Raw genomic sequence first — 57,428 nt, 5'->3', positions numbered from 1 at the left:
GTCATCTGCGGGGGCTCGTTTCTGCCGGGTCTTCGGCCGGGTCTTCGGCCGGGTCTTCGGCCGGGTCGTCTGCTGGGTCGTCGGTGGTGTCGCCTGCGGATCCGTCCGAGGCGCCAGGGGCACTGTCGGCGCGGACCCCGGCCGGCTCCTGCGGGACCGAGTCTGCTACGGGTGCGGCCGAGCCGGCAGCGAAGCGGCGCTTGACCAGGAACCAGGTGAGGTTGCCGAGCACGAGGGCGGCAGCGGCGGCGCCGAGGACCACGGGGAGGCTCGCGCCCAGCAGCTTGAGCGCCGAGGCCAGCAGGAGGATTGCCAGGGCACGGCGGATGATCCCGCCCGGTGCACGCGAGGACACGTGCGCACCGAACCACGCGCCGGGGATGGCCCCGATGAGCAGGGACGTCGTCAGGCCGAGCGAGAAGTCGCCGTACAGGATGTGCCCCAGCGACGCCGCCGCGACGAGCGGCACCGCCTGGACCAGGTCCGTCCCGACCAGCTGCGACGCCTTCAGCGCCGGGTAGAGCAGGAGGAGCACGACGATGACGATCGAGCCCGCGCCGACCGACGTCATGCCGACCAGGAGCCCGGCCAGGGCGCCGAGGAGCGCGGTGGGGAGGGGACGCACCACGAGCTCCCGCGGGGCGGACGGGCGGGCGGGGCCCTCGCCGAACGCCGACCGGCTGCGCACCATCTGCAGGACCGCGCGGACCACGAGGCCGGCGGACGCGATGAGCAGGGCGACGCCGAGCACCCGCAGGAGGGCCGTGTCGAAGGAATCGCCGAACGGCAGCACCTTGATGAGGAGGGCGCCGGAGAAGGCGGCGGGGACCGATCCGACGCACAGCCAGAGGACGAGCTTGAGGTTGACCGTCTTGCGGCGGAGGTGCACGAACGCGCCCGCCGGCTTCATGAACAGGCTGGCGACCACGTCGCTGGAGACGGCGACGAGCGGGTCCACGCGGAAGACGAAGATCAGCATGGGCGTCATCAGCGCGCCGCCGCCCATGCCGGTGAGCCCCACGATGAAGCCGACCAGCAGCCCACCGACGATCAGTGCCGGGTCGATGCTCACGGGCGAGCTCCCTCGCTGCTCGGGGCCACACCCGTCTTAATTCCGACGAACTCGGTCGGCTTAAAGGGCATGCGTGTTCCTGGGTTGTCGATCAGCATGGAACTGGCCCCCTGACAATGGATCGCATGCACGAATGGTAGCCTCGGCGCGTTCGCCGGAGTTCACCCCGCTACCGCCTGGAAGCCCGTCCTGGGCAGGTGTCGTTCGCGGTGGACCACCCGAAGATTCCGCAGACCTGGAGATCGATGAACGCGCCGTCCCCCACGCTTCCCTCGGCGTCGCTCGACGACGGCACCCTCGCGAGCGCACTGGCCTCGGGAGCCGCGGAGGTGCTGCTCGCGCTCCGCGCCGAGGTCGACGCCTCCGGTGGCTCCTTCGTGGCCAAGGAGTTCAAGGACGCGGGCGATGCCGCCGCTCAGGCCTGGCTCGCGGCCGCGCTGGCCGCCGCTCGGCCCGCTGACGCCCTCCTCTCCGAGGAGGCCAAGGACGACCTGTCCCGCCTCGATGCGGACCGGGTGTGGATCATCGACCCGCTCGACGGCACCCGCGAGTTCGCGGAGCGGCACGCCGACGGGTCCGTGGCCGGGCAGTGGCGCGACGACTTCGCCGTGCACATCGCCCTCTGGGAGCGCGGCCCCGGGCTGACGGTCGGCGCGGTCGCACTGCCGGCCCGCGGACAGGTCCTGGCCACGGGAGACGGTGCGGTGCCGGACGGCGACAGCACCACCGCCGTGCTGTCCGGGAGCCGCCCGCTACGGATCGCGGCCAGCCGCAGCCGTCCGCCCGCGTTCGTGGCAGCCTTGGCCGAGCGGGACGACGTCGAGCTCGTGCCCATGGGCTCTGCGGGCGTCAAGATGATGGCGGTCGCCGACGGTACGGTGGACGCTTATGTCCACGGCGGTGGGCAGTACGAGTGGGACTCTGCCGCCCCCGTTGCCGTCGCCCGGTCCAGGGGACTCGTCTGCACGCGTCTCGACGGATCCGAGCTCGAGTACAACCGGGAGAGCCCCTGGCTCCCTGACCTGTTCGTATGCCCCCCGGCACTGGCTCAGCGCTTGCGCGAGCTGCTCGACACCGTTGGTGTCGTGTCCGTGGTCGGGGCAGATAGCAAGGAAGGTGCTTAAGGAGTGAAGAGTCACGTCCTGAGCCAGCTGCGCAGCCTGGAGGCCGAGAGCATCCACATCATGCGTGAGGTGGTCGCCGAGATGGAACGGCCGTGTCTGCTGTTCTCCGGCGGCAAGGATTCCATCGTCATGCTGCACCTCGCCGTGAAGGCCTTCGCGCCGGCGCGCGTCCCGTTCCCGATCATGCACGTCGACACAGGGCTGAACTTCCAGACCGTGCTCGACTGCCGTGACCGGTGGGTGGAGCGCACGGGAGTGCAGCTCGTCATCGCCTCGGTGCAGGAGGGGATCGACCGGGGTCTGGTCCAGGAGGAGCCGAACGGCTCCCGCAACCGGATCCAGACGCCGGTGCTGCTCGAGGCCGTGGAGAAGCACGGCTTCGACGCCCTGTTCGGCGGTGGGCGCCGCGACGAGGAGAAGGCCCGTGCCAAGGAGCGCGTGTTCTCCTTCCGCGACGACTTCGGCCAGTGGGACCCGAAGAACCAGCGCCCGGAGATCTGGAGCCTGTACAACGGCCGGGTCCACCAGGGCGAGTCCATCCGCGTGTTCCCGCTGTCCAACTGGACCGAGCTGGACATCTGGGCCTACATCGAGGCCGAGGAGATCGACCTGCCTGACCTCTACCTCGCCAAGGAGCGCGAGGTCGTGGAGCGCGGCGGCATGCTCTTCGAGGTCAACGGCTTCACCCCGCTCAAGGACGGCGAGACCGCCGAGGTCAGGTCCACGCGCTACCGCACGGTCGGCGACGCGAACCTCACCGCGTGCGTCGCGTCCGAGGCGAGCACGCTCCACGCCGTCGTCGAGGAGGTCGCCGCGGTCCGTCTGACCGAGCGCGGCGCCACGCGCGGCGACGACAAGGTGAGCGAGGCCGCCATGGAGGACCGCAAGAAGGAAGGCTACTTCTGATGACGACGACTCTGCCCGAGGACACGGGCGCCTCCGAGACTCTCAGCGAGGTCGTCAGCGGCGACCTGCTCCGGTTCGCCACGGCCGGCTCGGTCGACGACGGGAAGTCGACGCTGATCGGCCGCCTGCTCTTCGACAGCAAGTCGATCTTCGCCGACCAGCTCGAGTCGGTCGAGCAGGTCAGCAAGGACCGTGGCAACGACTACGCGGACCTGTCGCTCCTGACGGACGGCCTGCGCGCCGAGCGTGAGCAGGGCATCACCATCGACGTGGCGTACCGCTACTTCGCGACGCCCAAGCGCAAGTTCATCATCGCGGACACCCCGGGCCACACCCAGTACACGCGGAACATGGTCACGGGCGCCTCGACGGCGGACGTGGCGCTGATCCTCGTGGACGCCCGCAAGGGCGTCGTCGAGCAGTCGCGCCGGCACACGTTCCTCGCGACGCTGCTCGGTGTGCCGCACGTGGTGGTCTGCGTGAACAAGATGGACCTGGTCGACTACGACGAGCAGGTGTTCGAGCAGATCCGCGCCGAGTTCACCGAGTTCGCGTCGCGCCTGCGGGTGCCCGACCTGACCTTCATCCCGGTGTCGGCCCTCGTGGGCGACAACGTCGTGACCAGGTCGGAGAAGATGCCCTGGTTCGACGGCTCGCCGCTGCTCAGCCACCTCGAGCGGCTGCACGTCGCGTCGGACCGCAACCTCGTCGACGTCCGGTTCCCGGTGCAGTACGTGATCCGGCCGCAGCAGAACGACGCACGGGACTACCGCGGCTACGCGGGCACCGTCGCGTCCGGCGTCATGAAGCCCGGCGACCGGGTGCTGGCCCTCCCGGCCGGCCTGGAGACGACGATCGAGTCCATCGACACGGCCGACGGCCCGGTCGACGAGGCGTACCCGCCCATGTCGGTGACGGTGCGCCTGGCGGACGAGATCGACATCTCGCGTGGTGACATGATCTGCCGCCCGAACAACGTCCCGACGGTCACGCAGGACGTCGACGCCCAGATCTGCTGGATGGACGAGTCGGCGTCGCTGGTGCAGGGCAAGAAGTACGCGATCAAGCACACCACCCGGTGGGCACGGGCGATGGTGAAGACCATCAACTACCGCGTCGACGTGAACACGCTGCACCGCGACGAGGAAGCCACCGAGATCAAGCTGAACGAGATCGCGCGCATCAAGATGCGCGTGACCAAGCCGCTGTTCGTGGACTCCTACCAGGCCAACCGCCAGACGGGCGCGTTCATCCTCGTCGACGAGGCGACCAACAAGACCGTCGCCGCCGGGATGATCGGTGGGGCGGCACACCAGTACTGAGCAGCCGGGCCGGAGTGGCAGGACCGTGACGGGCGCCGTTACGGAATCCTGACGCTATCCGCGCCTCCGTAGGGCCGCTGACCTGGGTCAGCGGCCCTACGCTGTGCTGAGGTGGTCTTTTGCCGAGGACGTCTGTCCACGTGATGTGTGACCACGGTTCGCAGACCGACTCCGAAGGACCACAGGTGACCGTTGTCTCCAGCCCGCCGCCCATCTCAGGTGGGCCGACGGGTGTTGACGGGACGGATGGCGGGGCGCCCGGCGCCCCGGTAGCCGCTGACCGGCCCGCTGCGCGCCGACGGACCACGCACATTCCCGAGCTGCACGGCCTGCGCGGTCTGGCGCTGGCCCTCGTCGTCGCGTTCCACCTGTTCGGCGACGGCCGGGTGTCCGGCGGCGTCGACGTCTTCCTCGTCGTGTCGGGATTCCTGGCGACCGGGTCGCTGCTGCGCCGCGCCGAGCGCCGCGAGCTGCGCCTTGGCGAGCACTACGGGCGGACGTTCTCCCGGCTCGTCCCGCCGGCGCTCGTCGTGCTCGTCGCGACCGCCGGCCTGGCCTGGTGGGTCATGCCGCAGGGCGTCTGGGCGCAGACCGGGCGCGAGATCCTCGCCTCCGCCCTGTACTACGTGAACTGGGAGATGATCTCGGGACAGCTCGCCTACGGCGCGGCCGGCCCGCAGACCAGCGCGCTCCAGCACTTCTGGTCGATGTCCGTGCAGGGCCAGTTCTTCCTGGCCTGGCCGATCGTCGTGCTGATCGTGGCCGCGCTGGCGCGGCTGCTGTGGGTCAGCGCCCGCCAGCTGCTGCTCGTCGTGGTCGTCGGCATGGTGGTGGCGTCGTTCGTCTTCGCCCAGAACCTGCACGCGCTGGACCAGCCGGTCGCCTACTTCCACTCCTGGGCTCGGTTCTGGGAGCTCGGGGTCGGTGGTCTGCTCGCCGTGGTGCTGCCGTGGCTGCGGGTCCCGGGGTTCCTGCGGCCGGTGCTCGGCTGGGTCGGGCTCGGGCTGGTCGTCTCCAGCGGCTTCGTGCTCGACGGTGGTGCCCTGTTCCCCGGCGAGTGGGCCTGGTGGCCGGTCGCGGGCGCGCTGCTCGTGCTCCTTGGCTCCGGCGGACCCGCCTGGGGCCCCCGGGGCCTGTTGCAGGTGGCGCCGCTGCGCTTCGTCGCCGACATCTCGTACGCGCTGTACCTGTGGCACTGGCCCCTGCTGATCGCCTACCTGCACTACACGGGGCTACCCCGGGTGGACTGGCTCGGTGCCGCGGCGATCATGTCGACGTCGGTCGTGCTGTCGTGGCTCACGACGAAGCTCGTGGCCGATCCGGCGCAACGGTTCCGCGAGGCGTTCGGCAGCGGCCGTGCTCTCACGGCCGCTGCCGTCAGCGTCGCGCTCGTCGCGGGGGCAGCCCTGGGCGGGCTGACGGTGCTCGACCGGCGGGACGCCCAGCTGCTCGCGGCGGCAGCGGACGTCGCAGCCGACACCGGGCCGGACCAGTACCCGGGTGCGCTCGCCCTGAGCCCCTCCCACCAGATGCCGGTCCCCGACGACCTCGACGTCCAGCCGGCGCCGGCGGTGGCGGCGCTGGACCTGCCCGCCGTCGACGACGAAGGATGCATCCAGGGCAACGTCGTGACGCCGGGCTCGGACGCCCCGCTGCTGTGCACGCTGACCGACCACCCGGACGCCGACCACGTGGTCGTCATGGTGGGCGACTCGCACATCGTCCAGTGGACCCCTGCGATGAGGGAGATCGGCCAGGACGAGAACTGGCAGGTGCTGCTGCTGGCGCGGCGTGGCTGCCGGCTCGCGGCTCCCGTCGGAACCGCAACAGGTCTCGACCGGTGCTGGTCGTGGCGCGTCAACGCGCTGGAGCTGCTCGAGCAGATGCGGCCCGACGCGGTGATGGTCGTCGGCAGCCGCACCTCGCCCACCGGCGTCGGCGACAAGGTGATCCCCGCCGAGTCGCGTGCCTGGCGGCAGCTGGCCGGCGCGGGCATCCGGGTGATCACGCTCCGGGACAACCCGCGGTTCACCTTCCAGGTGCCGTCCTGTGTCGAGCAGCACCCGGACGGCGTCGGCTGCGGGCGTGCCCGCGCGGAGGTGTACGCGCCCGTCAACCCGGTCGAGGACACCCCGGGGGTGCCGGAGTCGGCGGTGCACATCGACCTGTCCCGGTACATCTGCGGGGTGCAGCTCTGCGCCGGCGTCGTCGGCAACGTGCTGACCTACCGCGACGACAACCACATGACCGCCACCTACGCGGCGACTCTCCAGCGGCCCCTGCGCCGCGCCCTCCAGGTGAAGGCGGGCTGGCTCTTCGTCGACCCGATGCGCAGCCCGGCGATCCAGACGCGCTTCTGACCGCCGAGGCGGTCACCCGGCGACGTGGCACAGGCAGCGAGGTAGTCACCCAGAGCATGCTGAGTGACTACCTCGCCGGATGACTACCTGCCCGGATGACTACCTCGGCTGGATCGTCAGTGGGTCACCGCGTCCAGGGCGTCGGCGATGCCGTCACCGTAGAAGCTGTTCTCCTCGAGCCCGCCCACGCAGGCCGGCCCGGCCGTCGTGGTGGTGCACTCGTGGTCGTCGGCCTGGGCGCGGACCGCCGCCTCCAGCTTCGCAGGGCTCCAGCGCGGGTGCTCCGACTTCATGAGCGCCAGCACGCCCGCGACGTGCGGGGACGCCATCGACGTGCCGCTCTTGAGGTCCCACGTGCCGTCGAGCTCGGTGGACAGGATGGCGCTGCCCGGGGCGGAGACGTCGATCTTGCCGAGGCCGCGGTTCGAGAACGAGCTCAGGTTCCCGGCCTGGGTCAGCGACGAGACCGTCACGACGCCGTCCAGCTCCGCGGGGATGTCCTCGCAGCCGGAGTTGATCACCCGGTCCACGGCGGTCGAGTCGTTCGGGCTCGACGCGTCCGTGGTGTTGTTGGCCAGGTCGGTGGCGGCGTTGCCCGCCGCGGCGGCGTGCACCACACCGCGCTTGGTCGAGAAGTCCACCGCGCGGCGCACGGCTTCCTTCGCGGCCTGCTGGTCAGGCTGGTCCTCGCACCAGTACATGAACGGGTCGATGTAGTACGAGTTGTTCGTGACGTCCATGCGGTTCATGCCCGCCCAGATGAAGCCGCAGATCGCGTACTCGGGGTAGATGAACCCGTCGTCGTTCACGACCTTGACCGAGGCCATCTTGACGCCCGGCGCGACGCCGACGATGCCGACGCCGTTCTGTGCGGCGGCGATGGTGCCCGCGACGTGCGTGCCGTGGTCGGACGTGGTCGGCAGCCAGCCGGTCGCCGACATGTCCGGCCTGCCGCCGTCGGTGCAGTTCACCGACGAGTCGGCGTCGACCTGGGTCGCCAGGTCCGGGTGTGACGCGTCGATCCCGGAGTCCAGCACGCCGACGACGACGTCGGACGAGCCGGGGTTGATCGCCAGGGCCTGGTCGGCCTTGATCATCTCCATGTCCCACTGCGTCGCCTCGCCCGGGTCGGGGACGGCGGTCGTGCCGGCCGGCTCGTCGACGGTCCAGCCGGTGGTGTCCTTCTTGGCCTGACCGACCACGGTCTTGCTCTTCTTGGCGCCGACGGCAGTGTCCGCGCCAGGTGTGCCCTCGGTGGGGCTGACGGTGCGGGTGGCACCGACGGACTCGACGACGCCGACCCGGTCGGCCGCGAGCACGTCCTCGCGGAACGACCCGTTGGCCGAGTGCGCGACGATCACGCCGATCTGCGACCAGGCCTGTACGACGACGCCGTCGGCCCGCTGGATCGCCTTGATGGCGAGCGCGGTGTCACGGCTCCTGGTGTCCTCCGTGTTGACGACGTAGGAGAACAGGGCCCCGTCGGGTGTGACGATCGGGACGGGTGTTGACTCCGGCTCGTCCGCCGCGTACCCGGCGCCGGTGCCGAGCGCGGTGAGCGCGAGGGTCGTCGCGGTAGCGACGGCGAGTGCTCGCCGGGAGTGGGAGATGCGCATGGATCACTCTCCTGGATGAAGACGGGCCCCCGGGTGGGGCCCGTACCGCAACCTACGCGTCCTGGCAGAAATTGCCCACCGCTCCTCCACAGTTGAAACGGAAGGAAAACTCGAACTCTTCACCGCCTCGCAGAGCGATTTCACCCGGGAAATTCACCCTTTGTGGCACAGTGGTCCCTTCTGGTTCCCCGAGATGAAGAGCGCGACGACACGACATGACGGCAACGACGACCACGCCCGCCGCCACGCCGAGCCGGGTGGCCGAGCCCTCGGTCCGCCCACGGAGGTTCCGCCCGGAGGTCCAGGCCCTGCGAGCCCTCGCGGTGCTGCTGGTGCTCGTCTATCACATCGACCCGGCCGTCCTGCCGGGCGGCTACATCGGCGTCGACGTCTTCTTCGTCATCTCCGGGTTCCTCATCACGGGACACCTGTGGCGCGAGGTGTCCACCACCGGACGCGTGAGCCTGAAGCGGTTCTGGGCAGCGCGAGCCCGACGCATCCTGCCCGCTTCCCTCGTCACCACCGTCGGCGTGATCGTGCTCGCGCTCGTGCTGCTCCCGCCGTCGCTGGTGGAGTCGTGGTGGCGGCAGGCTCTCGCCTCCGTCCTCTACGTGGAGAACTGGGCACTTGCGGGAGAGGCCGTCGACTACCAGGCGGCGACCAACGACCCGACGGCCTTCCAGCACTTCTGGTCGCTGGGCGTCGAGGAACAGTTCTACCTCGGCTGGCCACTGCTCGTGCTGCTCGCGGTCGGCCTCTGGGGCGGTGCGCGGCGCGGCGTCGCGTCGGCGAACCCGGCGGCGCTGCGCCGCATCCTGCTGGTGATCTTCGGCGCGGTCGCCGTCGCCTCGTTCGCCTGGGGCATCAAGCAGTCGATGGGCAGCGACCCGGTGGCGTACTACTCCACGCTGACCCGGGTCTGGGAGCTCGCGGCCGGCGGCATCCTGGCGCTGCTGATCCGCGACAACCAGCGGTTCGCGCCGCTGCGCAACACGCTGGCCGTGTTCGGCGTCGCCACCATCGTGGCTGCGGCCTGCCTGTTCGACGACGGGACCCCGTTCCCCGGCGTGGCCGCCCTCGCGCCGACGCTGGGCGCGTGCGCGGTGATCCTGGCCGGTCGCACCTCTGGCCCTGGTTCGTTGCGCGTCGTCGCCGAGTCCTGGGCCGTGCAGCGCACCGGTGACATCTCGTACTCGCTCTACCTGTGGCACTTCCCGGTCATCGTGTTCTTCGGCCTCTACACGGGCCGCGAACCGAGGCCGACCGACGTCCTGCTGATCCTCGTCACCTCGTTCGCCATGGCGATCGCGAGCTACACCCTCGTCGAGCAGCCGATCCGCACGGCGAGCTGGTTCAGGGCCGACGGCCGCATGCTCGTGGCGGCGCTGCTCGCGATGGTGCTCGTCGCCGGGCTCACCCTGACGCTGCCGCTGCGGGTGCAGGGCACCATCGAGCGCTGGGACAGCAACGCCCAGGCGGCAGCCGGCGAGGCGGACGAGACCATCCCCGAGGGGATCGAGGAGGGCTTCGCGCCGTTCGTCGACGGGAACACCGCGATCTCGCCCAACCCGATCAAGGCCGCAGAGGACAAGCACCCCGCGATCAAGGCCTGCCAGGCGGCGCAGCGAGCGACGGTCACGAGCATGTGCGAGTTCGGCGTCACGGACGACCCCAAGGCCACCGTCGCCGTCGTCGGGGACTCGCACGCGGCGATGTTCGCCGAGCCCGTCACCAAGGTCGCCACGGAGCGCGGCTGGCGCGTCGTCACCTACCTGCACTCCGCGTGCCCGTACAGCGCCGGCCCGCGCAACGGCAGCGGGCCGGAGGTGGAGGCCTGCTCCGCAGCCAACGAGCAGACCCGGGCCGAGCTGCGTGAGCTCGCGCCGGAGGTGGTGGTCACCAGCTTCCAGGAGTCGTACTCGCTCGCCGCGCGCGGCTCGGAGGAGCACGCCGGTGCGTCCGGCCTGGCCGAGGTCTGGAACGAGCTCGCCGACCGGGGATCAGAGGTGCTCGTGCTGCGGGACACGCCGCACGCGCGGGACGACGTGATCGAGTGCGTCACCGAGAACTACGAGGACCCCACGCAGTGCGACCAGCCGAGGGAGGACGCGCTGAAGGGCCGTGACACGGTACCGGGAGCGCTTGAGGAGGCGCCCCGCGTCAAGGAGGTCGAGTTCTTCGACTACTTCTGCGACGAGACGTCCTGCCCAGCGGTCATCGGCAACGTGCTCGTGTACCGCGACCCGAACCACGTGACCCGCACCTACATGCACCAGGTCACGGACCGGCTGCGGCAGGTTCTTCCGCGAGCGATGTGACCTCGTGCCGCCCCGCGGCCGCACATGCCCGCCCGGACGGGCGTGGCGCCGCTCGCCCTGGCGAGCCGGGCGGGACGGTCATACCCTGCCGGGCATGGAAGGACAGCGTGGTGAGTGGTCCGGTCCACGGGCAGACCGGGCAGGACGGGGCGCCAGGCACCGGCGGCGCCGGGCCGGCGTCGGGCTGGCGGTCGCCCTGATGGTCCTCGCGACCGACGTCGTGGCCGGGTCGGCCACGGCGGCACCCCCACCCGCGCTCGCGCCCGCGAACGTCGGCCCTGTCGGAGCCGCCGCGGCAGAGGCGCCCGCCGGGGCGACCGGCACGACCGTGGTGCAGGCGGCGCGGCGCAGCGCCCTCACCGCCGGCGTCCGGGAGCGGCGACTGCGCAAGGGCGAGACGTTCTGGCTGTTCGGCCGGCTGACCGTCGGCGGCTCGCCGGCGTCGGGCCGCGACGTCGTCGCGCAACGGAAGCGTCCGAACGAGTCCGGCTGGCGCACCGTCGGCAGGGACACCACCAACGGCTCGGGGCGGTACCGGGTGCGGATCCGTGCGGGCGCGGTCTACGAGTACCGGGCCATCTACCGCGGGTCGTCCACCGCCCAGGCGTCGTGGACGCCGCGAATCGGCGTGAGGCTCACGACGGCGGACCGGTCCATGACGTCACGGGCCGAGCAGATGGGCGTGGCGGTCGGCCGGCCGACCTCGGGTCTCCGGCAGGTGACGCGCACTGTCGTCTCCCGTTCGTACCGGACCGGGATCCTCGTGAAGGTGACTCGTTCCGGCCGGGCACGCACCTGGTGGGTGCACGGCGGCATCCTGAGCCAGTACCGCGACCGCGGCGGTGCCAAGGGCCGTCTGGGTGCCCCGGTGATGGACCCGCTGTGCGGCCTGGCCCGGAGCGGCTGTGTGCAGCGGTTCGAGGGCGGTGTCCTGTACGCGAACGCCGACGGCGCCACGGCGTTCACCGGCCTGAAGGGCGTCCGGGGCGAGGTGGTCGCTGCCGCGCGCTCGCAGGTGGGCTACACCGTGCGGCACGATCCCGACAACGGCGCCCGCTACGACTGGCACAGCAAGTACAACGCGTGGGCGCGCACCGACGCGCCGTGGTGCGGGCTGTTCCAGTCGTGGTTCTTCAAGGCGTCGGGGCATCCGACGCTCGTGCCGCAGTCGACCACCTGGACGGCGTACCGGGACTCGGTCCGGCGCAACCGGCCGACCGGCTCGACGCCGCGGGTCGGGGCGCTGGCGTTCGTCTCGTACGTCGCGTCGGGCGAGGCGTCGCACGTGATGTTCGTGGTGCAGGTGGCCGGCTCACGGATCAAGGTGATCCACGGCAACACCGGGGGCGGGGGCAGGCTCCCGTCAGGCCGGCGGGGTGTGGTGGAGCAGTGGGTGCCGGAGTCGCAGGTGCTGTACTACGCGTACCCGCGGTACTGACGGGACCTCGCACCCACCCGTTCCAGGGTCCCCGCCACGATGCAGCTCGCGACGAGGATCGCTACCGTGACGGCCGCGCCGAGCACCAGCGAGCGCAGCCAGCCGACCTCAGGGGTCTGCAGCGCGTCCGTGACGAACGGGTGCAGCAGGTAGACGTACAGCGAGTGCTTGCCGACGGTGCCCAGCGCCTCCCCGACGATCGGCAGGCGTGAACGCAGGGCGTCACGGAGCGGAGGCACGCACAGGGACGCGCCGAGGGACAGCACGGTGAACGCGACGACGCTCCACCAGGGCCCGGCGGCGTCGGACACGTAGACCCAGCTTCGCGCGGCGAGGCCGACGACGACGAGCGGTGCGAGCCACCACAGGCCGATGCGGGGGAGCCAGCCGTTGCGGAGCGCCACACCGAGCAGGACCCAGACGAAGTACCCGGCGTACCGGGCGTCGACGTTGTCCAGGACGATCGGGGGTACCAGCTCCTTCAGCGGTGTCTGGAACAGCAGCGCACCGGCGACGGCGGCCAGGCCGAGCGCCGTGCGCGCCCAGGCGGAGCTGTTGAGCGGTCGGCCGAGCAGGCGCAGCAGCAGCACGCTCAGGAACAGCATCGGCACGTACCAGAGGTGGAACGCGGGCCGGAGCAGCAGCACCTCGACGAACGACTGGACGTCGGTGAAGGCGTCCGGTTCCTCCAGCGCCAGCCAGAGCACACTGACCACCAGCCAGGCGGCGAGCATGCGCTTCCAGTAGTGGCGCAGCAGATCGCCCCATGGCCGGGTGCCGAACCGGGCCATCGAGATCATGTAGCCGGACAGGAACAGGAACATGGGCATGTGGAAGCCGTAGATCATCCACTTGGTCCATGAGTCGCCGACGCCCTGCCAGAACGTGTGCCCAAAGATCACGAGCACCAGCAGGATGCCCTTGAGCTGGTCCGGGCCGGGGTCGTGCCGCGTGCCGTTCATCGCGGGAGAGGTTACCGGCTGTCGCTGGGTACGTTCGTCCAGGGCTGACCGGGACCGGGCCGGTCCGGGCCGAACAGCCACGGGACCCGGGTGCGCAGCTGCTCGCCCAGGACGGGGCCGAGAGTCCGCACGTACGTGTTGGTCAGGTGGTCGTCGTCGCGGTAGACGAGCACGTTGCCGACCACTGCGTCGCACGTGACCGGTCCGCAGATCGAGTCGGTGAGGTCCAGGTGGACGGCGTCGTCCGGTACGTCGGGTGCGGTCGTCACGGGGGAGACGTCGGCGAACTGCTCGGCGCGCGGCCGCCCGCAGTCCTCGGCGGAGGCGGCGTCGGTCAGGCACTCCGGCACGAACCACTCGAAGCGCGGGTTGTCCCGGATGGTGACCACGGTGATCCCGGCGTCGTCAAGGGTGCGCCACGCCTCGACCTGGCCGGGCAGCACCTCCTCCGGCCCGCCGCCCTCGTAGGTCCGCGTGCCGACCACGACCACGACGTCGGGGCGGGCCGCGACCAGGGCGTCCAGGGCGTCCTCGTTCCAGGTGGCGCACGCCGACCGGGGCCCCACGCTGCCGTGGACCGACGTCGTGAGGCGGCAGCCGTGCTTGAACATCTCGCGCAGCTCCCAGCGGTGCTCGTGGGCGAGCGCGACGAAGGCCTCCTCGTACTGCTGCTCGTGCGAGGCGCCGGCGAGGTAGACCACGGCGGCCGGGTCGGACGGGGACACCACCGTGCACTCCAGCACCTCGGTGCCGTCGCCGCCCTGCGCACAGCCTGCGCTGTCCGGGTGGTCGTCGTACGCGACCCACGTCGCCGGCCGGAACGGGGCCTCCGGCCGTGAGCCGGTGGCGGGTGCGCCCGGCGCGAGCGCCGCGGCACCTGGATGGTCGGGCGACGGCGCGAGGAGCGCGGCGATGTCCTGCTGCACCGTCGCGTCGTGCCCGGCCGCGGCGGCCTGGGTGCCGCAGAGCACCAGCACCGCTGCGCCGGCCAGGGCTGCGAGCGTCCGCCTGCCCGACGGCGCCGTGGGAGCCCGGTGTGCGGTGTCGCAGCTCAGGGGGGACGAGCCCGCCGCAGCGGCCCTCCGCGCGGTCAGGCGGTCCGTGACCAGGGCGAGCAGCGGCTCGGCGACGTACCGCGTGGTGAGCCACGCGAGGGCCGTCGAGACGGTGAGGATCGCTGCGGCGGCCACCGGGTCCACCTGGTGGGTGTCGGCCGTCAGGAGCCAGAAGATCAGGATCGGCCAGTGCCAGAGGTAGAGGGCGTAGGAGATGCGGGCGCCGAAGCGGAGCGGAGCGCTGTCCAGCAGCCGCTCGACGCCGCGGCCGGTCGCCGTCTCGGAGACCTGCTGCCCTGCCGGAGCCGGAGCCGGAGCCGGAGCCGGAGCCGGAGCCGGAACCGCAGCCGCAGCCGCAGCCGGAGCCGGCGCGGTCGCGGTCGCGACCAGCACCAGCGCTGCACCGCCGACGGGGACGAGGGCCCAGGCGCCGGGAAACACGTGGGCGCCGTCGACCAGGAAGCCCGAACCGACCACCAGGGCGAGCCCTGCCCAGCCGAGCGCGTTGGTCAACGGGCCCTGGCGGGGTGTGCGGGCGCGGAGGGCCAGGGCGAGCAGTGCGCCCGCGCCGATCTCCCAGAACCGGGTGAACGTACTGAAGTAGGCGAGCGGCTGGTCCACGGTGACGAGCCACAGGGCGCCGGCGAACGACGCTGCCGTCGCGAGGCCGGTGACCGCGGCGACCAGCACGGCCGGGCTGGGCGCGACGGTGCCGAGCGGGATGAGTCCGGGGCGCCCGGGGCGTCCCGCGTGGCCGAGGCGCCGGGCGCAGGCGACCAGGCCGAGCACCACCAGCGGCCAGGCGGCGAAGAACTGCCCCTGCACCGACAGCGACCAGAAGTGCTGCAGCGGGCTCGTCTCGGGTCCTGCGGCCCCGTAGGCGAGCGAGGCGTGCACCAGCTCCCAGTTCTCCCAGAAGGTCGCCGACGCCCCGACCTCCCGCAGGCCCGACGACCACTCCATCCGTGGGGCGAGCGTCAGCAGGGCGACGGTGACGGCGGCCAGCACCACCAGCGCGGCCGGGAGCAGCCGAGCGAGGGTGCGCGCGTAGTGCGCCGCCAGCCGCAGGCTGCCCGCCTCGGCGCGGCGGAACAGCGTTCCCGTCGCGAAGTACCCGGACAGCAGGAGGAACACGTCGACGCCGCCCGAGACGCGGCCCTGGCCGAACAGGTGGAACGCGACGACGAGGATCAGCGCAAGGCCGCGCAGGCCGTCGACGGCGCCGATCCTCCGGGACGGGCGGGAGCGGGCGGGCGAGGCCGCTGTCGGCACGCCGGTGGCCCGCTTGCCGCGGACCCCCTCTGGCAGCTGTGTCGTATCCACGGATAACACAGTACCGCGCAATGCGTAGTAGTCCGACTGCCTGCTCGACGACTCAGCCACAGGCACTGCCACGCGGCGCGTTCCGGCACGGGCGGGGCGAGGGTGGGGGCGCCGTCGGCGCGCCGGTGGCTGGCACGCGGCCGAATGTAGGACCGGCGCCTTACGCGCAGGTGGAGCGCGGATGACGCGCAGGTCTCGATTTCACCCGCACGGCCCGTCTCCATGGGCATGTCCGCCGGGATCCGCCCGCGGTGGTTCGATGGCACCGTGATCGACAACCCCGACTACGAGATCGAGGACGAGGCCCGCGTGCGCGACCTGGTCCGTCACCACGGCTGGGCCACCCTCGTCTCCGTGGCCGACGACGGAGCGCCCGTCGCCTCCCACCTGCCGGTCCTGCTGGAGGACACACCGCACGGCGAGCCGATGAGCCTGCTCGGCCACGTCGGCCGGCCCGACGACGTGCTGCACCGGCTGGACAGCGGCCGCGAGTCCCTGCTGATCGTGCAGGGCCCGCACGGCTACGTGTCACCCGGCTGGTACGACCTGACCCCCGCCGTGCCGACGTGGAACTACGTCGCCGTCCACCTGCACTGCACCGTCGAGCTCCTCGCGCCCGCGGAGTCGTACCGGGTCCTGTCCGACACCGTCGACCGGTACGAGTCGGTCATGCCGCATCCCGTTCGACTGCCCCACGTCGAGGAGTACGCCCGGCGCATCGCCAAGGGCGCTGCCGGGTTCCGGCTGCGCGTCACCCGGTGGCAGGGCAAGGCCAAGCTGAGCCAGGACAAGCCCCGCGCCGTCGCCGAACGGGTGATCGCCGCGCTCGAGGCGGACGAGCACTACGCCAAGCCCACGCTCGCTGCCGAGATGCGGGCAGAGCTCGGCAGGCGCTCCGCAGGCACCGACGGGGGTTCGGCCGGCGGATCCACCGGCGGCGAGGCGTGAACGGCGCGGGTGGCGGGGGCGGCGCTGGTGCGAACGGCCTGGCCGAGCCGCTGCTGCTGACCGGTGCGCGGCTCGCCGGGCACACGAGGCCCGTCGACCTGCTGCTGCGGGACGGCCGGGTGCGCGCGGTCGCGCCGTCGGGCACGCTCGCCGGTGCGGACCTCGGCGCCGCCGCGGCCGGCCGCGGCCTGCGGGGCGGGCCGGTGGAGCGCCTCGACCTGGACGGCCGTACCGTCCTGCCCGGCCTCTGGGACAAGCACGTGCACCTCACGCAGTGGGCACTGGTGCGGCGTCGGCTCGACCTGTCCGGCGCGCGCTCCGCCGCCGAGGCTGTCCGGCTCGTGCGCGACCGCCTCGCCGACGGTGCGCCGGAGCATGGCTCCGCGCTGGTCGGGTTCGGTTTCCGGGACGGCCTGTGGCCGGACGTCCCCACGGCGGCGATGCTCGACGCCGTGGCGGGCTCCGTCCCCGTCGTCCTCGTGTCCGGTGACCTGCACTGCGCCTGGCTCAGCACGGCGGGCCTGCGGTTCGTCGGCGTCGGCTCGCACCCCACCGGGGTGCTGCGGGAGAGCGAGTGGCTGCCGTTGTCCGCCGTCGTCGACCGGGTGGCGGACGACCTCGCCGACACCTGGGTGGCCGACGCCGCCGCTGCTGCAGCGGCCCGTGGGGTGGTCGGCGTCGTCGACCTGGAGATCACGGACAACCTCACGGTCTGGCGCCGGCGGTTCGAGGGTGGGTTCGACGCGCTGCGCGTCAGGGCCGGCGTCTGGACGCCCTGGCTTGACGACGTCCTCGCCGAAGGCCTGCGCACCGGTGACGCACTGCCCGGCACGGGCGGCCTGCTGGAGCAGGGCCCGTACAAGGTGGTCACCGACGGGTCGCTCAACACCCGGACCGCCTACTGCCACGACCCGTACCCCGGCCTGACCGGGCCGGAGGCGCACGGGATCCTGTCCGTGCCGCCGGACGACCTGGTCCCGCTCATGAAACGCGCCCACGACGGCGGGCTGCAGTGCGCGATCCACGCGATCGGCGACCACGCCAACGCCCTCGCGCTGGACGCGTTCGCTGCGACCGGTGCGCGCGGCTCGGTCGAGCACGCCCAGCTCCTCGGCGACGCCGACCTCGCCCGGTTCGCCGAGCTCGGCGTGATCGCGTCCGTCCAGCCCGAGCACGCCATGGACGACCGCGACGTCGCCGACCGGTACTGGGCGGGGCGCACCGGGCGGGCCTTCCCGTACGGCGCCCTCGACGACGCCGGGGCCGTGCTCGCGCTGGGCTCCGACGCGCCCGTCGCCGAGCTCGACCCCTGGGTCGCGATCGCGGCGGCGGTCAGCCGCACGCGCGACGGGCGCGCCGCGTGGCACCCGGAGCAGCGGATCGGGCTGCGGACGGCGCTGGAGGCGTCGACCGACGGGCGCGGGCTGTACCCGACAGCGGGCGGGCCGGCGGACCTCGTGGTGCTGGACGAGGATCCGGTCGGTGTCGGGGCAGGGGGCGGCGAGGTCGATGCCGATGCCGCGGCTGCCGCGGCCCTGCGGGAGATGCCGGTGGCAGGCACGCTGCTGGCGGGTCACTGGACCCATCGGGCGTTCTGAGGCCCGGTTCCTGAACCGGCCACCCCTACACACCGCACGCGACACGCCGACGACACCGTGCAGCGTGTAGGGCTCGTTTCGACAACCCGCGGAACACTCCCGATACTGATCGCCGTGATGAGCCGGGGGCCGCTTGAACAGCACGGAGAGGGTCCTCACCATGAGCCACGGATCGCCCGACTACCAGTGCCCGTTCTGCCTGCTGCAGCGGGATGTGTTCGACGAGCGGAACCAGCCGGCCGACGTCGTCGGCGTGAACGACCTGGCCTACGCGCGGATCGCGCCGAAGTGGTGGCCGGCCAACCCCGGGGCGGCCCTGGTGGTCCCTCGTGTGCACCACGAGAACCTGTACGACGTGCCCGACGACGTCGGGCACGCGGTCTGGGACCTGACTCGCGGGGTGGCCGTGGCGATGAAGGAGGCGTATCGGTGCGACGGTGTGTCGACGCGGCAGCACAACGAGCCAGCGGGTGACCAGGACGTCTGGCACCTGCACGTGCACGTCTTCCCGCGCTACGAGGGCGACCAGCTCTACCTGCGGCACCTCGACGCCGTGTACGTGCCCGCCGTCGACCGGGAACCGTACGCCGAGCGGCTCCGAGAGTCCTTGGGCCTGCCGACGGTGTTCACCTGAGTGCCCTGTGCATGATCACCGCCACACCATCGGCCGCCCTCGCCCGTAAGCACCTCAAGCTGGCCCATCGACTGGTTCGGCAGGCATGCCTGCCGAACCAGTCGATGGATCCGGCTACCCGAGCGTGATCGCGGCCGCCCCGGTGGCGACGTCCAGCTCCACCCGCCCGTCGATGATCTCCAGGGGCTCGGCGCGGTCACCCCAGTAGTTGCTCCGGTGCGCGGAGGCGACACCGTCGGGCAGCCGGATGCCGGTGCGTGCGCCGCCCGGCGTGGTGCAGAACAGCCGGACCAGGAGCGTCTGGTCGGCGGTCTCCTGCAGACCTACCAGCCGCACCCGCGGGTCCTCGACCTCCAGGAGCGACAGGGCATCGACCGGCGCCCCGGCGCCCGCACCCAGCACCGCGCGCAGCGGGTGGACCAGGGACTCGGCCGCCGCGGCCGCGACGGCGGTCGCGTCGCCCTCGCCGAACAGCACGGTGTAGCGGAAGTCCATCTCGAACGTCTGCTCGACCGGGAAGTTGGTGTCCCAGATGTTGTTGTGGACCCACGAGTAGATGGTCGCCGGCTCGTCGTCGGGCATGGTGTTCGGGAACGGCACGTAAGGCAGGGCGATGTGTCCGGTCTCGACCAGCGGGACGTCCGCCGTCGCCCAGCCGATCGCGGGGGCGGACGAGCCCTCGGCCAGGTCGTCGATCGAGATCCAGTGCCGGATCGCCGTCAGGTACTCGCCGCCGCCCGGCACGCGGTCCGCGTCCCTGCCGCTGAGCCCGCCGGCGGACTCCTGCAGCAGCCGAGGTTCCGCGGCGGCGAACGGGAAGGCGAAGAACGCGCTCTCCTTGTCCCGCTGGGCCGACTTGCCCAGCCGGTTGACGATGTCGAGCTGGGGGCGGTCGTGCCGCAGGCGGTACGTGGTCAGCAGCGACTCGCCACCAGGGACCCGCGAGGACGACACCTGCAGCCAGCTGTCCACCGCGCCGCTGCCGGAGTCGACGATCGCCACCGGCCCGCCGATCTCGCGGGAGCTCAGCAGCCCCAGGTTGCCGGAGTCGGCGAACTTGGACGAGTTGTGGTTGGAGTGCCCGTTGGTGGCGTACCGGTCGTAGACGTAGGCGTTGAAGCCGAGAGCGGCGTCGGTGTTCACCATCTCCCGGCCGGTGCGCTTGTCGCGGATCGAGGCGATGGTCCCGTCCCGCTGGTCGAGCTCGACCCGGAGGTGGTCGCTCTCCAGCACCACCTCGTCGTCCAGCGGTCGGCGCTCCACCGGTGCGGTGTCCGCCTCGCCCTCGGCGTTCTCGAACGCCAGGTCGCCCGACGCCGCCGCGGCGCGCCTGCGCAGCACGTCGGTCGCTGGCGCCGAGCTGAGGTCGAGCCGGACGAGGCCGACCGCAGGGGCGTCGGCCACGGTGGTCCGCAGGTGCCTGCCGATGCCCCGGCTGCGCTGCTCCTCGACCCGTTCGTCGTGCTCGAGCACCTCGCCGGAGCGGCCGTCGGTGACGACAACGCTCCGGTCCAGCCCGATCACGCTGGCGGGCAGGAAGAACTCCACGGCCTCGGTGCGGGGCTGCCCGCCGGTGTTCAGGAGGTAGACCGAGGCGTCGCCGGTGCTGCCCAGGTGCTCCGCCAGCGTCGAGCCGGCCAGGTGCAGGCCGTGCTCCGCCTCGTCGAGGGCCTCGTACGCGCGGGCGACCTTCCAGTACCACTGGTGCTCCCCGGAGGAGGAACCGAGGTCGGTGTGCTCCCAGGAGTTGGAGGCGCCCCAGGTGTGCTCGTCCCACAGCGCGAGCTGGGCGTAGCCGCGCTCGGGGTCGACCAGCGGTGCGGCGTCGGCGGGGCGGCCGGTGATCAGCCGCGCGGCGGCGGACAGCGTCTGCGCGTCCTGGAGCTCGGCCTGCGCCTTGCGGCCGACGGCGACCGGTGCGGCGGCTGCCCCGACACCGTGCGCCCACCAGTCGTTCCAGTCGCCCGTGAAGGTCTGCAGCTCGTCCCCGACGCGCTCGACGGCGGCGTCGAAGAAGTCCTCGTTGGTGGACAGCCGCAGCTTCGGGAAGTCCCACTCGGCGTTCCACTCGGCCACCACGTCGCTGATGGTCCGGCTCGGTCCCGCGTTGTCGGACCAGCTGCCGTGCACCCGCAGGTGCAGGATGTCCCACGGGTACGGCTGCCGCTCCTGCCGCTCGGTCGTGTCCAGCCAGCCGAAGACGCTGCCGGGCATCAGCGGGTACGGCCGCTTGGCGAGCGAGGACAGGTAGGCGGGGAAGAGGTTGTTGGCCAGGTCGTAGGACTCGTGGAAGCCGACGGTCGGCCCCTCCATGTACGCCATGCCGTGCGGCGAGTCCGTGCGCCAGACCACGACCGAGCCGCCCTGCGGTCCCTGCCAGCGGAACAGTCGCGGCAGGTCGATCGCCCCGGTCTCGTCCGGCGCCGACCGGCCCGCCCAGTTGTGTGCCACGCTGAGGTACTCGACGCCCAGCGCCGACAGGGCGTCCGGCAGGCCGACGACGGCGCCCGGCACGTCGGTCTGCATCGCGGACCGGAACCGTAGACCATAGCGCTGCTGCAGGTCGCGGGCCGGGCGCAGCAGCTCGTACAGCTCGTCGGTCGAGCACATCTCGGTGTGCAGGTTGAACGGCATCGCCGACAGGGAGATCCGGCCCTCCTGCACCCGGCGGACGAACTCCGCGCGCTGGTGCTCGGTGCGGTTGGCCAGCCAGTCGGTCACCGAGTAGAGCGCCTCTTCGGACCAGCGGAACCTGGCGTCGTCCTCGCGCTCGTCGGTCTCCCGGGCGATCCGCAGCGCGTCGTCCAGGTAGCCGAGGTGCTGCTCGCGGACGACGGCCTGCGGGTCGGTGTACCCGATGTCGAGGTGCGAGTGGTGGACCAGGTGCACCTCCCAGTGCCGTTGCGGCTCCAGCGTGTGCGAGAGCTGGACACCGAGGGTCGGCAGCGCGACCACCAGCTTGGCCGGCTCGTCCACGGCAGGCACCAGCAGCCGGACACCGGACGGTCCGACCGGGCGGCGGGCGGCGTCGACGTCCTTGCCGTCGATCGTGACGCTGACCGGGAGCGCGGTGAGGCGCGGGGCGGCGCCCGCCGACCGGTCGAGCCACTGCAACCGGACGACCTGCTGTCGACCGTGCACCGGGTCGGTGCGCAGCAGCGGCTCGGCGACCAGGCCGAGCCGATGACCCTCGACGGCGACCACCTGGTCCGCGGCGTAGTCGAGGATCTTGCTGCGGTACAACGACGCGTCCCAGACCGGGCTGGCGGACATGTAGGCATGTGAGGGCACGATGGAGCTCCTTCGCTGCGGGGGTAGGGCGTTACTTGCTGAGGGTCAGGCTCGAGACGAAGAAGCGCTGGAAGACGAAGAAGATGGCCACCGTCGGCACGGAGGCGATCAGGGCGCCGGCCAGCACGGTGGGTGGTCCGACCGAGGAGTAGTTGCCGTTCAGGTTGATGAGGGAGGCCATGATCGGCCGGACCTCTGGGCTCGCCGTGAGGGTCATGCCGAAGAGCAGGTCGTTCCAGGCCCAGGTGAACTGGAAGATGAACGCGGCGAACATCGCCGGACGGCACATCGGCAGACAGATCCGCAGGAACGTCATGAGCGGCCCGGCACCGTCGATCGAGGACGCCTCGAAGACCTCGCGCGGCAGCGTGGTGATGAAGTTGCGCATCAGGAAGTACGCGAACGGGATCGAGATCGCGACGTAGACGATCATCAGCCCGAGCCGGGTGTCGTAGAGGTTGCTGCGCGCCGCGGCGGTGAACATGGGGGCGAGGAAGATCTGCAGCGGCACCAGGGTGCCGCAGTAGATCAGCCAGAACCACAGCGTCTTGTGCCGCACCTTGAGCACCACGGTGCCGAACCCGGCCAGCGCGGCGAGGACCACCGCGACCGCCGCGCAGATCGTGGAGTAGAGCAGGCTGTTGAGGAATCCGGGGCCCATCTGGCCGGTCTGCCAGGCCTCGGTGAGGTTGGTGATCATGCCGAACGTCTCTGGCCACCAGGCGGGGGCGCCGGAGTACTCGGCCGACGGCGTGATCGCGTTGACGACCATCAACCAGACCGGCAGCAGCCAGAGCACTGCGACCAGCACGAGGAAGGTCGAACGGAGACCCGTCCACAGCGTGGGGTTCATGGTCAGCTCCTCAGGACGTGGGCTCGGGCCGGAGGCTGCGGCGGAGGTAGAGCCAGGACGCGGCGACCACGATCACGGCCAGCACCACCGCTGTCGCCGCCCCGAGCCCGTACCTGCTGAGCAGGAACGTCTGCCGGTACATGGTCAGTGCGAGGGTCTCCGACGCCGTGCCAGGGCCACCGCTGGTCAGCAGCCAGACCAGGTCGAAGGTCTTCAGGCTGTTCGCGAGCGCCATGCCGACGACGACGATCGTGGAGGAGGCCATCTGGGGGAAGACCACCCGCCAGAAGAGCTGGCCGCCGGACGCCCCGTCGAGCCGGGCTGCCTCGACGGTCTCCCGTGGCACCGTCTGCAGGCCGACCATGAACAGGACCACGTTGATGCCGGTGGCCTGCCAGGTGCTCGCGACGATCATCGTCACGGTGTTCAGCGGCCAGTGCAGCAGCCAGTCCACCGGATCCAGGCCGACTGTCCCGAGCACCTGGTTGACCGCACCGTCGCTGCGCAGCATGAAGTTGTAGATGACGCCGGTGGCCGTGCCGGACAGGGCGTACGGGATGATCACCGCGACCCGGGTGATCGTGCCCAGCCGGCTGCCCTGCGTGACCACGGCGATCAGCAGGCCGAGCGCGACGGGCAGCACCAGGGACCCGACCGACCACATCAGGGTGTTGAGCAACGACTGGCCGAAACCGGGATCGGTGAACAGCCGGGTGTAGTTGCTGAGGCCTGCCCAGTGCATCGTCACGCCGTTGTAGCGCGTGAAGCTGGTGGCCACCGTCCAGACCATCGGGAGGAGCAGCACCACGCCGACGAAGACCGTGGCCGGCCCGATGAAGACGGATGCGGTCAACCGGTCCTTGAGGGGCCTGTCGTGCGGTGCTGGCGGCGTGGTCTCGGCCAGTGTCGGGCGGTCGGCGGCGGGCGCGGGGGAGACGGAGACGCTCATGCTAGGTTCCAGTCCGTCCAGGCCTCGTCCGCGTGCCTGGCCATCTGTTCGGCGGCCTGCCGGTACTGGGAGGGGTCCAGCATGAAGGCCGACACGTCCGAGAGGACGGTCTGCACGAGCTGGGGCGGGCTCGACTCGTAGAAGCGCTGCAGGGGCTCCGCGTGCGTCCTGGCGAGCTGCTCCTGGAGCTCGACCACGGCGGGGTTCTTCACCGGGATGTTCGGGTTGGCGGAGCTGTCCTGCAGGTAGTCGCTCCACGGCTGCTGCACGCCGGGTGCGAGCCACTCACCGATCACGTCCAGCGCGGCCTCGTGGTTGGGCGACTGGCGAGGGAGCGTGAAGACGCCGGACTCGACGATCACCGTGTGCGCGGTGCCCCGGGTGATGGGCGGGAGGTTGAACAGCCCGAAGTGCTCACCGGGCTCGACGCCGTTGGCGACGAAGCTGCCGGAGTTCCACGTCCCGTACGGGACCATGCCGAGCGTGCCTTCCTTGAGCATCGGCCCGCAGCCTGAGGCGATGTCCAGGTCGAGGGCCGTGAACCAGTCGTTCTGCATCAGCTCGCCCCAGCGGCGCAGCACGTCGAGCAGGGTCGGATCGGTGTAGGCGGCCTGGCCGCTGGTCAGAGCGCGGTAGAACTCCGGGTCGGTCTTGGTCAGCAGCTCCTCGAACCAGCACATCGGCTGCCAGGCGCTGTACTGCGCGGAGAACGGCGTCACGCCGTTGCCCTTGAGGGTCTTGGCGATCTCGATCAGGTCGTCGTAGGTGTCCGGCGGGCTGAGGTCGAACCGTTCGAAGGCGGCCTTCGAGTAGTAGAAAGCGAAGTGGGACTTGTACAGCGGGAGCCCGTAGACGTGGGAGTCGACCGAGACGAAGGGCCGTAACGACTCGTCGACCCGGTCCGCGCTGACCGCGCTGTCCCAGATGTCGTCCAGCGCGGCGAGGCGTCCCCCGCGGACGAGCTCGGTCAGCGGGTAGCCGGACTGCCACTTCACGACGTCGGCGATCTTCCGGGTCTGGATCGACATCTTGACGATCTGGTTGTAGTTGTTCGTGATCGAGTTGACGTCGAAGCCGTAGCCGGTGGCCTGGGCGAGCGCTTTGCCCGCGGCCTGATAGCCGTCGAGCCATCCGCTGTTGTCGTTCATCATGGCGAGCCGGGTGGAGCTGCGTTCGCCGAGGGTGCTGGACCCGCCGCACGCGGCGAGCGCTGTGGCCAGCGGGCTGACGGCTGCGGCGGCGAGCACGGTCCTCCGCGAGAGCGCGCGGCCACCGCTCCATCGAGGTGCGGGGCGCCGGGGTGACGCGGGCGATGTTGCAGTGACCATTTCGCCTCCGGATGAGATACCACCATTGGTAACGTTCCCAGAATTACCCTAGCCAGACCCGCGCGACCATCGCAAGGGTCTGCACCCATCGAGGAAGAACCAGGGAGGCGAACGGCTTGGCCGCACCCACACGCCGACAGCCGACGATCCTGACGGTCGCCGAACACGCGGGGGTCAGTCGGATGACTGTCTCCCGGGTGCTGTCCGGCGGCAAGAACGTCCGCCCTGAGCTGGCGGAACGGGTCCACGCGTCGGTCGCGGCGCTGGGGTACCGGCGCAACGAGCAGGCGCGGAGCCTGCGCCCGGGGCAGCGCTCCGGGCTGATCGGCATGGCGATCACCAACGTCGCGAATCCCTACTACGGCGAGTTCGTCCTGGGTGCCGACGAGGTCGTCAGCGGCTCGGGTCGCGGCCTGCTGATCGGCAGCACGAGCGAGGACGAGGCCAAGGAGCGACTGCTCATCGCGGACTTCATCGGCCGCCAGGTCGAGGGCCTGATCGTGGTGCCCACCGGCGCGCGGCGGCATCTGCTGCCGGGCGCGCTCGGCGGGGTCCCGCTCGTGCTGGCGTCCCGGGCGGTCGCAGGGGTCCGCGCGGACACCGTCCTGGTCGCCGACGTGCAGGCCAGCTACGACCAGGTGTCGGCCCTGATCGAGGCGGGGCACCGGCGGATCGGGTTCCTTGGCACGATGACCTCGGTGTTCACCGGACAGCGCCGGTTCGAGGGTTTCCGGCTCGCCCACGAGGACGCCGGCCTCGAGCTCGACGACGACCTGGTTCTGGTCGGCCAGCAGGACGTCGAGTCGGCCACGGTCGCCATGCGGTCGCTCCTGCGGCGCGCGGACCCGCCGACCGCCGTGTTCTGCGCCAACAACCGGAACGCGATCGGTGCGGTCCGCGCTCTGCTCGGGGCGTCGCGCCGTGCGCGTGGTGCCAAGCCGACCGCCCTGGTGAGCTTCGACAACTTCGAGCTCGCCGACGTGCTCGGCATCCCGGTGACGATCATCGACCACGATGCCCGTGACCTGGGGCGTCAGGCGGCTTCGATGCTGATCGGCAGGCTGGACGGCGCCGACGACGGGCTGCCGCAGACGGTCGAGCTGTCAACTCGGACCCTGGACTATGGCGGCGCACCTCAACTGAGGTAACGTTCCCAACGTGGCGATTATCTTGGCGGTCGACCTCGGCGGAACGCACGTGAAGCTCGGCATCGTGGCTGACGGCGCGCTGGTCGCCGAGGACCGGACCGCCGCACCGGCGACGCTGCGGGAGCTCGGCGCTGTCGCCGAGCGGGCGCGCCGCCTGGTCGGGGCCCAGGCAGCAGCAGGCGCCGAGGCGACAGCGGTGGGCGTGGCCGCGCCGGGCGTCGTCCACCCGGGCACCGGCAGGCTGACGTCGATCCACGACAAGTACGGCTACCTGGTCGGCCACGACCTGCCCGGCTGGGCGGCCGCGGAGCTCGACCTGCCCGCCGTCGTCGAGAACGACGCCAGGGCGGCCCTGCTCGGCGAGGTCGCCGCCGCTGAGGTCGCCCCGGGGACGCCGGTCCGTGATGCCGCGATCGTGATCACGGGGACGGGGATCGGCACCGCCGTGCTGGCCGGCGGCGAGCCGCTGGTCGGCCCGGAGGGGTACGGCGGGATCCTGGGCGGTCATTTCACCGTCGACCTCGACGGCCCGCCGTGCAACTGCGGCAACGTCGGCTGCGCGGAGGCGATCGGCGGGAGCTGGAACCTCGCGGCACAGGTGCGTGCCGTCGTCGGCTGGCAGCAGTCCGCGCTCGCGGGTGCCGTGTCCGACGGCTCCATGTCGATGACGGTGCTCTTCGAGGCGAGCGCCGCGGGCGACGGCGTCGCGGCAGCAGTCGCCGACCGCGTGCTCCGCGCCTGGGCGGCCACGGCCGTCAACCTCTGCCACGCCTACCAGCCGGAGCTGCTGATCTTCTCCGGGGGCACGATGCACGCGGCGGCCGGCCAACGGCAACAGCTTGCGGACGCCGTCGACCGCTACCTCTGGAGCGCCCTGCCGCGACCCGAGCTGCGGTTCGCCGAGACCCCGGAGCACTCGGTGGTGCGTGGCCTTGCGGTACTCGTCGAGCGAAAGGACCCGCGATGACCTACCCGTCGTACCGGAACTACGTGCGCGAGCCGGTGATCAAGGTCGCCGGTACAGGTCCGGCACGGAGCGGCACGGAGGTCTGGGCAGAGCTCGACCGTGCCGGCCGGTCCCGCAGTGACCGGCCGCTGATCGTCGTGGACTGCTACCCCGGCGTCGACCTCTCCGACCTGCGGAAGGTCGCCGAGCGACACCTGCCCGACTACCAGGTGATCGACGTCGAGGACGCCGCGGCGCTGCCTGTCGCCGAGATCGACGCGAAGATCGCCGACAACCTCACCGACGACCGCGTGTTCGGCGTTCTCGGGCGCCAGACGGTCGACGACTTCTACGACCCGGACGCGCTCCGGCAGGTCCGGGACCAGGTCGCGGGCCGCACGACGCCGGTCGTGCTGGTCGGCTGGGGCGCTCTGCTCGTCGGTGCCGACGGCGGGCAGCCGGCCGGCACCGGCGACGCCGTCGTCGTGCTGGCCGACATGCCGCGCTGGGAGATCCAGCAGCGCCAGCGTCGCGGAGCGCCGAACTGGCGCTGCGACAACGGCGCGGAGGACAACCTGCGCAAGATCAAGCGCGGCTACTTCGTCGAGTGGCGGGCCGCCGACCGGCACAAGAAGCACCGGCTGTTCGACGCGATGGACTACCTGCTCGACACGACCCGGCTCGCCGAGGAAGCCGTGCTGATCACGCGCGACAGCTTCCAGGCAGGGCTCACCGCAGCGGCCGCCGGCCCGTTCCGGCTGGTGCCGTTCTTCGACCCGGGGGTCTGGGGCGGGAACTGGATGAGCGAGGTGATCGGGCTGCCGCCGAGCGACACGAACTACGCGTGGTGCTTCGACGGGGTTCCGGAGGAGGAGAGCCTGCTGCTCGACGTCGCCGGGACGATCGTCGAGATCCCCGCCATCGACCTGGTGCTGCAGCGCCCGGTCGAGCTGCTGGGGGAGCGGACCTATGCCCGGTTCGGTGCTGAGTTCCCGATCCGGTTCGACTTCCTGGACACCATGGACGGCGGAAACCTGTCCCTGCAGGTGCACCCGTTGACGGACTACATCCAGGAGACGTTCGGCATCCCGTACACCCAGGACGAGAGCTACTACCTGCTCGATGCCGAACCCGACGCCAAGGTCTACCTCGGGGTCCGCGACGACGTCGAGCCCGCCGACATGATGGCCGCGCTGCGCCGAGCAGAAGCCGGTGCCGAGCCCTTCGATGCTGAGAAGTACATCAACGTCTTCGACGTGGCCAAGCACGACCACGTGCTGATCCCGGCAGGCACCGTGCACTGCTCCGGGCGGAACTCGATGGTGCTGGAGATCTCGGCAACGCCCTACATCTTCACCTTCAAGATGTGGGACTGGGGCCGGCTCGGGCTCGACGGCCGCCCGCGCCCGGTGCACCTCGACCACGCCGAACGCAACATCCAGTGGGACCGGCGGACGGACTGGGTCACCCAGAACCTGGTCGACCAGGTGCAGCGGACCGGCGCAGGGGACGGCTGGGTCGAAGAGCGGACGGGCCTGCACGAGCTGGAGTTCATCGAGGTGCGGCGCACCTGGTTCACCGGACCTGTCGAGCACGACACGGCTGGGACCGTCCTGGTCCTCAACCTGGTCGAAGGGGCGGAAGCCGTGATCGAGAGCCCGACCGGGGCGTTCGAGCCGTACCTGGTCCACTACGCCGAGACGTTCATCGTCCCGGCGAGCGTCGGCCGCTTCACCGTCCGGCCGAGCGAGGCCGCCGTCGGACAGGAGCTCGCCACCCTGAAGGCGTACGTCCGCGGGACCGAGAGGGCTCCTGTCGGCCGACCTGTCCACGACACGAAGGAGCCCGGCCTCTCGTGAACCACATGTCGACGATCGGCTGCGTGTGCAGCGGTCGCACCCGACGGGGAGCTCAGGCGCCCAGCGCGCTCAGGACCAGGTAGGCCGCACAGGCGACGCCGAGCACCAGCGCGGCGGCCGTGGCCAGGGCGATCGCGGCAGCCCCGTGGTCGAGCGAGCCGGTGCTGTGCAGCGCGTTGTTGGCCCTGCGGTAGCCGACGGCGGCGGCGACGTAGGCGGCGACCGCGAGGCCTGCCCCCGCGACGCCGGCGAAGACGGCGAGGACGCCGGCGGTCTCCACGGTGAAGCGCATGGCGACGAGGCTGGCCACGCCGAACGCGAGGCAGGTGCGGCGCCAGGCGAGGAGGGTGCGTTCCGTCTGGAGCCCTGGATCGTAGACGCCCTGCTCGTCGCTCATACGAACAGCCCGATCGTCACGAGGACCACCGCGACGACGATGCCCACGACGAGCAGCCCGCCGACGGCCAGGCCGGGGAGCGGCCGGCCCCGGCGCAGCGCCGACTCGGTGGCGGACCAGCCCAGCCAGGCCTGGACCGCGGCGATCGTGCCGAGCACGAGGAAGACGCCGGCAGCGGCCACGCGCCAGCCGGTCGAGGCGGGCAGCGACAGCGCCTCGAGCGCGAACGCGCCCGCGTACAGCCCGAGCGCGGTGCGCAGCCAGGCCAGGAAGGTGCGCTCGTTGGCGAGGCTGAACCGGGGGTCTGGCTCTTCGCCGTCGCGGTAGACGCGCTGGGGGAACCTCTTCGCGGTCATGCCTGGGCGCCGGCGGGGGTGAGGGCGACCGTGCGGAAGCCTGCGTTGCCCATCGAGGAGTCGGCCGTGTTCGACGACCGCGCGGAGTTGCGGTAGCGGTTGCAGTACGAGATGTGGCACAGGTAGCTGCCGCCGCGCAGGACCCGCGCCCCACCCTGCTCGGGGCCCCGCGGGTCGGTAGCGGGGGAGGCAGGGTAGTAGCCGGGGTCGAACCAGTCCTGGCACCATTCCCAGACGTTGCCGACCGGCTGCCAGAGGCCGTAGCCGTTGGGCTCGAAGGTCCGTACCGGCGCGGTGGTGAGCCAGCCGTCGTCCAGGGTGTTCTCCCGGGGGAACGTGCCCTGCCAGATGTTCGCGCGCCACCCGCCGTCGTCGACCTCCGCGTGGCCCCATGGGTACTTGGCGCCGTCGATCCCGCCGCGGGCCGCGTACTCCCACTCGGCCTCCGTGGGCAGGCGCCTGCCGGCCCAGGCGCAGTAGGCCACGGCGTCGTTCCAGCTGACGTGGGTGGCCGGGTGGTCGTCGAGCCCCTCGATGCTCGAGCGAGGGCCGCCGGGGTGCGCCCAGTCCGCGCCACGCACGCCGAACCACCACGGGGTGCCGTCGGCCTGGCCCATGAGGTCGGCGGGATCGGCCTCGACAGCGAGGTGGAACACCGCGGAGAAGCCGAACATCTCCGCCTCGGTGCGGTAGCCGGTGTCGTCGACGAACCGCGCGAAGTCGGCGTTCGTGACCGTCGTCGCGTCGATCTCGAAGGCTTCGAGGGTCACCTCGTGCAGCGGCGTCTCGCCGTCGCCGGGGTTCCGGTCGCCCGACGAGTCGCCCATGGTGAAGGTTCCGGCCGGGACGCGCAGCTGCTCGACGCCGTGCCGGCCGGGCGTGGGTGTCGCGGCGTCGCCGGCGCCGTCGGCAGGGCGGGTGCCCAGCTGGACGAACGCGTCACGCCCCGGGGTGCCGCAGCCGCAGCCGCAGCCCTCGTGCTCTGCTCCGGTCTGGTCGCTCATCATCACGTTCCCACCGTAACGGCGTCCGGCGCCCGTCCCTGCCCGGGCGTGCGGTTCGGGGCGCCTCGGACCAGCGCCGCCCGCTGGTCCCCGCTACCCCCGGCCGGCCGCACGGCGCTCCTCCACCGCCGCGGCGACCACCGGGTCGGAGCTCGGCGTGGTGACGCCGTACCGCAGCAGGTAGCCGATCCGGGACTCGCGGACGTGCGCGGCCATGAGGGCGGCGGCCCGCTCGCCGTCGCCTGCGTCGATCGCGCCGACGATCACGCGGTGCTCCGGCCAGAGCCGCTTGCCGCGGGACTGCACGTCCGCGGCGTAGAGCCACTCGATCTTCCACGAGAGCTGGCGCAGCAGCCGCGTCATGGTCGCGCTGCCGCTGAGCTCGGCGATCCCGATGTGGATCTGGTCGTTGATGGGCACCAGCGGGTCCAGGTCGTCGGCCGCGACGTGCGCGTCCCCTGCGTCGAGCAGGGCGGCGATCTCCCGGCGGATCCGCCACCAGTCCTCCGGGCTCTCGTCGCCCGAGTAGAGGGCCGCCGCCCGGCGGGCGGCGCTGCGCGCGGTCGAGACCTCCAGGGCCTCGCGCACCGCGAACAGGTCGTCGGCGTCGTGCACGGGGATGGGCGCCACCCGTGAACCCACGTGGGGCAGCGAGTCGATGAAACCCTCGCTCTCCAGCCCCCGCAGCGCCTCCCGCACCGGTACCCGCGAGACGTCGTAGCGCTGGGCCAGCGAGCTCTCGGTGACGCGGGCGCCGGGCGTCAGGACGCCGGCGATGATGTCCCGGCGGATCGCGTCCTGGACCGACGCAGGCCGGCCGACGGCAGCAGGAGCCGGCTCAGCGTCCTGCGGCATAGCCCTGTGCGCCCCTCGGGTTGGCGGCGGCTCCCAGCAGCCCGGTGGCCGGGTCGCGGGTCACGGCGGACAGGCGCCCGAGGGCCCAGTCGCCGGCCCGGGTCACCACGTGGCCGCGCCGTTCCAGGCCGGTGATGACGGCGTCGCCGAGCCGGTCCTCCACCGTGGCCCCGCCGGGCGTCCAGGTCCGGGGCCAGAAGGAGCCGGGGAACGACGTCGTGTGCAGGGCAGGCGCGTCGATCGCCTGCTGCGGCGTGTACCCGCCGACGAGCACGCGCAGCAGGAACAGCAGCTGCCACTGGTCCTGCTGGTCGCCGCCCGGCGAGCCGAGCGCGATCACCGGCTCCCCGTCGCGCAGCACGAGCGTGGGCGTGAGCGTCGTCCGGGGCCGCCGTCCGGGCACCAGGGCCGACGGCGACGTCTCGTCCAGCCACGTCATCTGCAGCCGCGTGCCGAGGCAGAAGCCGAGGCCGGGAACCGTGGGGGAGGACTGCAGCCATCCGCCGGACGGCGTGGCGGAGACCATGTTGCCCCAGCGGTCGACGACGTCGATGTGGCAGGTGTCGCCGCGGGTGGCGCCGGTGTGCTCGGGGTTGTCAGGTGACGGCACCTCGACCGTCGGCTCGCCCACGCCGGCCGCCGGGCCGCCGGTCGGGGCGCCCGGCAGGGAACCGATCGGGGCGCTGCTGGCGTACTCGGTGCGCAGGGTCGGCACGGGCGGGGTCCGGCGCCCTGGCACGTCGCCAGGGCGCACCTCGCGGCTCGCGGTGTCGGTGATGAGCGCCCGGCGCCGCGCTGCGTAGTCCTCGCCGAGCAGGTAGGTCAGCGGTACGTCGTTCTCGGCGGGGTCGCCGTACCAGACGTCGCGGTCCGCCATCGCGAGCTTCTGCGCCTCGAGGATCGTGTGGGCGCCGAGCTCGGTGGACGGGTCGAGCGCCGCGTCGTCGAAGCCCTCCAGGATCTTGCACGCCGCCAGCAGCGCCGGACCCTGCCCCCAGGCGCCGGTCTTGGCGATCGTGTACCCGCGGAACGTCGCGGTGGTCGCGTCCTCGTAGGACGCCTCGAAGGCAACGACGTCGGCGGCGGTCATGACGCCGGCGTGGTCGCCGCCGTCGGCGTGCCGGTGCGGCGTCCTGACGAACTCCTCGACGGCCGCGCCCACGCGCTCGCGCCAGGTGGCCCTGGCGAGGTCGATCGCCTCCGCGCGGCTCCCGGCGGCCGAGCCCGCCGCCACGACGGCGTCCAGCAGGTCGGCGTACTCCGGGTTGGTGACGAGCGTCCCTGGGGCGGGCGCCGCGCCGTCGGGCAGCCAGCGCTCGGCGGAGGTGGGCCAGTGGTCGCGGAACAGCTCGGCGACCATCGAGATGGTGGAGCTGACCCGGCCGAGCAGCGGGTGCCCTTCGCGTGCGTAGCCGATGGCGTAGGCGAGCACGTCGGCGAGGTCCCACGTGCCGTGGTCGCGCAGGAGCAGGAGCCAGGCGTCGACGGCGCCCGGTACCGCCGCCGCCAGGGCGCCGGAGCCCGGGACGAGGTCCAGCCCTTCTGCCCGGTAGTGCTCGATGGTGGCGCCGGCGGGCGCGGGCCCCTGGCCCATCAGGACGCGGGGCGCCGACGGCGCGTCGGACGTCACGAAGACGCCGGTCATGTCGCCGCCCGGTCCGTTGAGGTGCGGCTCGACGACGTGCAGCACGAAGGCCCCTGCCACCGCCGCGTCGAAGGCGTTGCCGCCCCGTTCGAGCACGGCCTGGGCGCTCGCGGTGGCGATCCAGTGGGTGGATCCGACCATCCCGAACGTGCCCTGGAGGTCGGGCCGGGACGTGGTCGAGGAGGGCGGGGTGAACGTCGGGGTGCCGGCCGGCGACGGGGTGCGCACAGGAGAATCCATTCCGAGTCTGACAGGGACGATTGAATACAATCATTCTCCGCGCTGTCGGCATGTATGCAATGTGTGCCCGTCCTGTTCAGCCTCCGTGTCGGGTCCGGACGTGGGCCGTTGGGGCACTGTTGAGCGGCGGTTTGGCCTGAGATTCCGGGAGGAGCGTGGCTCCTGAAAGTCTCGTGACCGGGCTGAAAGTCACCTTACGATCAGGTCACAGATCGGGCTGGTGACGGTCATCCGGACCCATCGGTGCGCGGGGCACCCGTACGGTGGGCGCGGCGCGGGCTGCCACGTGGCCGACCGCAGCACCCCCTACGTAACGAGCCTTTGTGACCTTTACCGAATACCTGACGCGCAACTATGACAACCTTCTGGAGCTCGGCCTCGAGCACCTCAACCTGGTCCTCATCTCCATGGGGATCGCGCTCGTCGTGGGCCTGCCACTCGGGATCGTGGCCCACCGCAACGGGTTCCTGCGCAACCCGATCCTCGCCGGCGCAGGGTTCTTCCTGACCCTGCCGTCGCTGGCGCTCTTCTCGATCTTCATCCCGGTGCTCGGCATCGGCGCGCCCCCGGCGATCGCCGCCCTGAGCCTGTACGCGCTGCTGCCGATCGTGAGCAACACGGTCACGGGCCTCGCCTCGGTGAGCCCAGCGGTGGTCAAGGCCTCGCAGGGCATGGGGATGACCGGCTTCCAGCGGCTGCTCAGCGTCGAGCTGCCGCTGGCCTGGCCGGTGATCCTCACCGGCATCCGGGTCTCCACGCAGGTGGTCATCGGGATCGCCGCCATCGCCGCCCTCGTGGGTGGCCCCGGCCTCGGCACCGAGATCTTCCGCGGCCTGCGCTCCCAGGGCAACGCGAGCGCCCCCAACCTGGTCTACGGCGGCACGCTCGGCGTCATCGTGCTGGCACTCCTGCTCGATGCCGCCTTCGTCCTGATCCGCCGACTCACCACTTCGCGAGGTATCCGATGACCACCACCGAGACGATGACGCAGCCCGGCCCGACGGCGGCCGGCGCCAAGCCGATGATCGAGCTCGTCGGACTCACCAAGCGGTTCCCCGGCACGGCCGAGGCAGCGGTGGACGGGCTCACGCTCACGGTCAACGAGGGCGAGATCACGGTGCTCGTCGGGCCGTCCGGCTGTGGCAAGACCACGTCGATGGAGCTGATCAACCGCCTCATCGAGCCGACGTCGGGCCAGATCCTCATCGACGGCGAGGACATGACCCACACGAACCCGGACGAGCTGCGCCGGCACATCGGGTACGTGATCCAGGAGACCGGGCTGCTGCCGCACCGGACCATCGCGCAGAACGTCGGGACCGTGCCCAAGCTGCTCGGTTGGGACAAGGCGCGCATCGCCGCCCGGGTGGACGAGCTGCTCGAGATGGTCGGCATGGACCCGGCCACCTACCGAGGCCGCTACCCCAAGGAGCTGTCCGGCGGGCAGCGCCAGCGCGTGGGCGTCGCACGGGCGCTCGCGGCGGACCCGCCCGTGATGCTCATGGACGAGCCGTTCGGCGCCATCGACCCGATCACCCGGGAGCGCCTGCAGAACGAGTTCCTGCGGCTGCAGCAGCAGGTGCGCAAGACCATCATCTTCGTCACGCACGACATCGACGAGGCGCTCAAGATGGGTGACCGCATCGCCGTGCTGCGCAACCAGTCGCACATCGCCCAGTACGACACCCCCGAGAACCTGCTCACCAGCCCCGCCGACGACTACGTGTCGGACTTCATCGGGGCCGGCGCCTCGCTGAAGCGGCTCAACCTGAGCCGGGTGCGGGACATCGAGATGGCGACGGACGCGCCGACGGCGCGCCTCTCGGCGCCGGTGGCGGAGGTCCGCGCCGCTCTGCAGGCCTCCAGCTGGACGTCCCTGCTGCTGCTCGACGCCGCAGGCCGCCCCGCCCGATGGGTGAACAGCCGGGACCTGGCCCGTGCGGAGAAGGGCACTGCCCTCACGGAGCTGGGCCTGCCCGTCGAGGCGATCGTCGAGCCTCATGCGACGCTTGCGGACGCGCTCGACGAGCTCATCGCGTCCAACGTCGGCTGCACCGTTGTGGTCGACGGGACCGGTGCCTACCAGGGGATCGTGGACCTGGAGACGATCATGACAGTGGTCAGGACGGTCCGGGACGAGTACGAGCGGTTCCACCTCGCGCAGAAGCTCGCCCAGCAGCCGGCCGACGGCCGGGTGCGCTGATGGCGGGCACAGCACTCGCGACCCAGGCGCCGCCCGGCACGCTCGGCGCACCCGGTGCTTCCGGGGCGCCCGGCCGGGCCGGGACCCGGCGTGGCGGCTCGCCGCTGAGCTGGTTCGGCATGCCCGTGCTGCTCGCGGTGATCCTCGGCGGCACCTATCTCTGGGTGAGCTCGCTCGAGCTGGACACGATCGAGCGGCGCACGCTCAACGCCGAACAGCTCACGCGGAGCACCGTCGAGCACCTGCACATGACCGCGGTGTCCACCGCCATCGTGATCGTGCTCGCGATCCCGCTCGGCGTCCTGCTGTCCCGGCCGTTCGCCCGCCCCGTGGTCCCCGCGGTGCTCGGCATCGCGAACATCGGCCAGGGGGTGCCGTCCTTCGGGCTGATCACCATCGTCATCCTGTGGACCTCGCTGGGCTTCTGGCCCATGATCATCGGTCTCGTGGCCTGCTCGACGCTGCCCATCCTGCGCAACACGATGGTGGGGCTGGAGCAGGTGGACCGGACGGCCGTCAAGGCGTCGCGCGGGATGGGGATGTCACCGCTGCAGGTGCTCCTCAAGGTCGAGCTGCCGCTGGCGTTCCCAGTCATGATCGCCGGCATCCGCACCGCCCTGATCATCAACGTCGGCACCGCGGCCCTCGGCACGTTCTTCGGCCAGGGCGGGCTCGGCTTCATCATCTACAACGGCATCACCCTCAACCGCACGCCCGTGCTCATCACGGGCGTGGTCCTGGTCTCGGCGCTGGCGCTGCTGGTCGACTACCTGGCCGGCGCGCTCGGCCGGCTGCTCGCCCCACGGGGCTTGTGAGCGCACGCCCGCCGTCGGGCACCGCGCGGAGCGGCGCCCTCGCAGTACAACGCTCTCGAAAGGAGCATCAATGCGCATGAAAAAGGTATTCGCAACGGCGGGCGTGGTCACGCTGTCGTTCGGCCTGGCCGCCTGCGGCGGCACTGACGACGCTGGATCCGCGACCGACGGCGCCCTCGACGGCGCCGAGATCGTCGTGGGGTCGAAGGACTTCGACGAGCAGCTCGTGCTCGGCAACATCACGAAGCTCGCGCTGGAGAACGCCGGCGCCACGGTGGACGACCAGATCAACCTCGGTGGTACCGACGCCGCACGCGCCGCGCTGACCTCTGGCGACATCGACACGTACTGGGAGTACAACGGCACCGCCTGGATCAGCTTCTTCGGCGAGACCACGGCGATCCCGGACCGCATCGAGCAGTACGAGGCCGTGCGGGACCGCGACCTCGAGGAGAACAAGCTGGTCTGGATGCAGCCGGCGGAGTTCAACAACACTTACGCGCTCGCGTTCCCGACCGAGGCCGCAGAGGAGCTGGGCAACCCCACCAAGCTCTCCGACCTGGCCGGCCTCGTCGGCGACGACCCGGACGCGGCGACGGTCTGCGTGGAGAACGAGTTCTCCACGCGTGACGACGGCCTGCCGGGCCTCGAGGAGACCTACGGGATCGCGTTCCCCGACGGCAACGTCACGGTCCTCGACACCGCGCTCGTGTACACGGCGGCGGACGCGCAGGACCCCTGCAACTTCGGCGAGGTGTTCACCTCCGACGGCCGCGTGGCCTCGCTCGACCTTACGGTCCTGGAGGACGACAAGGGCTTCTTCCCCCTCTACAACCCGAGCCCGGTGTTCCGCGAGGAGGTCTACGAGCAGTACGGCGACCAGCTCGACGAGATCTTCGACCCGATCTCCGCCGCGCTCACCCAGGAGGAGATGACCATGCTCAACGAGCGCGTCTCCGTGGACCTGGAGCAGCCGGCCGACGTGGCAGAGGACTGGCTGACGGAGCAGGGCCTGCTCTAGGTCCTCGGTTCCTGACGGCGCCCGCTCCCGCTCCCGCACCTCCGTGCGGGACGGGCGGCGGGCGCGTCCCTTTCCGCCGGGTGAAACCGTGAGTACAGTCTCGCCATGGAAAAGGACAATGAGGTCACTTCGCAAGGCCTGACCGGGGGGCCGCCGACGCCGGGCGGTGAGGCAGACTCCGGGTACGACGGTTCGCTCGAGAAGCCGCGCTGGAAGATCGTCGGCCCTGGCCTCGTCGTCGCGGCCACCGGGATCGGCGCCGGTGACCTCGTCGCCACGATGGTCGCGGGCAGCGCGTACGGGTACGCCCTGCTGTGGGCGGTGATCCTCGGCGTCGTCATCAAGATCGTGCTGGTCGAGGGCGCCGGACGGTGGACGCTCGCGACCGGCCGCACGATCTTCGACGGCTGGAAGTCGCTGGGGCTGTGGGCCGTCATCTACTTCGGCATCTACGTGGTCGTCTGGGGCGTCAGCTACGGCGCCGCCGCGATGTCCGGCGTCGGCCTCGCGCTGAACGGCCTGTTCCCCGGTGTCGACGTGCGGTACTGGGCGATGCTCGCCGGCGTCGCGGGCCTGCTGCTGGTCTGGTTCGGCAAGTACAAGCCGTTCGAGAACGTCATGGCGGTCCTGATCGGCGTCATGTTCGTGACCGTCGTGGGCTCGGCCATCATGACGACGCCCAACCTCGGTGAGATCGCCGCCGGCCTGGTGCCGATCATCCCGGAGGGTGCGGTCCTGAACACGCTGGGCCTCGCGGGCGGCGTCGGCGGCACGATCACCCTTGCCGCCTACGGCTACTGGCTCACCGAGAAGGGCTGGAGCACGCCCCGCTGGATGCGCGTCATGCGCCTCGACAACGCGTGGGCGTACGTCATGTCGGGCGTCTTCGTGGTGTCCATGCTGATCGTGGGTGCCGAGCTGCTGTTCTCCGCCGGGATGGCCGTGGCCGACGGCGAGGAAGGGCTGATCGACGTCGCCGACGTGCTCTCGCAGCGGTACGGGTCGTTCATGGCCCCGCTGTTCCTCGTCGGGTTCTTTGCCGCGACGTTCTCGTCGATCCTCGGCGTCTGGCACGGTGTGTCGCTCATGTTCGCGGACTTCGTCGCCACGACGCGCAACCTGCCGAGCGACGACCGGCGCCGCGGCGCCGGTGGCACCTACTACCGGGCATACATCCTGTGGCTGACGTTCCCGCCGATGGCGCTGCTGTTCCTCGACCGGCCGATCCTGCTCGTCGTGCTCTACGGCGCGCTGGGCTCGCTGTTCATGCCGTTCCTCGCGCTCACGCTGCTGATCCTCATGAACTCGAAGGCGGTGCCGCTGCGGTGGCGCAACCGGTGGTGGGTCAACGTCATCCTCGTCCTGGTGGCCGCCATGTTCCTGGTCCTCGGCGGCAACGAGCTGGTCAAGGCGGTCGCGCCGCTCTTCGGCGGCTGACGCCTGGTCGTGGGCGTGGTCGTTGCGCCTGGAACGGACGCATCGCAACGATCACGCCCACGACCGACGTGGTGGTCAGGCCGCAGCCGGTGCCTCACGCATGCTCCGGACCTTCTCGTAGATGCCCTCGAACGCGTCGAGGGTCCCGTCGACGGCATGCGCCGCGACGAGCTCGCGGCTGGCCGCGCCCATCCGGCGCCGCAGGCCGGCGTCCGCGAGGAGGTCGCTCAGCCGGTTCGCCAGCTCCCGCACGTCACCGGGGGTGTACAGCCAGCCGTTGACGCCGGGCCGCACGAGGTGGGGCAGCGCCATCGCGTCGGCGGCCACCACCGGCAGGCCGGAGGCCATCGCCTCGAGGGTGACGAGGCTCTGCAGCTCGGCCACACCAGGCATGCAGAACACGTCGGCCTCGGAGTACGCGGTGAGCAGCTCGTCGTCGGGCACGTACCCGCGGAAGCGGACGCGGTGCGCGACGCCGGAGGTCGCGGCGAGCTCCGCCCACTCCTCGGCCTTCGCGCCGGTGCCCACGATCTCGAGCCGGCCGGGCAGGTCCGCCGGCAGGAGGGCGAAGGCGCGGATGATCTCGTCGACCCGCTTCTCCTGGTCCAGGCGGCCGACGAACAGGACCGTCGGATCCGTGCGGCCGTCCCGGACCGTCGTGGTGTACCGGTCGGTGTCGATGCCGTTGGACACGGGGATCGCATGGGTGAGTCCGGCGTGCTGCGCGAGCAGGTCCACCGCCCGCGGGGTGGGTGCCGTGACGACGTCGGCCTTCGCGTAGACGCGCCCGATGTCCTGCCAGGCCCAGCGCCCCACGGTGCGGTGCATGGAGCTCGGCACCAGCAGGTAGCCGACGAGGTTCTCCGGCATCAGGTGGTTGGTGGCGACCAGGGGGAGGCCGGACCGGTGCGCGGCGTCGACCAGGGCGCGGCCGACGATGAAGCTGCCGTTGGTGTGCACGACGTCGGGCCGGACCTCGTCGAGGATCTCCGCGACCGCCCGGCGCGTCTCCCAGGGCATGCACACGCGCAGGTTGTCGTGCGACGGGTAGCGCCGGGAACGCAGCCCGTGCAGCACCACGCCGTCGCGCACCTCGCGCACGGGCCGGCCGGTCGGCGACGGCGCGACGACGTGCACGTCGTACCCGCGCCGCGCCAGGCCGGTGGCCAGGCTGCCGGCGAACCGGGCTGCGCCGTTCACGGCGGGCGGATAGGTCTCGGCGCCGATCAGGATCGTGCGGAAAGTACCGGGCAGGTTCACTGTGCTGTACCTCTCGATGGTTCGGGAAGTCTCGAAGGGTTGGAACGCGCCGCGCGAGCCGCGACGGCGTCTGGGTGAAGCCGGGCAAGAACGAGGACCCCGACGGCCGCGGCGACCGCAGCACCGCCGAGGAGGAACCAGGTGGCGACGGGCGTGTCGGAGCCCTCGCCGAGGAGCAGCGCACCGAGGAGCACCGCGACGATCGGGTCCACGACGGTCAGGCACGCGACCACGACCTCGGGCGGACCGGACGGGTACGCCTGCTGCACGAGCCAGCCGCCCACCACGAGGGCGACGACGGCGCTCGCGGCGGCGCCGAGCACCGGCTGCTCGTACCAGAGGGTGCCGGCCGCGATCTCCTGGAAGATCACGCGCATGAGGGCGGAGAGCAGGCCGAACGCGGTGGCCCCGGCCGTCGCGCAGGCGACGCAGCGGAGCCAGCCGCCGACCGCGAGGCCGGCCGTCGCGAGGGCGAGCACGACACCGCCGACGATGAGGGTGGTCGGCAGCGTGGACCCGGGTGGCGGTGGGTTGCCGGTGCTGCCACCCACCGATGCGGCGACGAACACCGCGACGCCTGCCATCGTCAGGAAGACGCCGAGGATGACGCTGCGGCTGGGCGGGCGCCTGGACCTGAGCGACGAGAGCAGGACGGCCACGGGCACGGCGAGCACCCCGATCGGCTGCACGACGCGGAGCGGAGCAAGCGCGAGCGCGATGGCATGCACGATGGTGCCGCCCCCGGCGAGCCCGAAGCCCGCCAGCCAGCCGGGGCGCCGGGCGATCCTGGCGAGCCGGCGCAGGGAGAGGACCCGTTCGCGGGGGAGCGGCTGCCCGTAGAGGTCGGCCACCTCGCGGTGCTGCAGGACAGCGGCCCCGGCGAACAGGGCGGCGCCGAGCACTGCGAGGGTGACCGCTATGGCTTGCATGGGTCAACGGTGACGTAAGGATGCCCTTCTCCGCCACCAGGTTTCCCCCCGGGATCGCATGGGGGTTTACCCCCATCTTTCTTGGCCCCCTCCCGCGTCGGCCGCTGACGTGCTTAGGGTCAGCGCGATGAACACCGACACCCACTCGCACCGCCGTGCCGAGCCGCCGCACGATCCACCGCACAAGGCATCGTACGAGTTGCCGTACGCGGCGCTCGTCGTGGGCACGCCCGTCCGCGACGCGGACCTGGAGATTCGTGGCGTCCGCGCCCACGTCCGGGTGTACGGCGCCGCGACGGCGCCGCGACGCATGGTGTTCCTGCACGGGCTCAGGGGCGACCACCACGGCCTGGAGCCGATCGTCGCTCACCTCGTTCAGGAGCGCCCTGACCTGCAGGTATGGGTGCCTGACCTGCCAGGATTCGGCGCGTCGGCACCGCTGCACGGGGGCGGGCACGACGTCGCAGGCTACGCCGCGTGGACGGCAGAGCTGCTGGCCGCCGTCGCGCCGGACGGCGACGTCGTGCTCGCCGGCCACTCCTTCGGGTCGATCGTCGCCGCCGCCACGGTGGCCGCTCCTGCCGACGCCGGTCCAGCGACCCGTCCCGCGCCGTCCGTGCGGGGCCTCGTGCTGGTCAACCCGATAGCGACGGCTGCGCTCGACGGCCCGCGCAGGGCGATGAGTGCCGTCACGGTGGGGGTGCACCGGCTGGCCGCCGCCCTGCCCGAGCGGGCAGGGACGGGGCTGCTGCGTCACCCGCTGTTCACCCGCATCGCGAGCCTCGCCATGGTCACCTCGACCGACCGGGAGATGCGGCGCTGGATCCATGCGGAGCACGACCGCTACTTCTCCGGTTTCGCCGACCGGGCCACCCTGCTGGAGGCCTTCCACGCCTCGGTCGGGACCGACGTCGCCGCCTACGCCCCGCGGATCAGCGCGCCGACACTGCTGGTTGCGTCGGAGAACGACGACGTAGCGCCCTTGCCGTCGCAGCGGGTGCTCGAGGCGACGCTCGCCGACGCACGGCTGGTCGTGATCCCACGGATCGGGCACCTCGCGCACTACGAGGCACCGGGCATCGTGGCCCGGGAGACGGCCGGTTTTCTGGCCGCGCTCGAGGCCGCTGCCGGGCGGGATGAACAGTGAGGGAAGATCGGATGAAGATCGTCGTCGACTGCCGGTATCTGCGGGTCGGCCGGCACGACGGGATCAGCCGGTACACCGCCGGGATCGTCACCGCGCTGGCCCGGCTGCACCCGGTCGAGGTGCTGGTGAACGACGAGCGCCAGCTCGACCACCTGCCCGACGGCCTGCCGTGGCACCTGGTGAGCGCACCGACCAGCTGGCGCGAGCCGTTCGTGGCGCGGCAGGTGCGGCGCACGGGGGCGGACGTCGTCTTCAGCCCCATGCAGACCATGGGCACGTGGGGGCGGGACTACCGCGTCGTCCTGACCCTGCACGACCTCATCTACTACCGGCACCCGACGCCGCCGCGGAACCTGCCGGCGCCCGTGCGCCTGCTGTGGCGGGCGTTCCACCTCGCCTGGTGGCCGCAGCGCCTCCTCCTGAACCGGGCGGACGCCGTGGTCACCGTCTCGGAGACCACTCGAGACCTCATCGCGCGGCACCGGCTGACCCGGCGTCCCGTGACGGTGGTGCCGAACGCGCCCGACCCGCTGCCTGGCCCGCCGGGCGGCCGGTCCGAGGCCTCGCGCACCCGCTCCCTCGTCTACATGGGTTCGTTCATGCCGTACAAGAACGTCGAGCTGCCCGCTCGCGCCATGGCGCACCTTCCGGGGTGGGAGCTGCACCTCATGAGCCCGGTGACGCCAGAGCACCGGGCACGGCTGAGCACGCTGGCCGGCGCAGGCACGCTCGTGTTCCACGACGGTGCGTCCGACGAGGCGTACCGCGAGGTGCTGGGCAGCGCGACCGCGCTCGTCTCCGGGTCGAGGGACGAGGGCTTCGGGCTGCCGCTCGTCGAGGCGATGGTGCTCGGCACGCCACTCGTGGTCAGCGACATCCCCGTGTTCCGTGAGGTGGGTGGCGACGTGGGCGCGTACGTCGATCCCGACGACGTCGCCGGGTTCGTCGCTGCGGTCCGCGAGCTCGACGACGCCGGGACCTGGGCCGAGCGGTCGGCGTCCGCTCAGATGCGCGCGGCATTTTACGACTGGGATGCTTCGGCGAAGGCGCTTCTGGCTATTCTGGTAGGGTGAAGTTTGACCGTTATCGTTCCGTGATCTAAGGTCTGCGGCGATGACCCGCTACGACAGCACGCCCGCCACCTTGCCCGAGGCGCCCTCCGCACCCACGGTAGGCAAGGACCGGAAGTCCTCCGGTCGGCTCGTGGGGATGGACGGCCTGCGGTTTGCCGCCGCAGCGGCGGTGCTGCTCTACCACTTCACGGCGACCTCGACGGTGACCGGGTACTGGGGTGTCGACCCCGTGGACGCGTTCCCGCTGCTCAACGAGGTCACGCGATACGGCTGGCTCGCGGTGGAGCTGTTCTTCATGATCTCGGGGTTCGTGATCCTGCTCAGCGCCGACGGCCGCGGTGTCGCAGGCTTCGTCGCCTCCCGCGTGGGCCGGCTCTTCCCGGCGTACTGGGCCTGCATCGTGCTGACGGCGGGCCTGCAGCAGGTGTGGTCGGGCGGGCGCCGGACCAGCCTCACCGAGACCCTGGTCAACCTCACGATGGTGCAGGACCTGTTCGAGGTCACCGGCGTCCAGGTCGTGTTCTGGACCCTGCTCGTGGAGCTGAAGTTCTACCTGCTCGTGTTCGTCGTCCTGGCGTTCGGCCCGCTCACGCGTAACCGCGTGCTGGCGTTCGCCACGCTCTGGCCGCTCGCCGGCTGGGCTGCCCAGGCGTTCGGCGCCCACTGGCTCACCGACCTGCTGGTACCGAACTACGCCCCGTACTTCGCCGTCGGCATGCTGCTGTTCCTCGTCTACCGCGACGGGGTCGACCTGGTGAGCGGCCTGCTGCTCGTCGGGGGAATCACTCTCTGCGTGATGCGGGTCCTCGACGCCGCAGGCCGTGCGTCAGACCTCCAGGGGGTGCCGGTGAACCCGGTCATCTCCGCGATGCTCATGCTGGCGAGCATCGCCGCCGTCTGGGCGACCACGCTGCCAGGCCGGACCGTCCCGCCCCGGCGGGTTGCCGCGGTGCTCGGCACCGTCGGCGCCCTGACCTATCCGATCTACCTGGTGCACACGCAGTTCGGGTACGCGGTGATCGACATCCTGGCCCACGAGACGACCCGCACCGTCGCGCTGTTCGCGGCCGGCGCGATCAGCCTGGCCCTTGCCATGGTGATCCACTACGGCATCGAGCGCCCGACGTCGGCCCGGCTGCGCCGGGCGGTGCAGACCGGGCTGCTGCGCTGCTCGGACGCCCTGCGCTCGCGTGGTGTGCTGCGAACCTCGGAAGACGTCAGGGCCTGACGCGGGTGGCGTCGAGCCGCAGGTTACGAGTCGTTGCTGGTGTCGAGCCGCAAGGCGCCGGTATCCGTGTGTGCCCGGCTCAGCGCGGCGGGTCGGCGACCGCGAACGGCAGGCGGTGCAGCAGCTCTGCCTGCTCCTCGGCCCGCTTGCGCTCCCGCTGACCGGCGCCGAGCTCACGGTCACGACGCTCGGCGAGGACGGCGTGCAGGAACGCCTCGGGGTGGGTGCCGGGCGGCGGCCCTGGCGCCACGTAGCGCTCGATCCGGCCGGCGAGGTCGTCGGCGAGCCGGGCCCGTGAATCTGGTGCGAGGCGGGCGGCCCGGCCGAGGAGCTGGCGGGCGGCGAGCGCCAGCCCGTCCGGCAGCCGGCGCATGTCGGCGGTGTGGGCCCACGCGGCCAGGGACTGCGGCATCACGATCGGTGCCGACAGCGGCCTGCCGCCCCGCACCCGCACCGCGTACGTGCCGGCGGCGAGGTCGCCGAGGCGCTTGCCCTTGGCGTTCGACAGCGACGCGATGGCCGCGATCCCGCCGACCGTCAGCCACAGCTCGATCACCCCGACCAGGGCGCGCACCAGGGCGTGGCGGAACCGGACGGGCCCGCCGTCGTCGCGCACGACCCGGATGCCGCAGGCGAGCTTGCCGACGGACCGGCCGCGGGAGAGCGTCTCGATGGTGACCGGTATACCCACCACGAAGGCGGCGCTCGCCACGGCGACGATGATCAGCGCCAGGTCCTCGCTCATCATGGCGGCCCCGGCGAACCAGACCCCGCCGAAGATCACCGCGGCCCAGATGGCGACGCCGATCACCAGGAAGTCGAGCATGGCGCCCATCGCGCGGGTGATGAACGACGCGGGGCGGGCGTCCAACACCACGCCCTCGCCGATGACTATGCCGTCCTGCACGGTTCCTCCGGTCGGGGTGTCGGGGCCTTCGGGGTCACGCCGTATCTCCTGTGCGGCAGACTACCGTCGTGGACATCGACGCCTTCACCGCCGTGCACGCCGCAGAGTGGGACCGCCTCAAGGAGCTCTCGTCCCGCCGCCGCCTGGACGGCGCCGAGTCCGACGAGCTGGTGCGCCTGTACCAGTCGGTCGCCACACACCTGTCGACCGTCCGGTCGGCCGCGCCGGACCCTGCGCTGGTGACGCGCCTCTCCGACGTCCTGAACCGGGCCCGTACCCGCATCGCCGGCACGCACGAGCCCGCCTGGCGCGAGGTCGTGCGGTTCGCGGTGGTGTCGCTGCCCGCAGCCTTCTACCGGATCCGGTGGTGGTCGCACGCCGTGACGGCGGCCTGCCTGCTCGTGGCGATCGTGGCCGGTGTCTACATCGCCACCGACGCCGAGGCGATGAACTCGATGATGACGCCGTCCGAGCAGGAGAACTATGTGAACGAGGCGTTCGCCTCCTACTACGACCCCGGCATCGGGTTCGCCGGGGTCGTGTGGACCAACAACGCGAGGATCGCGGCGCTCGCCGTGGCAGGCGGGATCACCGGCTTCTTCACCCTGATGGTGCTCTGGCAGAACGCGGTGGGCATCGGCGCCACCGGCGGCATGATGGCCGCCCACGGTGAGCTCGACCTGTTCCTCACGCTCATCGCTCCGCACGGCCTGCTGGAGCTGACCTGCATCTTCGTCGCGGGCGCCGCTGGGCTGCGCCTGTTCTGGACCCTGATCGACCCAGGGCACCGCAAGCGGTCGGTCGCCATGGCCGCCGAAGGCCGCGCCCTGATCACGACGGTCATCGGGCTCGCGGCGGCGCTCGGCGTCTCCGGTCTCGTGGAGGGCTTCGTCACCGGGTCCGAGATGTACTGGTGGCTCAAGATCGTGATCGGCATGATCGTGCTGGCAGGCTTCTGGACCTATGTCTACGTGCTGGGCCGCCGCGCCGTCCGTGCGGGCGCCACGGGTGACCTCGCCGAGCACGAGGCCGGCGCCACGGTGGTCACGGCTGGGTGACAGTTGCGCGGAGCGACCGACGCATGCGCGAAAAGCGCGGCCCGGTGTCAGCCTCGCGTACTAGGGTTGCCGAGCAGGCACGACCCCAAGACGACACCCGGGAGCACGCCCCCATGACGACGCCCGAGAGCGCACCCGACCAGCCGGCGCAGCCGACGCCCCCGCAGTCCGGAGGGTCCCAGCCCGCCGGCTGGGGCGAGCCGCCGCGGTACGGGCAGTACGCGCCCGGGTACGACCCGGCAGCGCCACCTGCCCAGGACCAGCCGCAGTACGGCACGCCGCAGTACGGCACGCCGCAGTACGGCACGCCGCAGTACGGCACGCCGCAGTACGGCGCACCGCAGGGTGAGCAGGCCGCGCAGTACGGCCAGAGCCAATACGGGCAGTACTCCCCGTACTCCTCGCAGGTGCCCGGCTACCGCCCTCCGGCGGACAAGCCCGGCATCGTCCCCCTGCGCCCGCTCAGCCTCGGCGAGCTGTACGACGGCGCGTTCGGCGCCGTCCGGCACAACCCTGGCGTGACGCTGGGCCTGACGGCGATCATCGTGGTCGTCGCCGTCGCCATCGGCACCCTGGTCAGCATCCCCCTCACCACGCTGTTCACCGATCTCTTCGCGGACCTGTTCGCGGAGATCGGGTCCGACCCGGCCTTCGACGATCTCGGCTTCACGCAGGATGTCCTCGGCGTGACCTACGGGTCGCTGCTCGGCACCAGCCTGCTGCTCATGCTCGCCACCCCGCTCGCCATGGGCGTCATGGCCGTCTCTGTGAGCGACTCGGTGATCGGTCGCAAGATCTCGGTGTCCGCCGCCTGGCGCCGCGTCGGCAAGCGCGCCTGGTTCCTCATCGGCTTCTCGCTCCTGAGCACCGTCGCAGTGCTCGTGGCGTACGCGGTCGCAGTCGGCATCGTCGCCGCGCTGTTCGTCGTGGACCCGACGCTCGGGCTGATCGGACTGTTCCTCGTGCTCGCCGCACTCGTGGTGGTCGGCGTGTGGGTGTTCACCCGCCTCCTGCTCGTCCCGCCGGCGCTCGCGGTCGAGGGCGGCGGCTTCTGGACCACGGTTCGCCGCGCGTGGAGGCTCACGCGTGGCACGTTCTGGCGGGTGCTCGGCATCTACCTGCTGACGTCGCTCATCCTTGGCATCATCGGTCAGGTCGTCGCGTTCCCCATCGGCATGGTGATGGGCCTGTTCATGGCGACCGCGAACAGCGCGGCACTCGCGGCCAGCTACGGGATCACCTACGTCATCACCGGCGGCATGAGCGTGCTGTTCCTCGGCGGCGTCATCGCGCTGCTCTACATCGACACCCGGATGCGTCGCGAGGGACTGGACGTGCAGCTGCAGACCGCGGCCGCGACCGCAGCGGACCAGTGAGATGAGGGCCGATCTGCCCGTCGTCCCGGACCGGGACACCGCACGCGAGTGGCTCAGCAGCGAGCTGCAGGGCACCGAGTACGCGGAGCGCGAGTCGCTGCTGTCACGCCTGATCAGCTGGGTGCTGGACTGGCTGAACAGCATCGACTGGCCCGACACGTCGATGTCAGGTCCCCAGCTGGGGCTGGTCATCGCGGTGATCGTCGTGGCGGTCCTGGTGGTCGCCTGGCTGGTGGCCGGACCGGTTCGGCTGGGGCGCAACCGCGCGGGCTCCGCCGAGGTGCTCGACACCGATGACGCCCGCACGGCCTCCCAGATGCGCGCGGCGGCGGACGCCGCCGCGGCGTCGGGCGACTGGCGGACGGCGGCCGTCGAGCGCTTCCGTGCCGTCGTCCGCGCCCTGGAGGAACGCGTGATCATCGACCCGCGCCCCGGCCGCACGGCCCAGGAGGCCGCCGCCGACGCCGGCGCACGGCTGCCTGCTCAGGCCGCCGGGCTGCGCTCGGGCGCTGACCTGTTCGACGGCGTCGAGTACGGCGATCGGGTCGCCACGCCGGATGACGACGCAGAGCTGCGCGCACTCGACGCCGAGGTCACCGCTGCCCGGCCCGTCGCGCTGTCCGGCACCGGGCCGACGGCTGGACCGGGTGCCGGGTCGAGCGCAGAGGCGCAGGCGACCGAGAAGCCGGGGGTGTCCGCATGACGGTCACGCCCGTCCCGCCGCCGCCGGCTCCTACGCCGCCCACGGCCGTGACCGGCGCCCGGAGCGGCCCGGTCGACGAGCCACCGGTCGTGATCGGCGACGACAGCACCGGCCGGTCCCGCGCAGCGGGCACCTGGCGCCGGCTGCGCTGGCCGCTGACGGTGTTCGTCGCCATCGCGCTCCTTGTCCTGTTCCTCGCAGTGGTGCGACCGCCGACGTCGGCGGAGCAGTACGCCCCGGACAACCCGGAGGACAACGGTGCGATGGCCGTTGCCGAGGTTCTGAAGGACCAGGGCGTGCGGATCACGCACGTGACCACGGTGGCCGAAGCGGCGGCGGCTGCCGGCCCGGACAGCACCCTCCTGATCACGCCCAATCCCGGGTTCTTCGCCGACGACCAGATCTCGTCGCTGAACCGCACGGGCGCCGACCTGGTGGTGCTCGGCGCGGACTACACGATGGTCGCTGCGATGAGCCGGAACACCGTCGACGCGACGTACGGCGAGGCGGACGGCCCCGTGGCGCCGCAGTGCGACGACCCGGCGGCCCAGGCCGCTGGCGAGCTCACGCTGCGGCCAGGGCTCTACGACATGTCCAACGAGGCGGGCGGCGACGCCGTGCGTCCCGTGCTGTGCTGGCCCGACGGCCTCGGTGCCTACGCCTATGCGCGTCTGGACTTCCCGAACCGGTCGGTGACGCTGGTCGACGACCCTGCGGTGATCCGCAACGGCACGGTCCTGGACGAGGGCAATGCCGCGCTCGCGCTCTGGATGCTGGGGCAGCACGCGGACCTGGTCTGGCTGGTGCCGAACCCGATGGACGTCAGTACCGGTGACGACGAGCCGACCCCCGCTGAGCGCGGCCAGCTCAACGCGATGATGCCGCCAGGCTCCGCACCCGTCGCGCTGGTGGTCGTCCTCGCCGCCGTGCTGCTCGCACTGTGGCGCGTGCGCCGCATGGGGCCGCTCGTCGTCGAGGACCTGCCGGTGCTCGTGCGGTCGGCCGAGGCAACGCGTGGGCGTGCCCGCCTGTACCGGGCAGCTCGCGCCCGCGGTCACGCCGCGGCGGGCCTGCGCGCCTCGACGGCCGACCGGATAGCCTCACGCCTCGGCCTGGCTCGCTCGTCCGACGCAAACTCCGTGGTCGACTCCGTCGTCGCCGCTACCAACCGCCCGTCGCAGCAGGTGGCAGACCTGCTCTACGGCCCACCCCCCGCTGACGACGCCGCGCTCGCCGAGCTCGCGCGCCGACTCGACATCCTGGAGAGCGAGGTCCACCGACCGTGACCGAACCAGCCTTCCCCCACCAGCCCGCGGCTCAGCCCGCTGAGCCCACGCCGGCCCAGCAGCCGAGCAACGAACGGCCCGCCACGCCCGGCCCGCAGAGCGCGCCGTCTACCGACCGGCCGACGGCCGGGTCCGGCCCGGCCGAGCCGCCCGCCCCGTCGCACGAGCTGCGCGCCGCACTGGCGGCGGTCCGTACGGAGGTGGGCAAGGCCGTCGTCGGGCAGGACGCGGCGGTGACCAGCCTGCTGATCGCCCTGCTGTGCCAGGGGCACGTGCTCCTCGAGGGCGTGCCGGGCGTTGCGAAGACCCTCCTGGTCCGCACCCTGGCGGCCGCGCTGAAGCTGGACACCAAGCGTGTCCAGTTCACGCCCGACCTCATGCCGGGCGACGTGACGGGCTCGCTCGTCTACGACGCGCGGACCGCCGAGTTCTCGTTCCGCGAGGGCCCGGTGTTCACCAACCTGGTGCTGGCCGACGAGATCAACCGCACGCCGCCCAAGACCCAGGCGTCTCTCCTGGAGGCGATGGAGGAGCGGCAGGTGTCGGTGGACGGTACGCCCCGGCTGCTGCCCGACCCGTTCATGGTGATCGCAACCCAGAACCCCGTCGAGTACGAGGGCACCTACTCGCTGCCCGAGGCGCAGCTCGACCGGTTCCTGCTCAAGCTCGTGCTGCCGCTGCCAGAGCGCGACCAGGAGGTGGAGGTCCTCGCCCGGCACGCCGCCGGCTTCGACCCGCGCAACCTGGCCGCCGCCGGCGTCACTCCCGTGGCCGACGCCGACATCCTGGAGCGTGCCCGTGCCGAGGTGGCCCGCGTCCAGGTGTCGCGTGAGGTGCTCGGGTACGCCGTGGACGTGTGCCGCGCGACGCGCTTCTCGCCGTCGCTCTCGCTCGGCGTCTCGCCGCGTGGCGCGACCGCGCTGCTGCGCACCGCGCGGGCCTGGGCGTGGCTGTCCGGGCGCTCGTTCGTGACGCCCGACGACATCAAGGCGCTCGCCCACCCGACGCTGCGGCACCGCGTGCAGCTGCGCGCAGAGGCCGAGCTCGAGGGTGTCACCGCCGAGGGCGTGCTGGACACGGTGCTGGCCTCCGTGCCCGTGCCGCGCTGAGGCCGCGCGCATGGTCGTGACGTGGCGGGCCGCCGCCCTGATGGGGCTCGGTGTGATTCCCGTGCTGCTCCTGCCGGCGAACGGGACGGTGCTGGTGTGGGCGACGGTGGTGGTCCTGGTGTGTGTCGTCGACATCGTGCTGGCTGCCTCGCCGCGGCGGGTGGCGGTGCAGCGGCGGGTGCCGGGTTCGGTGCGGCTGCGCGCCGAGGCGACCAGTGAGCTGGTGCTCCGTAACGCGTCCGGACGCCGGCTGCGTGCCGTGGTCCGGGACGCGTGGGGGCCGTCGGCGGGCGCGGGGCCGGGCCGGGGCAGGTCGGAGCGGGTGCGTCCGGCGTCGGGCGGGTCCGGGCGTCACCACGTGGACCTGCCGGACGGGGAGGCGGCGCGCCTTCCCACCACGCTCGTGCCGACCCGGCGCGGCGACCGTGCGGCGGGCGGGGTGACCATCCGCAGCCTCGGGCCGCTGGGCCTCGCGGGCCGCCAGGTCACCCTTCCGGTGCCCGGCCGGCTCCGCGTGCTGCCAGAGTTCGCGAGCCGCAAGCACCTCCCCTCGCGCCTGGCGCGGCTGCGTGAGATGGACGGGCGCGCGGCGGTGCAGATCCGCGGCGAGGGCACCGAGTTCGACTCGCTGCGGGAGTACGTGGTGGGCGACGACGTCCGCTCGATCGACTGGCGCGCCACCGCCCGCCGGCGCGAGGTCGTGGTGCGTACCTGGCGGCCGGAGCGGGACCGGCGGGTGATGATCGTGCTGGATACGGGACGCACGTCCGCTGCCAGGGTGGGTGCTGCGGACTCGACCGGCGCGCCCCGGCTGGACTCCAGCATCGAGGCGGCACTCCTGCTTGCGGCACTGGCCGGCCACGCCGGTGACCGGGTCGAGCTCGTGGCGTTCGACCGCACCGTCCGCTCGCGCGTGGTCGGCGCCGCCGGACCGCGGCTCATGCCGGCGATGGCGGAGTCGCTGGCGACCGTCGACCCGGTGCTGCTGGAGACGGACTGGCCCGGCGTGGTGACGCAGGTGCGGACCCGCATGACGCAGCGCGCGCTCGTGGTGCTCCTGACGACCCTCGACCCGGCGGCGGTGGAGAACGGCCTGCTGCCCGTGGTGGACCAGCTCGCCCGGAACCACACGGTGGTCGTCGCCTCCGTCGCGGACGAGGAGGTGGCTGGGCTGCGCGCCGGCCGCGAGACGGTCAGCGAGGTCTACGACGCCGCGGCCGCCGCGCGCGGCGACCTCGAGCGCACGGCCGTCACGACGATGCTGCGCCGCTACGGCGCCGACGTCGTCGAGGCGCTGCCGGACGACCTGGCGCCGCGCCTGGCAGACGAGTACCTGGCGCTCAAGGCGGCGGGTCGGCTCTGACCTGTGTGCCGTGCCCAGCCCTCGATGAGTGGCATTGTGCCCTCGATGGGTGGCATCAAGCACATTGCTGAGTGACGGGTGTTGCGATAACCTCGCGGAAGGTAGCGAGGGATGGAACAGTTCCCCGCGCGCCGATTCGAGAAGCCCACGCCCTGTGCGTGGGCTTCTGCGTTACCCAGCCGATGTGGGCGAGCCGAAGCATAATCATCGGCATGCTGCTGTCATACATCGACGAGGTCGGAGAACCGGGTGCGTTCGTCGCCCGGGACCACCCGAGGTTCAGCACGAGTCCCGCATTCGGGTACGCCGGCTTCGTGGTACCAGCCGAGTGCGCCCGTAGGTTTGGCCGAGAGTTCACACGGCGCAAGCGTGAGGTGTTCAAGAGCGAGCTTGAGAACGTAGCGAACCCTGGTCGCTGGGAACGCAAGGGCGCGTCGATCTTCCGGCCTGACACACTGGACAAGTTCCCGCAGCAGATTCGGGTCTTCAACGGTCTGGTGCGCGCATTGCGTGCGATGGGTGGGGCGTTGTTCTACTACGTGGACGAGAAGCCAGTGGGCACGCCCAAGCAGACAGGCCTCGACGTGATCGAGCGGGAGACCGTGGCGATGCGGGAGACTCTCAACCGCTTGTCGACTCATGCGGAGGCTGAGCGTAAGAACCTCTTGGTGATGATCGACCAGATCACCGAGAAGACGCGAGCTGAGCGCCTACCGAACATGTACGGGCACATCCTTGGTCGTGCTGCCGACCATCCGGAGATGAACCGCATCCTGGAACCGCCGATGCACGTCGATAGCGAACTCAGCTCGAACATCCAGTTTGCCGACTGGGTTGCCGCCTGCGTGACCCGTGCAATCGACTACCAGCTCATTGAGAAGTCACGGTTCGAATGGGTCGCGGCAACGAGAGCTGTGGAACAGGTACGCGGGGCGTTCACTCACGAATCAAAGTTGCATCTGCGTCACCGTGGTCTGACCGATTTTCACCATTCGGACATCTCTCGACGTGCGCGGCCGTTGTACCCGACAGCAGTCGGGCATCTGATCGGCGATGGCATCGACCCCATGGTTTTCCACAAGGTTCATGCCGCGGCTGAGCGCGCACATGAACGAGGCAAGTCCTCGTCGTCGAGCAACTAGGACGGGACCTCACGCACCCAGGTGGCGCAGCACCGCCAGGACGCGGCGGTGGTCGGCGGCGTCCTGCGGCAGGTCCAGCTTGGTGAAGATCGCCGCCACGTTCTTCTCGACGGCTCCGTACGACAGGTGCAGCAGCTCGGCGATCGCCCCGTTGGACCGGCCCTGCGCCATGAGGCCGAGCACCTCGCGCTCCCGCGCCGACAGGCGCTCCAGGGCGTCGTCCTGCCGGGCGGAGCCCATGAGCTGCGAGACGACCTCCGGGTCCAGCACCGTCGCGCCACCGGCCACCCGGCCGAGTGCGTCGACGAAGTCGCCCACGTCGGCCACCCGGTCCTTGAGGAGGTAGCCGACGCCGCGCGCGTCGCCGGACAGCAGCCGGCTCGCGTACCGGGTCTCCACGTACTGCGAGAACAGCAGCACGGGCAGGCGCGGGTGCCGGGTCCGCAGGCCCAGCACCGCCCGCAGTCCCTCGTCGGTGAAGCTGGGCGGCATCCGGATGTCCGCGACGACCACGTCGGGCAGCGTCTCCTCGCGGGCGAGGCGCGCGACCTCCCGTTCCAGCGCCTCACCGTCTCCGACGGTGGTGACGGTGTGGCCACGCCGCGTCAGGAGAGCGGCGAGCCCGTCCCTGAGGATGGCCGAGTCCTCGGCGAGGAGCACCCGCAGGCTCGACGGCGGGTCGTTCGGCCCGGTCATGCACGGCTCGACGGGCTGGTGGTTGGCAGGATCACGGTCACTACCGTAGGCCCACCGACCGGGCTGGACAGGTCGAACGTGCCGTCGACGGAGTAGACCCGCCCGGCCAGGCCGGCGAGGCCGGTTCGCGGGTCCTGGCCGCCGGGCCGCACCGTCCCGGCGCCGCCGCGCCCGTCGTCGCGGACCCGGATGCGGACCGCGTCGGTGATGGGCTCGACCAGGACGGACACCTCGCCGGCGCGGGCGTGCGTGGCCGCGTTGCCGACCAGCTCGGCAACGGTGAAGTAGGCGATCGACTCGATGGCGGGGGCCAGGCGGCCGTGAGCTTCCAGGCCGGGGTCCACGTAGACGCTGACCGGCAGGACCGAGCGTGCGGCGAGCGTTCCGAGGGCCACGGTGAGACCGCTGTCGAGAGCCGGTGGGTGGATGTCCCGTGCCAGCTCGCGCAGCTCCGCGAGGGCTTCCTTGGTGGACGAGTGGGCGGTGTCGAGGAGGTCGGCTGCCTGGTGCAGGTCACCGCCCTCGGCCAGCTGCTCGCGAGCCTCACCGAGCTGCATCGCGACGGAGACGAGGCGGGCCTGCGTGCCGTCGTGCAGATCGCGCTCGATGCTGCGCAGCCGGGCGTCGGCGTGGTCCACCGTGCCGGTGCGGGACAGCTCGAGCTCGGCGACGCGCAGGCTCGCTCGGGTGGGGCTCAGCAGGCCGCGGGAGAGTGCACGGAAGATCATCGCGAACATCCGCGTGATCCACGGCCAGCACAGGAGCAGGACCAGGCCGGCCACCGCGGCCAGCGCGAGGCGCGGGGGCGTGTCGAGGAAGTAGGCGTCGCCGAACGCGGCGCCACGGTGCAGCTCGCCGTCGGCCCCGAGCTGCTGCGGCAGGAACTGGTACCAGTACCAGTAGGTGAGGCCGCCCAGACCGGCGCCGAGGAACGTGATGCTCGTGACGAAGGACACGATGGAGAGCGGCAGCGCGATGAACAGGAAGAGCAGCGCACGCCAGCCGGCGGCGTCGGAGAGCATCGAACCGACGGTCCGCCAGAAGCCACGCGGCCGGACGTACGGCGCGGGGGCCGCGACGTCGACGTCGAGCAGGTCCCTGGCCAGGCTGCGGTAGGCGGCACCCCAGCCGCGCCCCCCGAGCACGGCGGCTCCGGCCACGACCAGCCCGACCACCGTGACGGCGACGCCGGCGGTGAAGCTCACGGCGAAGACGGCGTAGGCGAAGGCGAACGGCGCGAGCAGGAGGACCAGTGCGAGGTAGCCCTGCTCCCGCCAGGTGCGGTGCGCGAACGGGGCGGTGAGGAAGCGTGGCCCCGGACGGGCGGTCCCGCTCGGGGCGGCGGGGCCGGCCACGAGCCGGTCGGCGGTCAGGGAGGTCATGGTCCAAGGCTCGTCCCTTGCCATGGCTCCGCGACAGGGTGTCGACCGCCGGGTTTCGACGGGGGTTTTCCCCCTCGACGGGCCCCGTCCGAGCGAGCGGCATGGATGCTGCGGGCGGGTGAACTCGCAGCAAACGGGCAAGGCACGGCAGGCGAGGCCGAGTTTGCTGGACCAGCCTGGCACACTGGAGGACATGAAGGTACGAGTTCTCGTCGTCGACGACGACACAGCACTGGCGGAAATGATCGGCATCGTCCTCAAGGGCGAGGGGATCGACGCCGTGTTCTGTGCCGACGGCGACTCCGCGCTGGGGATGTTCCGAACCCACCAGCCGGACCTTGTGCTGCTCGATCTCATGCTCCCCGGCAAGGACGGCGTGCAGGTCTGCCGCGAGATCCGCGCCGAGTCGGGCGTGCCGATCATCATGCTGACGGCCAAGTCGGACACGCTCGACGTCGTGGTGGGCCTCGAGTCCGGCGCCGACGACTACGTCTCCAAGCCGTTCAAGCCCAAGGAGCTCGTCGCCCGGATCAAGGCCCGGATGCGCCGTAGCGAGGACCCGGGCCCGGAACGCCTCGTCGTGGGGGACGTCGAGATCGACGTCACCGGTCACACCGTCATGCGGGACGGCGAGCGCATCGCGCTCACCCCGCTGGAGTTCGACCTGCTCGTGGCGCTGGCCCGCAAGCCGTGGCAGGTGTTCACGCGGGAGGTGCTGCTGGAGCGGGTCTGGGGCTACCGGCACAGCGCGGACACGCGCCTGGTCAACGTCCACGTCCAGCGCCTGCGCTCCAAGATCGAACGAGACCCGGAGAACCCGGAGATCGTCCTCACGGTGCGCGGCGTCGGTTACAAGGCGGGCGCGACACGCTGATGCCGCACGGCCTGGTCACGCGGCTGCGCCGGGTGATATCCCGGGCCCGGGTGGTCGCGGTCCGGTCCACCCGCCGCGCGGTCGCGCAATGGCGCGCCTCACTGCAGCTGCGGGTCGTCACCACCGCGCTCGCCATCGGGTTCGCGGCGATCGCCGTGCTGGGGCTGTACCTGTCGACGTCGGTCCGCGACGGCATCTACGAGCAGCGGCTCGCCGCCATCGACCGGGAGGCCGCCGCGCTGACCGCGCAGGTGTCGCAGAACTTCTCGGACACACCGACGACGTCGGACGGCGAGCTGCAGACGCTGCTGCTCGACACGATGGCGACCCTCGGCGCCACCAGCGGCTCCACCGCGGACGAGTACTTCCTGATGCACGAGCTGGGTACCACCGCGCAGGTGCCCGACTTCGCCTCCCGGGCGGACCTGACCGACGTCGTCATCACCGGCGAGCTGCGCGAGGCGAACCTTGCCTCCGACGACGACCAGGTGCTGCAGGCGGTGGGCATCCCGTCGCGCGACGACTTCGGCATGGTCGGCCCTGGCGTCATCGTCGGCTCGACGGTCCAGGCGTCTCCCGACGCCAGGTACGAGATCTACTACCTCTACTCGCTGGAGCCGGAGCAGGAGACGCTGTCGTTCGTGCACCGCGTGCTGCTCGCCGGCGGGTTCGGCATGCTGGCCCTGCTCGGCGTTGTCACCTGGACCATGGCCAGGCAGACGGTCACCCCCGTGACCCGGGCGGCGACCGTCGCTGAGCGGCTCGCCGAGGGGCACCTGTCCGAGCGGATGCCGGGCGCCCGCGGGACCGACGAGATGGCCAGCCTCGCGCGCTCGTTCAACGAGATGGCCGAGAGCCTGCAGGACCAGATC

The 57,428-nt window shown here is 71.6% G+C and carries 48 protein-coding genes (2 of these 48 running past the window's edge); 29 read left to right on the top strand and 19 right to left on the bottom strand.

The window, feature by feature from the left end:
- Both cysC and ACFS27_RS06715 read right to left on the bottom strand, forming a co-directional pair.
- A protein-coding gene (gene cysC, locus ACFS27_RS06720) for an adenylyl-sulfate kinase (RefSeq protein WP_377181229.1) crosses the window boundary here: on the bottom strand, positions 1 to 5 show its beginning. 1,303 nt of this gene lie to the left of the window's left edge; only the first 5 of its 1,308 coding nucleotides appear in the window; it begins with the start codon at positions 3 to 5; its stop codon lies off the left edge, out of view.
- Positions 2 to 1,072: a sulfite exporter TauE/SafE family protein gene (locus ACFS27_RS06715; protein ID WP_377181227.1), complete on the bottom strand. Its 1,071-nt coding sequence runs from the start codon at positions 1,070 to 1,072 to the stop codon at positions 2 to 4. Before ACFS27_RS06715 ends, cysC begins: the two co-directional genes overlap by 4 nt.
- A gap of 245 nt (positions 1,073 to 1,317) precedes the next feature.
- On the opposite strand from ACFS27_RS06715, the gene ACFS27_RS06710 reads away from it, so the two are divergent.
- From ACFS27_RS06710 to ACFS27_RS06695, 4 genes are all read left to right on the top strand, one after another.
- On the top strand, positions 1,318 to 2,196 hold the full coding sequence (locus tag ACFS27_RS06710; RefSeq protein ID WP_377181225.1) for a 3'(2'),5'-bisphosphate nucleotidase CysQ: 879 nt from the start codon (positions 1,318 to 1,320) through the stop codon (positions 2,194 to 2,196).
- Between the two features lie 3 nt (positions 2,197 to 2,199).
- A complete protein-coding gene (gene cysD / locus ACFS27_RS06705) occupies positions 2,200 to 3,102 on the top strand; it encodes a sulfate adenylyltransferase subunit CysD (RefSeq protein ID WP_377181223.1) in 903 nt (300 codons plus the stop codon).
- Positions 3,102 to 4,424: a sulfate adenylyltransferase subunit CysN gene (gene cysN, locus ACFS27_RS06700; protein ID WP_377181221.1), complete on the top strand. Its 1,323-nt coding sequence runs from the start codon at positions 3,102 to 3,104 to the stop codon at positions 4,422 to 4,424. The genes cysD and cysN overlap by 1 nt, the downstream gene beginning before the upstream one ends.
- 185 nt (positions 4,425 to 4,609) lie before the next feature.
- Positions 4,610 to 6,784: an acyltransferase family protein gene (locus tag ACFS27_RS06695; protein ID WP_377181219.1), complete on the top strand. Its 2,175-nt coding sequence runs from the start codon at positions 4,610 to 4,612 to the stop codon at positions 6,782 to 6,784.
- 116 nt (positions 6,785 to 6,900) lie between these two features.
- Here the strand turns inward: ACFS27_RS06695 and ACFS27_RS06690 are convergent, their stop codons facing one another.
- Positions 6,901 to 8,400 carry a S8 family peptidase gene (locus ACFS27_RS06690; RefSeq protein WP_377181217.1) on the bottom strand — a complete coding sequence of 500 codons (1,500 nt, stop codon included), beginning with the start codon at positions 8,398 to 8,400 and terminating at the stop codon, positions 6,901 to 6,903.
- Between the two features lie 215 nt (positions 8,401 to 8,615).
- Here ACFS27_RS06690 and ACFS27_RS06685 point away from each other — a divergent pair, with 215 nt between their 5' ends.
- Positions 8,616 to 10,718: an acyltransferase family protein gene (locus ACFS27_RS06685; RefSeq protein ID WP_377181215.1), complete on the top strand. Its 2,103-nt coding sequence runs from the start codon at positions 8,616 to 8,618 to the stop codon at positions 10,716 to 10,718.
- Between the two features lie 94 nt (positions 10,719 to 10,812).
- The gene (locus tag ACFS27_RS06680; RefSeq protein WP_377181213.1) at positions 10,813 to 12,156 is read left to right on the top strand and encodes a CHAP domain-containing protein; all 1,344 of its coding nucleotides are present in this window, start codon (positions 10,813 to 10,815) and stop codon (positions 12,154 to 12,156) included.
- Here the strand turns inward: ACFS27_RS06680 and ACFS27_RS06675 are convergent.
- Together ACFS27_RS06675 and ACFS27_RS06670 are read right to left on the bottom strand one after the other, a co-directional pair.
- On the bottom strand, positions 12,135 to 13,118 hold the full coding sequence (locus ACFS27_RS06675; protein WP_377181211.1) for an acyltransferase family protein: 984 nt from the start codon (positions 13,116 to 13,118) through the stop codon (positions 12,135 to 12,137). The genes ACFS27_RS06680 and ACFS27_RS06675 overlap by 22 nt on opposite strands.
- Before the next feature lie 11 nt (positions 13,119 to 13,129).
- On the bottom strand, positions 13,130 to 15,496 hold the full coding sequence (locus ACFS27_RS06670) for an acyltransferase family protein (RefSeq protein WP_377181209.1): 2,367 nt from the start codon (positions 15,494 to 15,496) through the stop codon (positions 13,130 to 13,132).
- Positions 15,497 to 15,763: 267 nt separating this feature from the next.
- Here ACFS27_RS06670 and ACFS27_RS06665 point away from each other — a divergent pair, with 267 nt between their 5' ends.
- From ACFS27_RS06665 to ACFS27_RS06655, 3 genes are all read left to right on the top strand, one after another.
- A complete protein-coding gene (locus ACFS27_RS06665; RefSeq protein ID WP_377181207.1) occupies positions 15,764 to 16,444 on the top strand; it encodes an FMN-binding negative transcriptional regulator in 681 nt (226 codons plus the stop codon).
- The gene (locus tag ACFS27_RS06660) at positions 16,441 to 18,042 is read left to right on the top strand and encodes an amidohydrolase (protein ID WP_377181205.1); all 1,602 of its coding nucleotides are present in this window, start codon (positions 16,441 to 16,443) and stop codon (positions 18,040 to 18,042) included. The genes ACFS27_RS06665 and ACFS27_RS06660 overlap by 4 nt, the downstream gene beginning before the upstream one ends.
- A 160-nt stretch (positions 18,043 to 18,202) precedes the next feature.
- Positions 18,203 to 18,676: an HIT family protein gene (locus tag ACFS27_RS06655; RefSeq protein WP_377181203.1), complete on the top strand. Its 474-nt coding sequence runs from the start codon at positions 18,203 to 18,205 to the stop codon at positions 18,674 to 18,676.
- Between the two features lie 114 nt (positions 18,677 to 18,790).
- Here the strand turns inward: ACFS27_RS06655 and ACFS27_RS06650 are convergent, their stop codons facing one another.
- The 4 genes from ACFS27_RS06650 to ACFS27_RS06635 are packed head-to-tail and all read right to left on the bottom strand — an operon-like array spanning position 18,791 to position 25,016.
- Entirely contained in the window at positions 18,791 to 21,967 is a 3,177-nt protein-coding gene (locus ACFS27_RS06650) for a glycoside hydrolase family 38 N-terminal domain-containing protein (protein WP_377181201.1), read from the bottom strand.
- A 31-nt stretch (positions 21,968 to 21,998) separates the two neighbouring features.
- The gene (locus ACFS27_RS06645) at positions 21,999 to 22,820 is read right to left on the bottom strand and encodes a carbohydrate ABC transporter permease (protein WP_377181199.1); all 822 of its coding nucleotides are present in this window, start codon (positions 22,818 to 22,820) and stop codon (positions 21,999 to 22,001) included.
- Positions 22,821 to 22,830: 10 nt separating this feature from the next.
- Entirely contained in the window at positions 22,831 to 23,769 is a 939-nt protein-coding gene (locus ACFS27_RS06640; RefSeq protein ID WP_377181197.1) for a carbohydrate ABC transporter permease, read from the bottom strand.
- Positions 23,766 to 25,016, bottom strand: a complete 1,251-nt coding sequence (locus tag ACFS27_RS06635; RefSeq protein WP_377181195.1) for an ABC transporter substrate-binding protein — start codon at positions 25,014 to 25,016, stop codon at positions 23,766 to 23,768. The genes ACFS27_RS06640 and ACFS27_RS06635 overlap by 4 nt, the downstream gene beginning before the upstream one ends.
- A gap of 197 nt (positions 25,017 to 25,213) precedes the next feature.
- On the opposite strand from ACFS27_RS06635, the gene ACFS27_RS06630 reads away from it, so the two are divergent.
- Genes ACFS27_RS06630 through ACFS27_RS06620 form a run of 3 tightly spaced genes read left to right on the top strand, consistent with a single transcriptional unit; the run spans position 25,214 to position 29,050 of the window.
- Complete coding sequence (locus tag ACFS27_RS06630) at positions 25,214 to 26,245, top strand: LacI family DNA-binding transcriptional regulator (protein WP_377181193.1); 1,032 nt, start codon at positions 25,214 to 25,216, stop codon at positions 26,243 to 26,245.
- Positions 26,246 to 26,255: 10 nt separating this feature from the next.
- Positions 26,256 to 27,212, top strand: a complete 957-nt coding sequence (locus ACFS27_RS06625) for an ROK family protein (protein ID WP_377181191.1) — start codon at positions 26,256 to 26,258, stop codon at positions 27,210 to 27,212.
- A complete protein-coding gene (locus ACFS27_RS06620; protein WP_377181189.1) occupies positions 27,209 to 29,050 on the top strand; it encodes a class I mannose-6-phosphate isomerase in 1,842 nt (613 codons plus the stop codon). Before ACFS27_RS06625 ends, ACFS27_RS06620 begins: the two co-directional genes overlap by 4 nt.
- Positions 29,051 to 29,102: 52 nt before the next feature.
- On the opposite strand, the gene ACFS27_RS06615 is transcribed toward ACFS27_RS06620, so the two are convergent.
- The 5 genes from ACFS27_RS06615 to ACFS27_RS06595 form a co-directional block, all read right to left on the bottom strand.
- Entirely contained in the window at positions 29,103 to 29,447 is a 345-nt protein-coding gene (locus ACFS27_RS06615) for a DUF202 domain-containing protein (protein ID WP_377181187.1), read from the bottom strand.
- Entirely contained in the window at positions 29,444 to 29,803 is a 360-nt protein-coding gene (locus ACFS27_RS06610; protein WP_377181185.1) for a YidH family protein, read from the bottom strand. The genes ACFS27_RS06615 and ACFS27_RS06610 overlap by 4 nt, the downstream gene beginning before the upstream one ends.
- A complete protein-coding gene (locus ACFS27_RS06605) occupies positions 29,800 to 30,807 on the bottom strand; it encodes a formylglycine-generating enzyme family protein (RefSeq protein ID WP_449301529.1) in 1,008 nt (335 codons plus the stop codon). The genes ACFS27_RS06610 and ACFS27_RS06605 overlap by 4 nt, the downstream gene beginning before the upstream one ends.
- A gap of 93 nt (positions 30,808 to 30,900) precedes the next feature.
- Positions 30,901 to 31,662, bottom strand: a complete 762-nt coding sequence (locus ACFS27_RS06600; protein ID WP_377181183.1) for a GntR family transcriptional regulator — start codon at positions 31,660 to 31,662, stop codon at positions 30,901 to 30,903.
- Positions 31,646 to 33,448 (bottom strand): gamma-glutamyltransferase family protein, encoded by a 1,803-nt coding sequence (locus ACFS27_RS06595; RefSeq protein WP_377183627.1) that lies wholly within the window; start codon positions 33,446 to 33,448, stop codon positions 31,646 to 31,648. The genes ACFS27_RS06600 and ACFS27_RS06595 overlap by 17 nt, the downstream gene beginning before the upstream one ends.
- A gap of 422 nt (positions 33,449 to 33,870) precedes the next feature.
- Here ACFS27_RS06595 and ACFS27_RS06590 point away from each other — a divergent pair, with 422 nt between their 5' ends.
- From ACFS27_RS06590 to ACFS27_RS06570, 5 genes are all read left to right on the top strand, one after another.
- On the top strand, positions 33,871 to 34,515 hold the full coding sequence (locus ACFS27_RS06590) for an ABC transporter permease (RefSeq protein WP_377181180.1): 645 nt from the start codon (positions 33,871 to 33,873) through the stop codon (positions 34,513 to 34,515).
- Positions 34,512 to 35,750 (top strand): betaine/proline/choline family ABC transporter ATP-binding protein, encoded by a 1,239-nt coding sequence (locus tag ACFS27_RS06585; protein WP_377181178.1) that lies wholly within the window; start codon positions 34,512 to 34,514, stop codon positions 35,748 to 35,750. The genes ACFS27_RS06590 and ACFS27_RS06585 overlap by 4 nt, the downstream gene beginning before the upstream one ends.
- A complete protein-coding gene (locus ACFS27_RS06580) occupies positions 35,750 to 36,565 on the top strand; it encodes an ABC transporter permease (protein ID WP_377181176.1) in 816 nt (271 codons plus the stop codon). The genes ACFS27_RS06585 and ACFS27_RS06580 overlap by 1 nt, the downstream gene beginning before the upstream one ends.
- Positions 36,566 to 36,641: 76 nt before the next feature.
- Positions 36,642 to 37,586, top strand: coding sequence for a glycine betaine ABC transporter substrate-binding protein (locus ACFS27_RS06575; RefSeq protein ID WP_377181174.1), 945 nt, complete (start codon positions 36,642 to 36,644; stop codon positions 37,584 to 37,586).
- A gap of 105 nt (positions 37,587 to 37,691) precedes the next feature.
- On the top strand, positions 37,692 to 39,023 hold the full coding sequence (locus ACFS27_RS06570; protein ID WP_377181172.1) for an Nramp family divalent metal transporter: 1,332 nt from the start codon (positions 37,692 to 37,694) through the stop codon (positions 39,021 to 39,023).
- Positions 39,024 to 39,098: 75 nt separating this feature from the next.
- On the opposite strand, the gene ACFS27_RS06565 is transcribed toward ACFS27_RS06570, so the two are convergent.
- Positions 39,099 to 40,283 carry a glycosyltransferase gene (locus ACFS27_RS06565; RefSeq protein WP_377181170.1) on the bottom strand — a complete coding sequence of 395 codons (1,185 nt, stop codon included), beginning with the start codon at positions 40,281 to 40,283 and terminating at the stop codon, positions 39,099 to 39,101.
- Positions 40,280 to 41,212 (bottom strand): hypothetical protein, encoded by a 933-nt coding sequence (locus ACFS27_RS06560; protein ID WP_377181168.1) that lies wholly within the window; start codon positions 41,210 to 41,212, stop codon positions 40,280 to 40,282. The genes ACFS27_RS06565 and ACFS27_RS06560 overlap by 4 nt, the downstream gene beginning before the upstream one ends.
- Positions 41,213 to 41,339: 127 nt before the next feature.
- On the opposite strand from ACFS27_RS06560, the gene ACFS27_RS06555 reads away from it, so the two are divergent.
- Genes ACFS27_RS06555 through ACFS27_RS06545 form a run of 3 tightly spaced genes read left to right on the top strand, consistent with a single transcriptional unit; the run spans position 41,340 to position 44,660 of the window.
- Complete coding sequence (locus ACFS27_RS06555; RefSeq protein WP_377181165.1) at positions 41,340 to 42,359, top strand: alpha/beta fold hydrolase; 1,020 nt, start codon at positions 41,340 to 41,342, stop codon at positions 42,357 to 42,359.
- A gap of 11 nt (positions 42,360 to 42,370) precedes the next feature.
- A complete protein-coding gene (locus tag ACFS27_RS06550) occupies positions 42,371 to 43,432 on the top strand; it encodes a glycosyltransferase family 4 protein (RefSeq protein ID WP_377181163.1) in 1,062 nt (353 codons plus the stop codon).
- A 40-nt stretch (positions 43,433 to 43,472) separates the two neighbouring features.
- The gene (locus ACFS27_RS06545; protein ID WP_377181161.1) at positions 43,473 to 44,660 is read left to right on the top strand and encodes an acyltransferase family protein; all 1,188 of its coding nucleotides are present in this window, start codon (positions 43,473 to 43,475) and stop codon (positions 44,658 to 44,660) included.
- A 79-nt stretch (positions 44,661 to 44,739) separates the two neighbouring features.
- On the opposite strand, the gene ACFS27_RS06540 is transcribed toward ACFS27_RS06545, so the two are convergent.
- A complete protein-coding gene (locus ACFS27_RS06540; protein WP_377181159.1) occupies positions 44,740 to 45,567 on the bottom strand; it encodes an RDD family protein in 828 nt (275 codons plus the stop codon).
- Positions 45,568 to 45,635: 68 nt separating this feature from the next.
- Here ACFS27_RS06540 and ACFS27_RS06535 point away from each other — a divergent pair, with 68 nt between their 5' ends.
- The 7 genes from ACFS27_RS06535 (at position 45,636) to ACFS27_RS06505 (ending at position 53,604) form a co-directional block, all read left to right on the top strand.
- Positions 45,636 to 46,625: a stage II sporulation protein M gene (locus ACFS27_RS06535; protein ID WP_377181157.1), complete on the top strand. Its 990-nt coding sequence runs from the start codon at positions 45,636 to 45,638 to the stop codon at positions 46,623 to 46,625.
- Positions 46,626 to 46,738: 113 nt separating this feature from the next.
- Complete coding sequence (locus ACFS27_RS06530; protein ID WP_377181155.1) at positions 46,739 to 48,001, top strand: DUF7544 domain-containing protein; 1,263 nt, start codon at positions 46,739 to 46,741, stop codon at positions 47,999 to 48,001.
- Between the two features lies 1 nt (position 48,002).
- Positions 48,003 to 48,704: a DUF4129 domain-containing protein gene (locus ACFS27_RS06525; RefSeq protein WP_377181153.1), complete on the top strand. Its 702-nt coding sequence runs from the start codon at positions 48,003 to 48,005 to the stop codon at positions 48,702 to 48,704.
- Complete coding sequence (locus ACFS27_RS06520; RefSeq protein WP_377181151.1) at positions 48,701 to 49,990, top strand: DUF4350 domain-containing protein; 1,290 nt, start codon at positions 48,701 to 48,703, stop codon at positions 49,988 to 49,990. The genes ACFS27_RS06525 and ACFS27_RS06520 overlap by 4 nt, the downstream gene beginning before the upstream one ends.
- Positions 49,987 to 51,099, top strand: a complete 1,113-nt coding sequence (locus ACFS27_RS06515) for an AAA family ATPase (protein WP_449301518.1) — start codon at positions 49,987 to 49,989, stop codon at positions 51,097 to 51,099. The genes ACFS27_RS06520 and ACFS27_RS06515 overlap by 4 nt, the downstream gene beginning before the upstream one ends.
- Before the next feature lie 10 nt (positions 51,100 to 51,109).
- The gene (locus tag ACFS27_RS06510) at positions 51,110 to 52,462 is read left to right on the top strand and encodes a DUF58 domain-containing protein (RefSeq protein ID WP_377181149.1); all 1,353 of its coding nucleotides are present in this window, start codon (positions 51,110 to 51,112) and stop codon (positions 52,460 to 52,462) included.
- Positions 52,463 to 52,674: 212 nt separating this feature from the next.
- Positions 52,675 to 53,604 carry a DUF3800 domain-containing protein gene (locus tag ACFS27_RS06505; RefSeq protein ID WP_377181147.1) on the top strand — a complete coding sequence of 310 codons (930 nt, stop codon included), beginning with the start codon at positions 52,675 to 52,677 and terminating at the stop codon, positions 53,602 to 53,604.
- Positions 53,605 to 53,613: 9 nt separating this feature from the next.
- Here ACFS27_RS06505 and ACFS27_RS06500 read toward each other — a convergent pair whose 3' ends face one another.
- Both ACFS27_RS06500 and ACFS27_RS06495 read right to left on the bottom strand, forming a co-directional pair.
- Positions 53,614 to 54,300, bottom strand: a complete 687-nt coding sequence (locus ACFS27_RS06500; RefSeq protein ID WP_377181145.1) for a response regulator — start codon at positions 54,298 to 54,300, stop codon at positions 53,614 to 53,616.
- A complete protein-coding gene (locus ACFS27_RS06495) occupies positions 54,297 to 55,682 on the bottom strand; it encodes a sensor histidine kinase (RefSeq protein WP_377181143.1) in 1,386 nt (461 codons plus the stop codon). Before ACFS27_RS06495 ends, ACFS27_RS06500 begins: the two co-directional genes overlap by 4 nt.
- 193 nt (positions 55,683 to 55,875) lie before the next feature.
- Between ACFS27_RS06495 and mtrA the strand changes: the two genes are divergently transcribed.
- A complete protein-coding gene (gene mtrA, locus ACFS27_RS06490; RefSeq protein ID WP_274996175.1) occupies positions 55,876 to 56,556 on the top strand; it encodes an MtrAB system response regulator MtrA in 681 nt (226 codons plus the stop codon).
- Positions 56,556 to 57,428, top strand: the beginning of a protein-coding gene (gene mtrB / locus ACFS27_RS06485; RefSeq protein WP_377181140.1) for an MtrAB system histidine kinase MtrB. 888 nt of this gene lie beyond the right edge of the window; the window shows 873 of its 1,761 coding nt (coding positions 1-873); the start codon lies at positions 56,556 to 56,558; its stop codon lies off the right edge, out of view. Before mtrA ends, mtrB begins: the two co-directional genes overlap by 1 nt.

It is taken from the genome of Promicromonospora vindobonensis (assembly GCF_042685865.1).
In the GTDB taxonomy this organism is placed as follows: Bacteria; Actinomycetota; Actinomycetes; order Actinomycetales; family Cellulomonadaceae; genus Promicromonospora; species Promicromonospora vindobonensis.
Note: the sequence above shows the minus strand (reverse complement) of the source record. Positions and strands in the feature narration are given on the sequence as shown.

Bases quoted from the DNA above. Each gene is read 5' to 3' on its own strand.
- ACFS27_RS06575 (WP_377181174.1), top strand. From the start codon at position 36,642: ATGAAAAAGGTATTCGCAACGGCGGGCGTGGTCACGCTGTCGTTCGGC.
- ACFS27_RS06495 (WP_377181143.1), bottom strand. From the start codon at position 55,682: ATGACCTCCCTGACCGCCGACCGGCTCGTGGCCGGCCCCGCCGCCCCG.
- ACFS27_RS06645 (WP_377181199.1), bottom strand. From the start codon at position 22,820: ATGAACCCCACGCTGTGGACGGGTCTCCGTTCGACCTTCCTCGTGCTG.
- ACFS27_RS06680 (WP_377181213.1), top strand. From the start codon at position 10,813: ATGGAAGGACAGCGTGGTGAGTGGTCCGGTCCACGGGCAGACCGGGCA.
- ACFS27_RS06595 (WP_377183627.1), bottom strand. From the start codon at position 33,448: ATGGTCGGATCCACCCACTGGATCGCCACCGCGAGCGCCCAGGCCGTG.
- ACFS27_RS06615 (WP_377181187.1), bottom strand. From the start codon at position 29,447: ATGAGCGACGAGCAGGGCGTCTACGATCCAGGGCTCCAGACGGAACGC.
- ACFS27_RS06530 (WP_377181155.1), top strand. From the start codon at position 46,739: ATGACGACGCCCGAGAGCGCACCCGACCAGCCGGCGCAGCCGACGCCC.
- ACFS27_RS06605 (WP_449301529.1), bottom strand. From the start codon at position 30,807: ATGAGCGACCAGACCGGAGCAGAGCACGAGGGCTGCGGCTGCGGCTGC.
- ACFS27_RS06675 (WP_377181211.1), bottom strand. From the start codon at position 13,118: ATGAACGGCACGCGGCACGACCCCGGCCCGGACCAGCTCAAGGGCATC.
- ACFS27_RS06555 (WP_377181165.1), top strand. From the start codon at position 41,340: ATGAACACCGACACCCACTCGCACCGCCGTGCCGAGCCGCCGCACGAT.
- ACFS27_RS06690 (WP_377181217.1), bottom strand. From the start codon at position 8,400: ATGCGCATCTCCCACTCCCGGCGAGCACTCGCCGTCGCTACCGCGACG.
- ACFS27_RS06520 (WP_377181151.1), top strand. From the start codon at position 48,701: ATGACGGTCACGCCCGTCCCGCCGCCGCCGGCTCCTACGCCGCCCACG.
- ACFS27_RS06550 (WP_377181163.1), top strand. From the start codon at position 42,371: ATGAAGATCGTCGTCGACTGCCGGTATCTGCGGGTCGGCCGGCACGAC.
- ACFS27_RS06505 (WP_377181147.1), top strand. From the start codon at position 52,675: ATGCTGCTGTCATACATCGACGAGGTCGGAGAACCGGGTGCGTTCGTC.
- ACFS27_RS06545 (WP_377181161.1), top strand. From the start codon at position 43,473: ATGACCCGCTACGACAGCACGCCCGCCACCTTGCCCGAGGCGCCCTCC.
- mtrA (WP_274996175.1), top strand. From the start codon at position 55,876: ATGAAGGTACGAGTTCTCGTCGTCGACGACGACACAGCACTGGCGGAA.
- ACFS27_RS06600 (WP_377181183.1), bottom strand. From the start codon at position 31,662: ATGCCGCAGGACGCTGAGCCGGCTCCTGCTGCCGTCGGCCGGCCTGCG.
- ACFS27_RS06525 (WP_377181153.1), top strand. From the start codon at position 48,003: ATGAGGGCCGATCTGCCCGTCGTCCCGGACCGGGACACCGCACGCGAG.
- ACFS27_RS06620 (WP_377181189.1), top strand. From the start codon at position 27,209: ATGACCTACCCGTCGTACCGGAACTACGTGCGCGAGCCGGTGATCAAG.
- ACFS27_RS06580 (WP_377181176.1), top strand. From the start codon at position 35,750: ATGGCGGGCACAGCACTCGCGACCCAGGCGCCGCCCGGCACGCTCGGC.
- cysN (WP_377181221.1), top strand. From the start codon at position 3,102: ATGACGACGACTCTGCCCGAGGACACGGGCGCCTCCGAGACTCTCAGC.
- ACFS27_RS06510 (WP_377181149.1), top strand. From the start codon at position 51,110: ATGGTCGTGACGTGGCGGGCCGCCGCCCTGATGGGGCTCGGTGTGATT.
- ACFS27_RS06570 (WP_377181172.1), top strand. From the start codon at position 37,692: ATGGAAAAGGACAATGAGGTCACTTCGCAAGGCCTGACCGGGGGGCCG.
- ACFS27_RS06610 (WP_377181185.1), bottom strand. From the start codon at position 29,803: ATGACCGCGAAGAGGTTCCCCCAGCGCGTCTACCGCGACGGCGAAGAG.
- ACFS27_RS06585 (WP_377181178.1), top strand. From the start codon at position 34,512: ATGACCACCACCGAGACGATGACGCAGCCCGGCCCGACGGCGGCCGGC.
- ACFS27_RS06655 (WP_377181203.1), top strand. From the start codon at position 18,203: ATGAGCCACGGATCGCCCGACTACCAGTGCCCGTTCTGCCTGCTGCAG.
- ACFS27_RS06500 (WP_377181145.1), bottom strand. From the start codon at position 54,300: ATGACCGGGCCGAACGACCCGCCGTCGAGCCTGCGGGTGCTCCTCGCC.
- ACFS27_RS06640 (WP_377181197.1), bottom strand. From the start codon at position 23,769: ATGAGCGTCTCCGTCTCCCCCGCGCCCGCCGCCGACCGCCCGACACTG.
- ACFS27_RS06710 (WP_377181225.1), top strand. From the start codon at position 1,318: ATGAACGCGCCGTCCCCCACGCTTCCCTCGGCGTCGCTCGACGACGGC.
- ACFS27_RS06685 (WP_377181215.1), top strand. From the start codon at position 8,616: ATGACGGCAACGACGACCACGCCCGCCGCCACGCCGAGCCGGGTGGCC.
- ACFS27_RS06560 (WP_377181168.1), bottom strand. From the start codon at position 41,212: ATGCAAGCCATAGCGGTCACCCTCGCAGTGCTCGGCGCCGCCCTGTTC.